The sequence below is a fragment of the Nocardioides dubius genome (assembly GCF_039528155.1).
GTDB lineage: Bacteria > Actinomycetota > Actinomycetes > Propionibacteriales > Nocardioidaceae > Nocardioides > Nocardioides dubius.
This window is the reverse complement of the sequence record NZ_BAAALG010000011.1, coordinates 561,626-617,029: the sequence shown is the minus strand read 5'-3', so window position 1 is coordinate 617,029 and position 55,404 is coordinate 561,626. Positions and strand designations below refer to the sequence as shown.

The following is a 55,404-nucleotide window of genomic DNA, read 5'->3' as shown; positions in this document are numbered from 1 at the left end:
GCGCGCATCAGGCCTTGGCACGGTCTGCGCCCTTGAGAGAGACAGGAGGTGGCACCAATGAGCAACATCAAGAAGCCGTGGACGACGAACGAGCGTCTCGTCATGCCCATTTGCGCTGCCTCCGCGCGCACTCAGCAGGCGACCGCTGCTCGCACCACGCAGGCTCACGTGGCACGCGTTGGCGTCCACGCAGCCCACGCAGCAACCGGTGCCGATTTCGGCACCTCGGGTACCCAGCACTGGAGACCACCGACTCGTTGAATCCATCAACGCATCGGCAGCCTCCAGGCCGCGGAACCCGAAACCCGGGATCCGCGGTCTTTTTGTTTCACCCGCCGCGATCACCACACCCGATCAGGTCACGAGGAGGTGACACACATGACCACCAGCGTTCTCCTGGAGCGACCCGAGCCGACACTCGGCGAGCTCCACCAAGCCGCTGAGCGAGTCGATGAGGACAGGCTGCCGTGCCGGGTCAACGACCCGGAGCTGTTCTTCGCCGAGTCGCCCACCGACGTGGAGTACGCCAAGGCCCTGTGCGAGGACTGTCCAGTCCAGGCACTCTGTCTTGCCGGCGCCCTCGAGCGCCGCGAGCCCTGGGGCGTCTGGGGAGGGCAGCTCTTTCTGCAAGGAGCTGTGATCCCCCGGAAGCGTCCCCGCGGCCGGCCACGCAAGCACGCGGCTTGAGCGCAGTAGATCAACCCGAGAAGGCAATGACATGAACTACCGAAACCGGAGCAATGAGATGGAACTAATGCATGAAGAACTGGCGCGCGCTCAAATGTCCGCGCGCCTGGGAGAGGCGCAGCGCAGGCGGGACGTCCGCGAGGCCACCCTGGCCCGCCGGATGAGTCGGCGGGCCGAGCAGGCCGCGCAGCAGGCGCGGCTCGCACTGGCTCGTCTGTAAGCCTCGAACAACGTGCAGCATCACGCTCGGGGGTCGTCCGGATGGTCCGGCGGCCCCCGAGCCCGTACAGTGAAGAAGTGGCTCTGACCTGCAGCTTCTGTGGCGCGAGTAGCGCCACCACCGACCCGGGTTCCGGTGACGCGCTGCCGCTGACCTGGTCCACGGGCGTGGAGAACGGGGCGGTGCGCTACTTCTGCGCCACCTGCACGCGCGCGAACCTGCGGGCGATGGAGGGCAAGCTCGACTCCGCCTGGTGGTGAGCCGCTACCCGGCCGGCAGCTGGTCCCACCCGCAGCCGCAGGCAGGATGGCGACCCCAGTGCGTGGTCGGGAACTCCAGGGCGGGATCGATCTCGATGGTCTGCTCGAGGGTGGCCGGCGTGCCGCCCTCGGCGAAGCTGCCGAGCTCGCGCACCGCCATCGCCGTCCCGATCGCCACCAGGTCGTGCGCGATCGGCAACGGCAGCCCGCTGGGGGTGGCCGCGCCGCGGCGCTGTTCGATCAGCAGGGGATGGTGCGGGTCGTGGTCGGTGGCGAACGCGTCGACGCAGCGCAGGCAGGTGCTGCGGCCCGGCAGCACGAACGGTCCCAGCCGGACCCGGGCGTCGTCGGCGTCGAGGATCAGGTGGGCGAGGTCGGCGCGCATCCACGCGTCGACCTGACGGCGGTCGACCGGCTCGGCGCTGAGCAGCAGCACGACCTGGGCCGCCTCCACGGCATCGGTGACGGCGATGCCGGCCGTCTCCAGCAGCGAACGCGCATGGCGTGCCCAGGTGGGCAGGCCGGCCTCGAGCACCGCCACCCGGAGCGGGTCGGCGTCCGGGGGCGCCGCGGCGGGGGTGAGCCGCACGGAGTCGGCCGCGTGCTGTTCGCGGGCGCTCGGGCCTGGGCAGGTGCCCAGCGCCCGTAGCAGGGGAGCGGAGTCCGTCACCAGGCCGCGTTCGAGCAGCTCGCAGACCAAGCGGGCCAGGAGCGGGGACAGGGCCGTCAGCGGCGGTTGGGCGGCACCGTGGCGCAGCGTGTCGAGCAGGTCGCGGACGGCGGGCAGGTCGGGGGCCAGCAGCACCCGCTCGCCGACGCCGATCTGGAGGGTCCGGGCATCACGGCGCAGGACGCGGCAGCCCGGCACCAGGATCGGGTGCACGGGGGAGGAACCAGGGCCGGCCATGCCAGGCACCCTGACACAGATGGTGCCGGCGCGGGCCGGCTCTCCACAGGCGTGATCGGTGGTGGTGCACCGAGCGCGGCGGAAAATGAGACCGAGGGTGGGTCCGGATCGGACCCACCCTCGGTTCTCGTTCGGTGTGAACCTGCCTCAGGCCTTGCCGAGGATGCGGTTCAGGTTGGTGCCACACTCGGGGCAGACGGCCTTGGCCATCCGGGTGCCCTTGTCGTTGACCTTGACCTCACCGGTGGCCTCGCGCTTGGCCTTGCACTTCACGCAGTAGAACTCACCGCTCCAGGTCTCCGCCATGACGGCCTCCTTGTTTGTCTTGTGTGTTTCACGGTCGTCGCGACGGGGGATTCGGGGAAGCCCGCCGGGGCTGAGCGTGACCGCTCGGCCACCGAAACCCTACGGCACACTCGGGCGCAGGCGTGCGCACCACCCCGCGCGGCGCGTTCGGCGGGTCGCAGGCGTGATCCGGGCGTGACCTGAGCGTGACGCACGCTCAGGGCCCCGGAGATGACGAGACGAGGCCCAGGTCGCATCGCCAGCACTTGCCTTCCCCTTGCGAGCGTGGCGACGCCGTGCGAACACGGATGGCCGGGGCCTCGTCTGGCGCAAACGCTAGGGCACGGTGTGACGGCGGTCAACGTGGGGGTCCACAGGCGGGCCTCCACTGCTGTGGAAAACTCTGTGGAGAAGTCGCCCGAGGTTGTGGAGAGGGCGACGCCTCTGTGGACGAAGAGGGGAGTGGCGGTGGCTGAGGACGCCGAGGCACAGGCAGCGTGGCACCCGGTGGCCGCGCTGCGGCGGATCGCCTTCCTGCTGGAGCGCGGGCGCGAGGACACCTACAAGGTGAAGGCGTTCCGGGCCGCCGCCGCCGCGATCCTGCCGCTGGGGGACGACGAGGTGCGTCGCCGCGCCGCGGCGGGCACCTTGACCGAGCTGAGCGGCGTCGGCGCCTCCAGCGCCCGGGTGATCGAGCAGGCGGTGGCCGGCACGGTCCCGGAGCGGCTGGCCGGCCTGGAGCAGCAGCACGCCGGACCCTTGGCGAGCGGCGGGGAGCAGCTGCGTGCGGCGCTGCGCGGGGACCTGCACTCGCACTCGGACTGGTCCGACGGTGGCTCCCCGATCGAGGAGATGGCCTTCACCGCGCTCGAGCTGGGGCACGAGTACCTGGTGCTCACCGACCACTCGCCGCGGTTGAAGGTGGCCCGCGGACTGTCGGCCGAGCGGCTGACCCGCCAGCTCGGCGTCGTCGACGCGGTCAACGAGCACCTGGACGGCAGCTTCCGGCTGCTCAAGGGGATCGAGGTGGACATCCTCGACGACGGCTCGCTCGACCAGAGCGACGAGATGCTGGCGCGCCTCGAGCTGCGGGTGGCGAGCGTGCACTCGAAGCTGGCGATGGACCGCGAGCAGATGACGCGGCGGATGGTCGCGGCGGTGCGCCACCCGCGCAGCAACGTGCTGGGGCACTGCACCGGCCGTCTGGTGACCGGAGCCCGCGGCACCCGGGCGCAGTCGGCCTTCGACGCGGAGGCGGTCTTCACCGCCTGCCGCGAGGAGGGCGTCGCGGTGGAGATCAACGCCCGCCCCGAGCGTCGTGACCCGCCGACCGCCCTGCTGGAGCTGGCCCGCGACCTGGGCTGCCTCTTCTCGATCGACAGCGACGCCCACGCTCCCGGGCAGCTCGACTTCCTCGACCACGGCTGCGCCCGGGCGCAGCAGGCGGGCATCGAAGCCGACCGAATCGTCAACACCTGGTCGATTGAGCGCCTCTTGGGTTGGGCCAACCGCTAGCGTGCAGGTGTGGAGCGTCCCGACATCGAGGTGCGCCGCTCACCGCGGCGCCGTCGCACTGTGTCGGCCTATCGCGATGGCGACAAGGTCGTGGTGCTGATCCCTGCCTCGATGTCGAAGAAGGCCGAGGCCGAGTGGGTCGAGACCATGCTGGCGCGGGTGCTGCGTCAGGAGGCGCGTCAGCGGCCCGGCGACGACGAGCTCGAGGTGCGCGCCGCCGAGCTCTCCGACCGCTATCTCGGCGGGCTCGCCGAGGCGTCCTCGGTGCGCTGGGTGGACAACCAGAACGCCCGCTGGGGCTCGTGCACCCCGGGCGATCGCTCGATCCGGATCTCGTCGCGGCTCAAGGGCATGCCGCTGTGGGTGCTCGACTACGTGATCCTGCACGAGATGACGCACCTGCTGGAGCCCAACCACGACGACAGCTTCTGGGCCTGGGTGAACCTCTACCCGAAGGCGGAGCGCGCCAAGGGGTTCCTCCAGGGCTGGTCGGTGGCCTCCGACCAGGAGGAGCCGGCCACCGACGACGCCGACTGAGTCAGCGTGACAGCACGCGGGCCCGGGAGACGGCGATCAGCTCGTGCATCTCGTCGCCGAGGTCGTCGGGCAGCGCGTCCAGCGGCCACCAGCGGACGTCGAGCGACTCCTCGCTGACGTCGTGCGCGGCATCGGCCGGCACCGTGGCCACGAAGCGGACATCGAGGTGGCGGACCGTGCCGCGGGGATCGCAGAAGCCGACCTCGTGGACGTCGATGTGCACCGGGACCGGGTCGAAGGCGAAGCCGGCCAGCCCGGACTCCTCACGCGCCTCGCGCGCCGCGACCCCGGCCAGGGTGGCGTCGCCGTCCTCGCAGTGACCGCCGAAGGCGAACCAGCGCTGGGCCTTGCCGTGCAGGTTGAGCAGCACCTGCTCCGCGTCCTCGGAGAGCACCAGCGTGCCGGCGGTCAGGTGGGCGGGAAAGCAGGAGCGCCAGACCCCGTCCGGGTGCGCGGACAGGTGGCCCAACAGCTCCTCGCGCAATGCGCTCTGGCGCGCGTCGTCGCTGTGCCACCGGCTCAGCGTCGCGGTGGCGTCGGCGTGCAGGCTCACGGGGTGGGGCCGTCCTGCGGGTCGTCGGGCGACGACGTGGGGCCCTCGCCCTCGGAGCCGTCGAGCAGGTTGCGCAGGGCGACGTCGAAGTCGTCCTCGGAGAGCTCCACCTCGGCGAGGTGGTCCTCGCGGAAGCCCAGCGGGTCGTCGAGGTCGGCTGCGGTGGGCAGCAGGTCGGGGTGCAGCCAGACGCCGTCGCGGGCCTCGATGCCCTGCCGACTGCGCAGCGAGCCCCACAGGGTGGAGGCGTCCCGCAGCCGGCGCGGGCGCAGCTCGAGGCCGACCAGGGTGGCGAAGGTCTGCTCGGCCGGGCCACCGGCGGCGCGGCGGCGACGGATCGTCTCCTGCATGGCGGATGCGCTGGGCATCCGCTCGCTGACGGCCTGGCCGACGACCTCGTCGACCCAGCCCTCGATCAGCGCCAGGACCGTCTCCAGGCGGCGCAGGGCGGCGTCCTGGGCCGGGGAGCGCTTCGGCTCCAGCAGCCCGCCGTCCATGGCCTGTTGCATGGCCTCGGTGTCCATCGGGTTGATCGCGCCCAGCTGCTCCTGGAGGCCGTCGAAGTTGAACTCCATGCCGCGGGCGTAGTCGATGACGGCCGACCACACGTAGTCGCGCAGCCACGGCACGTGGGCGAAGAGCCGCAGGTGCGCGGCCTCGCGCAGGGCCAGGTAGAGCAGCAGGTCGTCGTAGGAGGCCTGCAGGCCCTCCGCGAAGGCACGGACGTTCGTCGGCACCAGCGCAGCGCGACCGGCCGGAGCCAGGGGCAGGCCGATCTCGGTGCTGGTCAGCACGTCCTCGGCGAGGGCACCGAGCGCTTGGCCGACCTGGCTGCCGAACAGGGCGCTGCCGACCTGGTTCAACATCCCCATCAGCGGGCCGGCCATGCCGCGCGCCTCCTCGGGGATGCTGCGGCTCAGCGCGCCGACGACCTGGTCGGCTACCGGGCCGACCAGCTCCTCCCAGACCGGCATGGTCTGCTCGATCCAGTCCGCGCGGCTCCAGGTGGCGGTGGTGGTGACACCCGAGGGGAACTCGGTGGCATCGTCGAGCCAGAGGTCGGCCAGGCGCAGCGCGGAGGCGGTGGCCGCCTCGTCGCTGGCGGACGGCGTCGGGTCGGGGGTGGGCACCCCGCGGCGCGCGATGTCGCGGGCCATCGACCAGTTCACCGGGCCGTCCTGCGGCGTCATCATCGCCTGCATCTGGTTCATCAGGGTGGAGAGATCCGGCATGCCTGCGCCGAAGAACTGCTCGAACGGCGTCCCCTTGAAGGGGTTCTCCGGCTCGTCACCTGACTTGTCGACCATGACACCAAGTTACTCGCCCGCGCGAAACCGATAGGTTCCGACCATGAATTCTGCTGCCCCGGTTCGTCTGGTCGCGCTGCGTGAGCAGGCCATCGACGTCAACGAGGCGCTGGACGCCCTGGACGACCCGGCGTCGGGCGGCCTGGTGCTCTTCGTCGGCCGGGTGCGCGATCACGACCAGGAGCGGGGCGTGGTGGCGCTGGAGTACACCGCGCACCCGACCGCGCTCACCCAGCTCGAGGCCGTCTGCGCGGAGGTCGCCGCGGAGTTCGCGGTGAGTGGGCTGGCTGCGGTGCACCGGGTCGGGCGCCTGGAGATCGGCGACGTCGCGGTGGTGGTCGCCACCTGCTCGGCCCATCGCGGCGACGCGTTCGCGGCCTCGCGGGCGTTGATCGACCGGCTCAAGGAGCGGGTGCCGATCTGGAAGCACCAGATCTTCACCGACGGCGGCAGCGAGTGGGTCGGCACACCCTGACGGCTGCGTGTCCGCCGCAGGTTCGCGCACCCCGGATGGCACAGTGAGGGGGTGGAGATCCTGTGGTGGTTGGCGCCTGCGGTCGTGGTGACCGTCCTGACCATGCTCTGGGTCGGCTGGCTCGGCCGGGCCGGCCGCGGCCAGGTGGACCGCGACGTCGCGGTCCAGCGGTTGGGGGAGGGGCTGCGCACCCAGCACCAGGGCCTCACCCGTCCCACGCCGGCCGCCTCCCGTGCCCCTGACCGCAGCACCGGCGTCGCGGTGCGGCCCTCGCGCTCGGGCGCCACGGAGCAGACCAGGCGCAGCGCCTAGGGTGCGGATCGCCCGATTCGGGCAGCGTGGGGTGCTGGCCCCGTTCTGGGGACTTGCCTCACAATGAGAGGCTTTCGCCCATGAGTCGGCGTTCCCTGGCCACCGTGATCGCGGTGCCGTTGATGGTAGGTCTGTGGCTGGCTGCCGCCCTGGTGCCGGTGCCGTACGTGACCTCGCGTCCCGGCCTGACCGTGGACGTGCTCGCCGAGACCCAGGGCCAGGAGATCATCCAGATCGAGGGCCACCGCACCTACTACGACGGTGGCGAGCTGCGGATGACCACCGTGGCCTCCGACGGGGCCGAGGACAACGTCAGCCTCTTCTCCGCGCTGCGGGCCTGGCTCTCCGACGACCAGGCCGTGCAGCCGTTCGACTCCGTCTACCGTCGCGGCGAGACGAACCAGCAGAACCGCGAGGAGGCCCACCAGGACATGGTGACCTCCCAGGACGTGGCGGTGGCGGTGGCGCTCAAGGAGCTCGGCTACGAGATTCCGCTGGGGGTCAAGGTCAGCGGGGTGCCGGAGGGCTCGCCGTCCGCGGGGAAGCTCGAGGTCAACGACGAGCTGGTGCAGGTGGGGGACACGAAGGTGACCGACGCCGACGCACTGCTGGCGACGGTGAAGGAGGCGGAGGCCGGCGAGCCGCTGCCGATCGTGGTCAAGCGGGACGGCAAGCGGGTGCGGGTCGAGGTGACGCCGGAGACGGTGACCGACGACGACGGCAGCGAGCGGGTCGCGCTCGGGATCAACATCGGCACCGGGTTCGTCTTCCCCTTCGACGTGCAGGTGAACATCAACCCGGCGATCGGCGGCCCGAGCGCCGGACTGGTCTTCGCCCTGGCCATCTACGACACCCTCACCGAGGGCTCGCTCACCGGTGGACGCAACATCGCCGGCACCGGGGCGCTCGACGTCGACGGCGCGGTCGAGCCGATCGGCGGCATCCAGCAGAAGATCGCCGGGGCCCGTGACTCCGGCTCCGAGCTCTTCCTGGTGCCGGCCGCGAACTGCGCCGAGGCCGTGGGCGCCGACAACGGAGACATGCGGCTGACGAGGGTGGCCACCTTCGAGGACGCCAAGGAAGCGATCGAGGCATTCGCCGAGGACCGCGACGCGAAGCTGCCCACCTGTTCAGGAGATGACGGCAAGTGACCGATGAGCCGATGACCGACCCCGCCGACCTGCCGGCGGACCAGCCGGAGGACGAGGTGCTCGACCCGGCCCTGGCCGCGGCGGTGCTGGAGATCGAGGCGCACGCCGCCGAGTCCGGCTGGGACCAGCAGGGGCGCCTGTTCGCCCTGGTGCCGACCGCTGCACTGGTCGCCGCGGAGCCGGAGCTGGCCCGCGCGATGGGGCTCGACGCGGCCAGCGCGGAGGGCTCCTTCACGCCCGTCGAGCAGGAGCTCGCTCCTGGCCAGGTGGTCGAGGAGGTGCTCGGCTCGATCATGTGGCCCGACGGCGTGGCCGGCTGCGCGGCGATCGTGGAGCGCTACGTGCTGCCGCCCGGTGCCGACGCCGACATCCCCGAGGACGCCGAGCAGGCCCAGGCCTACGCCGCCGCGCACCCGGACCGCCAGGAGGTGCGGATGGTGGCAGGCGTGACCCGCGCCGGCGCCACCTACTGCGCGCTGCGCCTGCGCGCCCATGACGACGAGCAGTCGGTGGTCGGCGGAGTCGACCTGGTTCCCGAGCTGCTGGAAATGCTGCAAGCCACGCTGGACAATGAGGATGAGGAGTCGGGTACATGAGTGACCTGTTCGACAACGGAGAGCCGAGGCGCTCGGGAGGCACGGCCACGCCGTCGCCACCGAGGTCGCGGGCGTTGTGGATCACTCTGGCGATCGTGGTGGTGCTGTTCATCGCGTTCACCGGCTTCGCCTCGCTGTGGACCGAGCGGCTGTGGTTCGACTCGACCGGCTACGAGTCGGTCTTCTCCACGCTGCTGCGCACCAAGATCGGGCTCTTCCTGGTCTTCGGCCTGCTGATGGCGTTCGTGGTGGGGCTGAACCTGGCCCTGGCCTATCGGTTCCGGCCGATCTTCCGCCCGGCCTCGCCGGAGCAGATCAGCCTGGACCGCTACCGCCAGGCGATCACGCCGGTCCGGATGTGGCTGCTGGTCGGCGTCTCCGCCGTGGTGGGCGCCTTCGCCGGCAGCACCGCCTCGGGGCGTTGGCGCGAGTACCTGCTGTGGCGCAACGGCGGAGAGTTCGACAAGACGGACCCGTACTTCGACCGCGACATCGGCTTCTACGTCTTCGACCTGCCGTGGCTGCACTTCATCGTGAACTTCACGATGGCGATGCTGGTGATCTCCTTGATCGCCGCGGCGCTGGTGCACTACGTCTTCGGCGGCATCCGGCTGCAGTCCAAGCAGGACCGCTTCTCCGGTGCGGCCGCCGTCCAGCTCTCGGTGCTGCTCGGCCTCTTCGTGCTGGTGAAGGCGGCCGACTACTGGCTCGACCGGTTCGACCTGCTGACCGAGTCCGGCAGCCTGCACACCGGCATGGGCTACACCGACGACCATGCGGTGCTGCCGGCCAAGAACATCCTGATGTTCATCGCGATCATCTGCGCGGTGCTCTTCTTCGCCAACGTGATCCGGCGGACCTGGCTGCTGCCCAGCGTCGGCCTGAGCCTGTTGGTGCTCTCCTCGGTGCTGCTCGGGATGATCTGGCCTGCCGTCGTCCAGCAGTTCCAGGTGAACCCGTCGCAGGCGGTGAAGGAGGAGAAGTACCTCCAGAAGAACATCGATGCGACCAGGGATGCGTTCGACATCGCCGATGCCGAGGTCAGTCCGTACACCGGCCAGACCGAGCTCACGCCGGCCGAGCAGCGTGACGAGCTGGCCAACGTGCCGGGCATCCGTCTGGTCGACCCGGCGCTGATCAAGGCGACCTTCGACCAGCAGCAGCAGGTGCAGGGCTACTACGGCGTGGCCGATGTGCTCGACGTCGACCGGTACACCATCGAGGGCCAGGAGCGCGACGTCGTGATCGGCGTCCGCGAGCTGAACCAGGACGGTCTGCCCGAGGACAGCAAGAACTGGAACAACCTGCACACCGTGTATACGCACGGCTACGGGGTGATCGCCGCCTACGGCAACCAGCGCAAGGCGGACAACAAGACCGTCGTCCAGGGTGAGCCGTCGTGGGCCGAGGAGGCGCTGCCGCCCAAGGGCGCGCTGACCGACCTCAGCGAGGGCGGCTACCGCGGTCAGATCTACTTCGGTGAGAAGAGCCCCGAGTACTCCATCGTCGGCAAGCAGAACGACGACGACCGCGACGTCGAGCTGGACATCCCCAGCAACGACGAGGGCGGCAACAAGCTGAGCACCTACACGGGTGCGGCCGGCGTCGAGGTGGGCAACACCTTCCGCCAGCTGCTGTACGCGTGGAAGTTCAGCGAGCCGAACATCCTGCTCTCGAGCCGGGTGAACGAGAACTCGAAGATCCTCTACGACCGTGACCCGCGGCAGATGGTGGAGAAGGTCGCCCCGTGGCTGACCGTCGACGCCGACCCGTTCCCGGCCGTGGTGGACGGCAAGATCGTGTGGATCCTGGACGGGTTCACCACGACCGACCAGTACCCGCAGTCCGAGCGTGAGTCCTACGAGACGATGACCTCGGACTCCCTCGACCAGGGCAACGAGTTCCGCACCCTGCCCACCGACGAGATCAACTACATGCGCAACGCCGTCAAGGCGGTCGTGGACGCGTACGACGGCACGGTCACCCTGTACGCCTGGGACGAGTCGGACCCGCTGCTGGCGGCCTGGCGCGATGCCTTCCCGGGCACGGTGAAGGACCGCTCCGAGATCCCGGCGGACCTGCTCTCGCACATGCGCTACCCCGAGGACATGTTCAAGGTGCAGCGCTACCAGATGGCGGCGTACCACGTGGAGGACGCGAGCACGTTCTACACCGGTGAGTCGCGCTGGAAGGTGCCGGAGGACCCGACCGCGCGGGGCAGCCTGCAGCCGCCGTACCGGCTCTCGGTGAACTCGACGGAGGACGACGAGCAGGTCTTCTCGCTGACCTCGGTCTTCGTGCCGAACAAGCGGGAGAACCTGGCGGCCTTCGTCTCGGTGGACGGCGACGCCTCCAAGGACACCTACGGCACGTTCCGGGTGTTGGAGCTGCCACGCAACAACGCGATCTCCGGTCCGGGGCAGATGGCCAACGAGTTCAACACCAACCAGGTGATCCAGGACGAGCTGGCGCGGTTCACCCGCAACTCCAACGTGCGGGTGCTGAACGGCAACCTGCTCACGCTGCCGGTCGGTCAGGGTCTGCTGTACGTGCAGCCGATCTACACGATCCGTCAGGGCACCAGCACGGCGAACTTCCCGGTCCTGCAGTACGTGACCGTGGCGTTCGGCGACAAGGCCGCGATCGGCACCACGGTGGCCGATGCGGTGGCCAAGGTGCTCAACCTGGACGAGGGGGAGACGGCGACGCCGGACGGCACCCCGCCGGCCACCGGTGGTGAGGGCGATGGCGAGACGCCGGACCTGACCGGCCCGACCGCCGAACGGATCCGCACCCTGCTCGAGCGTGCTGACGCGAAGTTCAAGGAGGCGAACAAGGCGCTCCAGCAGGAGACGCCGGACCTGGCCGCCTACGCGACGGCGACCAGCGAGGCCGAGAAGCTGGTGACCCAGGCGCTGACCCTGGCCCAGCAGGAGCAGGCGAAGAACGACTCCCAGGCTGACGCCGACAAGGAGTAGTGCGTGTGATCGCGAGCAGCGGGTCGTCCGGATCGGGCGGCCCGCTGCTGCGTCTCCGGGCTCCGCTCAGGGGTGTTGCCGGGCCACTGCGGGACTGCCGATTTGGGTCTGTTCCCAGTTGCGGGTAATGTTCTGTTCACCGACGCGGGGTGGAGCAGCTCGGTAGCTCGCTGGGCTCATAACCCAGAGGTCGCAGGTTCAAATCCTGCCCCCGCTACAAAGACTCAGGCCCGGAATCCTCAGGATTCCGGGCCTGAGTGCATTTTGCGACGCTGGGCGCATCCAGGGGAAATCGCTGGATGCGGGCGATCGGTCGGGCTAGCCTGCGGCCTCATGGTGCGAGCTTCCGTGATCCCCGGCGAGCGGTCCCTGCCGCCTGGCTTCGCGCACCCGCATGCATCCGAGGAGGCGCGGGCCATTGCTGAGGCAGGGTTGATCCTTCGCGTCCAGGTCGGGTCAGGGGTGCACGGCACGTCGATCAGCGGCCAGGACGACCGCGACGAAATGGGCATCTGCCTCGAGCCGCGCGACTTCGTCACCGGCCTCGCACGGGTTCCTCGTGGCATCAATGGCGAGGCCGAAGTCGAGTTCGAGCAGTATCAACGCCACACCGTCTGGGACAAGCCCGGAGGACTCGCGAACCGATCCGGCGCAGGCGACCTCGACGTCGTCATCTACTCGGCGCGCAAGTGGTGCCGACTCGCGCTGGCGGGGAACCCGACGGTCCTGCTCGCGCTGTTCGTGCCGGACGAGGAAGTGGTGCTCAGGGACGAGGTAGGAGCCGAGTTGGTCGACAACGCCCACCGCTTCGTCTCCAAGCTCGCGGCGGCCAGGTTCCTTGGCTACCTACAGAGCCAGAAGTCCGCGATGCTCGGCGAATCCGGCGCGCACACCAATCGGCCGGAGTTGGTCGCCGTGCACGGCTACGACACCAAGTTCGCGATGCACGCGCTTCGCTTGGGTGTTCAGGGAGTGGAGCTGCTGCGCACCGGGCGGATCACTCTTCCCGTCCCCGAGCCGGACCTGCCATTCCTGCGGTCGGTACGCCGCGGCGAGGTCTCGCTGGCCGAGGTGCTCGAAGCGCTCGACGCATCCGAAGCTGCGCTGGTCGCGGCAGGGGCCGACGCGTTCGTCCCGGATGAGCCCGATCGGGCATGGGCCGACGACTGGCTCCACCGGTCGCACCTGGCGTACTGGGACAACCTGTAGGAAATCCTCTACACTAGACGCGTTGCTGTTGAGGATTTCCTACGGAGGTGAGCCGGGTGACGTCTACCGCGTTAGGGCTGCTCGCCATGCTCCCGGACACCTTTCGCTACACCGAGGCGCGGGAACGGCTCAACGAGCGCCAGTTCCGCTCGCTGATCGAAAGCGGCCAGATCAACGCGATCTCGCGAGGCCTGTATCGCAAGGCTGACTCGATCGGCGACGACGATCTGCTGGAGATCGCCGTGAAGGCCCCCATGGCGACGATCTGCCTGAGGTCAGCGCTGTCCAGGCACGGGCTGATCGACGACATCCCGGCCGAGTACGACATCGCGATCCCGCGGGGGAGTTGGATGCCGGAGGCGAACGCGCCCGTCAGGTGGCGGCAGTTCGACAAGGCGACGTTCAAGCTCGGCCGCGACCAGTTGGCGCTCGATGACGATCACTCAATCGGCATCTACTCCGCCGAGCGCAGCGTCATCGACGCATTCCGCCTTCGGCACCTCGACGGCGCCGATCTGGCGAACGATGCCCTCAAGCAATGGCTTCGCCAAGGCGGACAACCGTCTGAGCTGCTCCGGTTGTCGAGTTCGTTCCCACGCGCTGCGAGCGCCATCCGCAGAGCCCTGGAGATCCTGCTGTGAGCCGCATATCTCGGGGAACGCCAGAGACTGACGCCTACCTCGATCTCAAGAACCGTGCGCAGCGCGAGAAGCGCCCGACCCAGGAGCTGCTGCAGCTCTACGTCCTCGAAGCGTTTCTGAGCCGACTGGCCGCGAGTGACGTTCGGGATCGATTCGTGCTCAAAGGTGGCGTGCTGCTGGCGGCTTTCGATGAGCGCCGGCCGACGCGGGACGTGGACCTCGCTGGCCTCGACCTCGCGAACGACGCGGTGACCGTGCTCGACCTCGTTCGATCGATCGTCGAGGCGTCGCCGCCGTTGGAGGACGGGGTCGTGTTCCTGCCTGAGACGGCGGAGTCCGAGGTGATCCGGGAGGAGGACGCGTACTCCGGGGTTCGTGTCAGCATGGGCGCTCGTCTGGCGTCGGCGAACCTGCCGTTCCACGTCGACGTCAACGTCGGCGACCCGATCTGGCCAGCGCCGAGCACGGTCGAGGTCCCGCGCCTGCGCGGCGGCGAACCGATCGTGCTGGCGGGCTATCCGATCCACATGGTGCACGCCGAGAAGATCGTGACCGCGATCCAGCGGGGCGTCGCCAACACGCGGTGGCGCGACTTCGGAGACATCTGGACGCTCTCGCGGCGGCACTCCGTCTGGGCGTCCGACCTGCGCGAGGCGATCGACGCCGTCGCGGGGCACCTTGGTGCGCAACTCTCGCCACTCGCCGATGTCCTCGACGGCTACGCCGACCTTGGACAGGGACGATGGAATGCGTGGCGGCGGCGTAGCAACTCCGACCATCTGCCGGAGTCGTTCACAGAAGTACTCGAAGCGGTCATCTCTCTTGCGGATCCGGTCCTGGCCGGCGTGGCAACCGGTTCGTGGGACACCGACCGGTTTGCCTGGAGCTAGCGTCAGAAGCCCAGTTGGCGCAGATGTGGGGCGATCCCACAGTCCGTGCCCATCCAGGTGAGGTTTCGCCGGGTCCGCGTCAGCACAGCGAATCTCGGTGGTCCGCCTACCCGCGCTGGGGCAGACTGACCGGGTGCTTCTGACTGTCACCACCACGCACCGGCCGGCAACGGATCTGGGGTTCCTGCTGCACAAGCACCCGGACCGGGTGCAGGAGTTCCAGCAGTCGTTCGGGACGGTGACGGTCTTCTATCCCGAGGCCACCGAGGAGCGCTGCACGGTGGCGTTGCTGCTCGACGTCGACCCGGTCCGGTTGGCCCGCTCGCGGGCTCGCAACGCGCCCGACTTCAGCCTCGCCCAGTACGTCAACGACCGCTCGTATGCCGCCTCCTCCCTGCTCGGGGTGGCGATGGCCGACGTCTTCAGCACGGCCCGCAGCGGTCGCTGCAACTCCCGCCAGGAGCTCGCGGACACCGCGATCCCCTTGGAGATCGTGCTTCCGGTGCTGCCGTGCCGAGGTGGCCCCGACGTCGCGCACCGGATCTTCACCCCGTTGGGCTGGAGCGTCGAGGCCGAGCCGATCCCACTCGACCCCGCCTTCGCCGACTGGGGCGACTCCCGCTACGTCCGGCTCCGGCTGAGCGGCGTCCTCCGGCTGGCCGACGCGCTCAACCAGCTCCATGTGCTGCTTCCGGTCCTCGACGAGTCCAAGCACTACTGGCAGGGGCCCGACGAGGTCGACAAGCTGCTCCGCTCGGGGGAGGGCTGGCTGGCCAGCCACCCGGAGGCAGACCTGATCACCCGGCGCTACCTCGGGCGCCGGGGCAGCCTCACCCGAGTCGGTCTCGCCCGCCTCGCCGAGCTCAGCGACGACGTCACGGAGTCGATCGCCCCCGCTGACGACGAGGAGGTCCAGCAACCAGCCGAGAGGCGGGTCCCGCTCAACACCCAGCGCCACGACGCCGTCCACCAGGTCCTGCTCGACCTCGGCGCGCGCTCGGTGATCGACCTGGGCTGCGGTCCGGGGCAGTTCGTCGAGCGGCTCGTCCAGACGGCCTCCTTCACCCGCGTCGCCGGCTCCGACGTCTCCACGCGCTCGCTGCAACAGGCGGCCCGTCGGCTTCGTCTCGACCGGATGACCGAGCGCCAGGCGGAGCGCGTCGAGCTCTTCCAGGGCGCGCTCACCTACGAGGACGATCGCTATGCCGGGTTCGACGCAGCGGTCCTGATGGAGGTGATCGAGCACGTCGACCCGCAGCGCCTGGACGCTGTGGAGCGGGTCGTCTTCGGCGTCGCCCGGCCCAGGGCCGTCATCGTGACCACCCCCAACCGCGAGTACAACGTGCTCTACGAGCATCTGATCGGCATGCGGCATCCGGACCACCGCTTCGAGTGGAGTCGCGACGAGTTCGCCACCTGGTCCGAGCGGGTCGCAGCGACCCACGGCTACACCGTCGAGCGACGCGGCATCGGCGAGCTCCACACCACCCACGGCACCCCGACCCAGATGGCCATCTTCACCCGAACGGAGGCGAACGATGAGTGAGGCAACCGCCGAGCTGCGCCAGGTCGTCGTCCCGGCGATGGGGCTGATCCTGCTCGTCGGCGTCTCCGGCAGCGGCAAGTCGACCTTCGCGCGGCGTCACTTCAAGCCGACCGAGGTCGTCTCCAGCGACTTCTGCCGCGGGCTCGTCGCCGACGACGAGAACGACCAGTCCGCCACCCCGGACGCCTTCGACGTCCTGCACTACATCGTCGGCACCCGCCTGCGCCGGGGACTGCTGACCGTCGTGGATGCGACCAACGTGCAGCAGGCCGCACGAGCCTCGCTGATCAGACTCGCCAAGTCTCACGACGTGCTGGTGGACGCCCTGGTCCTCGACGCCGGTGAGTCGGTGGCTCTCGCACGCAACGCGCAGCGCCCCGACCGCGACTTCGGTGCCTCCGTCGTCAAGCGGCAGCAGCGGGACCTGGACCGCTCCCTGCGCCGGATCAAGAAGGAGGGCTTCCGCCGCGTCCACCTGCTCAGCGGTGCTGAGCAGATCGACGCCGTCGAGATCGTCCGCGAGCCGTCCTGGAACGACCGCCGGGAGCTGCGCGGCCCGTTCGACATCATCGGCGACGTCCACGGCTGTGCCGCCGAGCTCCGCACCCTGCTGGCGGAGCTCGGCTGGCGGATCGACTACGACGGCGAGCAGGCGATCGGTGCCTCCCACCCCGAGGGCCGCCAGGCGGTCTTCGTCGGCGACCTCGTCGATCGCGGCCCGGACACCCCGGGGGTGCTCCGGCTGGTGATGGGCATGTGCGCAGCCGGAACGGCGCTCTGCGTCTCCGGCAACCACGAGGCCAAGCTGGTGCGAGCGCTCAAGGGCGCCAACGTCACCGTCTCGCACGGTCTTGCCGAGTCCCTCGACCAGCTGCGCGGCGAGCCCGACGCGTTCACCCAGTCGGCACTCGCCTTCATGGACGGGCTGATCAGCCACTACGTCCTGGACGAGGGGAGGCTGGTCGTCGCGCACGCCGGGCTCAAGGAGGCCTACCACGGGCGCTCCTCGGGGCGGGTGCGCTCGTTCGCCCTGTACGGCGACACGACGGGCGAGACCGACGACTACGGCCTGCCGGTGCGCTACCCCTGGGCCGAGGAGTACCGCGGCAGTGCGATGGTCGTCTACGGCCACACGCCGGTGCCGAAGGCCGAGTGGGTCAACAACACCATCTGCCTCGACACCGGAGTCGTCTTCGGCGGCGCGCTCACCGCGCTGCGCTATCCCGAGCGGGAGATCGTCTCCGTGCCTGCGGAGCAGGAGTGGTACGAGCCGATCCGTCCACTCGTCCCCGCCGCAGGCGACCGCGAGGTCGCGGTGCTCCGGATCGGCGACGTCGCCGGCACCCGGTGGTTGGAGACGACGCACGGCGGCAAGGTGAAGGTGCCCGAGGAGAACGCCGCCGCCGCGCTGGAGGTGATGAGTCGCTTCGCGGTCGACCCGCGATGGCTGATCTACCTGCCGCCGACCATGTCACCGGTCGCCACGTCGCAGCAGGAGGGCTATCTCGAGCACCCCGAGCAGGCCTTCGAGGAGTACGCCGGCTGGGGCGTCACCCGGGTGGTCTGCGAGGAGAAGCACATGGGCTCGCGGGCGATCGCCGTGATCGCGAAGGACGCCGAGGCCGCGGCCCGCCACTTCGGCGTGGCCGATGGCAGCACCGGCGTCGTCCACACCCGGACCGGGCGCTCCTTCTTCCCGGACACGACCGAGCTCGTCGCTCGGTTGCGGGAGAGCGCCGAGCCGCTCTTCGCCTCCCTGGAGACCGACTGGCTCGCCTTGGACTGTGAGCTGTTGCCCTGGTCGGCCAAGGCGATCGAGCTGATCAAGGAGCAGTACGCGTCGGTGGGCGCGGCCGCTCGCGAGGCCTTGCCCGAGGCGCTCGACGTCCTGCAGACGGCCGCAGCGCGGGGTCTGGAGGTGAGCGCGATGATCGAGCGGACGCAGCGGCGCCGGGACAACGCTGCGGCGTTCCGTGACGCGTACGCCGGCTACGTAGGCCCCACGCAGGGGCTGGACGGCGTCACCCTCGCGCCGTTCCAGATCCTTGCTGCCCAAGGGCGCGCGCTGGCCGTCACCCAGCCGCACGAGTGGCACCTGGCCGAGCTGGCACGGATGGGTGGCGACCTGATCACGCCGACCCGACACCGCTTCGTCGACCTCACCTCCGCCACGGAGCGGGAGGCGGCCACCCAGTGGTGGCGGGAGCTGACCGCGGCCGGCGGCGAGGGGATGGTCGTCAAGCCGGCCCATCTCACCCAGGGCCGGGTGCAGCCCGGAATCAAGGTGCGCGGGCGCGAGTACCTGCGGATCATCTACGGGCCCGACTACACCGACTCGCTCGACGTGCTCCGGAACCGGAACCTCGGCAAGAAGCGACAGCTCGCGCTGCGCGAGCACGGCCTGGGCCTGGAGGCGCTGACCGCGTTCGTCGACGACGAGCCGCTCTGGAAGGTGCACCAGGCCGTCTTCGCGGTGCTGGCCTTGGAGTCTGAGCCGGTCGACCCGCGCCTGTAGGACGGCGCCGGGTGCTAGCGCAGGATGCCGTCCTGGCGCGCGGTGGCGACCGCGGCGGTGCGCGAGGAGACGCCGAGCTTGGTGTAGATGTGCACCAGGTGGGACTTCACGGTCGCGTCGCTGATGTGCAGCCGGGTGGCGATCTCGCCGTTGGTGGCGCCGGCGGCCACCAACTGCAGGACCTCGATCTCGCGGGTGCTGAGGCTCGGCTGCGGGGAGCGCATCCGGGCCAGCAGCCGCCCGGCGATCGCCGGCGCCAGGGCGGTCTCGCCTGCGGCGGCGGCACGGATCGCGGTGATCAGCTCGTCCGGTGGGGCGTCCTTGAGCAGATAGCCACTGGCGCCGGCCTCGACGGCACCGAGGATGTCGCCGTCGGTGTCGTAGTTGGTCAGCACCAGCACCGCCGGCGGATCGGGCAGCGCACGGATCCGGCGGGTGGCGTCGGCGCCGGTCTCCTCGGTGCCGAACTGGAGGTCCATCAGGACGATGTTGGGCATCGCCTCGACGGTCAGCGCGACCGCCGCGTCGGGCGTCGCGGCCTCGCCGATCACCTCGAGGTCGGCATCACCGGCCAGCATCGCCCGCAGCCCGGCCCGGACGACGGGGTGGTCGTCGGCCAGCACGATCCGGATCATCGCTGGGCTCCTGCATCGGGTGCGAGCGGCAGACGCGCGGTGACGGTGGTGCCCCGCCCCGGCACCGAGGCGACCTCCAGGGTGCCGTCGAGCTGGGCCACGCGCTCGCGCATCGCCTGCAGCCCGAAGGAGTCCGCCTCGTGCGAGTCGGCGACGGCGTGGGCGACGTCGAAGCCGCGCCCGTCGTCGCGGACCACCAACGAGACGCCGTCGACGTCGTCGATCAGCTCGACCGCGACGTGTGAGGCCTGCGCATGGCGCACCGCGTTCGACAGCGCCCCCTGGGCGACGCGCAGCAAGGCGGTCTGGGTGCCCATCGGCAGCTCGAGGTCGGCAGCGGTGACCTCGATCGGCGTCGCTGCGCGCCGGGACTGCTCCTCGCCGAGCCGGTGCAGGGCCGCGGCGAGTCCCTTGTCGAGCCGGGCCGGGGTCAGCTCGCGGATGATCTGCCGGGTCTCGGCGAGGCTGTCGGCCGCCGTCTCCCGCGCCAGCCGCAGGTAGCCGGCACCCGGCTCGGGGGTGTCGCGCTCGGCGGCGCGCAGCAGCATCTGGATCGAGGAGAGGCCTTGCGCGACGGTGTCGTGGATCTCCCGAGCGAGCCGGGCCCGCTCGGCCAGAGCGCCCTGCTCCCGCTCGGTGTCGGCCAGCTGCTGGCGGGTCTGCAACAGCTCGGCCAGCAGGCGCTCGCGCTCCGTGGCCTCCTGGATCAACGCGCGGTAGGCGCGGCCGATCAGCAGCGCCGCGCCCGCACCCACCAGCGGGCCGATCACACCGCCGACGCTGAAGCCCAGATGCAGGCCGAGCGCGATGATCGCGAAGACGGTGGTGCTCACCACCGCGGCGACCCCGCCAGGCCCCGGGAGCAGCTGCAGGTAGAGGAAGAACAACGGGAAGACGATGAACGCTGCCTCCGGGCTGAGCCACACCAGCAACGCCCAGAGCAGGGTGAGCAGCGCCAGCCAGGCCAGCGCGATGCGGCGCGGCGCGCGGGCGGTGCTGCCGGTGCGTGCGGTCCAGGCGCCGGCCAGGTAGACCGCGACGAAGGCGAACCCGAGCAGGAGCGCGCCGACGGCCTCGGGGGAGGAGACCACGAAGGCACGTGCCACCGCGAACGCCGCGAGCCCGAGGAACAGCACGTGGAGGCCGAGGCGGAGGCCGGCGAAGACCGGAGCGAGCGTCGAGTGCGCCATGACTCCTCCAGCCTAGGCGAGCAGAGCCGTCCGGCCATCAACCGAAAGTTGGAGTGCGAATCCGATGGAAAGGGCGATGGCTCGCAGGTGCTCGCGAGCGAGCCTTGAGGTGGTGCTCGTGCAGAGTGTGCGAGCGGAGAGGGAGCACCTTGTTCGTCGCCTGGAGAGAGCTGCGCTTCGCCCGCGGCAGGTTCGTGCTGATGGGAACGGTGGTCGCGCTGATCACCCTGCTCGTCGGCTTCCTCGCCGGGCTGACCGGCGGGCTCGCCTCCCAGAACGTCTCCGCGGTCCTGGAGCTGCCCGGCGACCGTCTTGTCCTGCAGCAGCCGGTGAGCGGCGATTCCAGCTTCGCGACGTCCACACTGGACCCGGGCACGGTCCGGGCCTGGCAGCAGGCCGACGGCGTCGAGGCGGCGACGCCGGTCGGCATCGCCCAGGCGCGGGCGTCGTCGGCGAGCTCGGGCGACCCCCGTGGCGTCGCCCTGTTCGGGATGCCCGCGGCGGCGCCGGGCACCGCCCAGAGCAGCCTCTTCGCGCTCGCCCCCAGCCGCGACGGCGAGGTCGGCCTGTCCGCGGGCGCCGCCGACGAGTTGCACGCCCAGCGCGGCGACACGATCACGGTTGCCGGCAACGACTTCACCGTCGCCTCGATCGGTGGCGACCTCTGGTACAGCCACACGCCCGTCGTCGCGATGACTCCGCAGGCGTGGAGCGCGGCGAGCCAGAGCGTGGGCGGCACCGGCGAGGCCACCGTGCTCGCCGTGACCGGCTCGCCCGACTGGGACGACGTCGCCGAGCAGACCTCGACGGAGGCCCGCAACCCACTGGCCAGCCTGACCGCGCTGGAGGCCTTCACCTCCGAGATCGGGTCCTTGGGCCTGATGATCGTGATGCTCTTCGGGATCTCCGCGCTCGTGGTGGGCGCCTTCTTCACCGTGTGGACCATGCAACGGGCCGGCGACATTGCGGTGCTCAAGGCGCTCGGCGCCACCACCGGCTCGCTGGTGCGCGACGCCCTCGGCCAGGCGCTCGTCGTGCTGCTCGCCGGGATCGGGGTGGGGCTGCTCGCCGTCCTGGGCCTGGGCGCGGTGGCCGAGCAGGCCCTGCCGTTCATCGTCAGTCCGCTGACCACGTTGGCCCCGGCGCTGGTGATGGCGGCGCTGGGCCTTGCCGGCGCGGCCTTCGCCCTGCGCTCGGTCACCAGGGCCGACCCCCTCACCGCACTCGGGAGCAATCGATGATCGAACTGCGCAACGTCACCCTCACCTTCGCCGACGGCGAGAGCCGGATCACCGCGGTCGACGACGTCACCCTGCGTGGCGAGAACGGCACCGTCACCGGCATCACCGGCCCGTCCGGCTCGGGCAAGTCGAGCATCCTGGCGGTCGCCGCCACGCTGATCCGCCCCGACTCGGGCGCCGTCCTGATCGGCGACGGCAGCGAGCTGATCGACGCCACCCGGGTGTCCAAGCCCGAGGCGACGGCCCTGCGCCGCGAGCGGATCGGGATCGTCTTCCAACAGTCGAACCTGCTGCCGGCGCTGACCGCACGCGAGCAGCTGCAGGTGATGGCGCACCTCGGCGGCAGGAACGGCCGCGGCCGGGTGGCGAAGGTCGACGCGCGCGTCGACGAGCTGCTCGATGCGGTCGGCCTGGCCACGCATGCCGGCAAGCGCCCGCACCAGCTCTCGGGCGGGCAGCGGCAACGGGTGGCGATCGCGCGGGGTCTGGTCCACGACCCGGAGGTGCTGCTGGTGGACGAGCCGACCAGCGCCCTGGACCAGGAGCGCGGGGCGGAGATCATGCAGCTGATCGCGCGGCTCACCCGCGAGCGGGAGACCGCCACGCTGCTGGTCACCCACGATCTGGTGCACCGCGACGCGCTCGACGAGCTGGTCACCGTGGTCGACGGCCGGATCGCCAGCGCGGTCGGGGCAGCCGGCCACTGACCCGGTCGCGGTCCGGGCTAGGGGGAGTCGAGGTCGTCCAGCAGCGCGCGCAGCGCCTGCGGCGCATCCGCAGCGAGGTCCGCCCGGAGCAGCCGGACGTCGCCGCGGTCCAGACCCTGCTCGAGGACCGGACCGACCAGCTCCGGGTCGGCCGCACTGCTGAGCAGCATCAGGGCCGAGGTTCCGGGGCGCAGCTGCTCTCCGACCTCGGCGAGGAACTCCTCGTCGATGCCGGTCCCGCGAAGCCGTTGCGCGAGCGCGGCAAGGCCGGCACCGACCCCGGCGCCCACGCCGGGCACCAGGAACAGCGCCCCGGCGAGCACGCCGACCACCGACCCGCGTACCGCCGCGGTCGCCGTCGCGTGGTGCAGATGACCGATCACCGGGCGCTCGGCCTCGGGCATCCAGGTCACGGTGATCGCGTCGTGCACGGTCAACCCGCCGCGCTGCACGAGGTCCTTCACGCGCACCTCGCCGGCCCCGGCACCGGCAGCGGTGTCGAAGAGCCAGACGGTGAGGCTGGTGGCGGGGTTCGAGGGCACGGGGTGCTCCTTCGGGTCGGGACCGCTCAGGAGGAGAGGATCTGCGCCTTCTGGGCGGCGAACTCCGCGTCGGTGAGCACGCCCTGGTCCTTGAGCGCAGCCAGCTGGGTGAGCTGGGCGAGACGCTCGTCCATGCTCAGGGCCGGAGCCGCAGGGGCCGGCGGTGCGACCGGGGCAGGGGCGACCGGGGGCGCCGCCTGCGCGGCGTAGAAGGCGTCGCGCTGGTCCTCGGCGGCCCAACGGCCGGCCTGGCGCCGGGAGACCCGGTTCGACACGGCGGTCGCGGTGCCGGCGACAACGGCGGTGCGGGCGATCCCGCGAAGCAGTCCTGGCATGGCGTTCTCTCCTCGTGCGTCAGTTGGCGTCGGCCTGCACGGCCGCGATCAGGGCTTGGACGGGGATCCGTCCGCCGGCTGCGAGCTGTGCGCCACTGCGACGCAGCGCGGTGGCCAGCGGTGCGGCCCAGAGGTTCTCGTAGACCACGACGCAGGCCGAGTGACCCGGCTCGACGACGCTGGCGGCGTCGGTCAGGTCCCCGGCGTCGAGGAGCCCGGAGGCGGGCCCCCTCGAAGATGGTCAGGTCCAGCTCGCCGTCGCCGTCGACGTCCCGCAGCTCTAGGGCGCGCAGGGTGCCCTGCTCGTCGCGGCTCAGGAAGGCGAGATCGAGGAGCCGGATGATGCCGCGGTCGACCAGGTCGACCAGCAGCGGCAGGCCCTCCCCGGTCATCCCGCTCGGCGGGAACTCGATCACCAGGTAGTCGACAGGGCCCATCTCGATCTGACCGAGCTCAACGTCGGCGTGCATCAGCGTCCTCCTCGATAGCGCATGCGGGCCCTGCCAATCTAGGAGAGTCGGCGCGTCGCCACCTCACCCCACAAGGATGAGATCCGGGCCCGGGCGGCGATCGGGCCGCTCATCGCGGTGACGCCGTCGCCGTCGCGTGCCAGGCTCGGCAACCAGACAGCCCGCGCGCCGGCGCGGAGCGTCCCGCCGCCGACGAGGAGTTGTCGCCACGATGAGCACCGATCAGTCCGCGATCCTTGGCCAGGCCTTCGTGCAAGGCTTCCCGCTGGTCTTCAACCTGGAGCAGGTCCGCCGCTATGTCGAGACCGGGATCGGGGCCAACCCGGCTGCGCCGTTCAACGCGTTCAGCCACGCCCGCACCCTGACCGGCCCCGCCGACACCTTCGTGTCGATCAACAACGACACCGTCTACTCGATGGCGCAGATCGACCTCAGCGTCGGACCGGTGCTGCTCGACGTGCCGGACACCGGTGGGCGCTACTACGTCCTGCAGTTCGTGGACGCCTGGACCAACAACTTCGCCTACGTCGGCCACCGCGCCACCGGAACCGCGGCCCAGCGCTACCTGCTGGTGCCGCCCGGATGGAGCGGAGCGGCCCCCGAGGGCGCGACGGTGATCAACGCGCCGACGACGATCTTCTCGATCGTCGGTCGCTGGGCCTGCGACGGCGACGACGACCTGCCCGCGGTGCACCGGCTGCAGGACGCCGCCTCGCTCACCCCCGTGCAGGCCGGGGCCGTCCCCGCCGGTCTCCCGGAGCTCGATCCCGCGGTCGATGCGTCCGTGCAGTTCCTGGAGCAGTTGCGGGTCTGGTCGCAGGCCTACCCGCCGGCGAAGAGCGAGCAGGCGGACCTCGCCGCGCTCGCGCCGCTCGGCATCACCCAGTCCGGGCCGAGCCCCTTCGCGGGCATGGCGGCCGAGCAGCGCACCGCCTTGGCGCACGGGGTGCAGACGGCACAGGCCGCACTCGAGGAGTTCCTGCGCACCGGGGACGTCCCGACCCTCAACGGCTGGCAGCTGACCTACCACGCCTTCGACTACAACACGGACTTCTTCGAGATCGGCACCATCGACTCGCCGCTCTACACCTCGATCCCGGCGGGCGAGAAGTACCTGCGTCGCGCCGCTGCCGCGATGGGAGGGCTGTGGGGCAACCATGCCTACGAGGCCGCTTATGCGCCGGTCTACGTGGACCAGGCGGGGGAGCAGCTCAGCGGCGAGCACACCTACACGCTGCGCTTCGATCCGCCGCCGCCGGCCGCCGCGTTCTGGTCGCTGACCATGTACTCGATGCCGGACTTCTATCTGGTGGCGAACGAGATCGACCGCTACTCGATCGGCAGCCGCACCCCAGGACTGGTCCGCGACGCCGACGGTGCGCTGACCCTCGTGCTGAGCGCCACCGCCCCGACCGACCCCGCGCAGCGGGCGAACTGGTTGCCGGCGCCGGCCGGGCCGTTCCGTCCACTGCTGCGGATGTACGAGCCGGACCCCTCGGTGGTGGACGGCCGCTACCAGATCCCGGCGATCGTGCGGGTCTAGTGTCGGCCGGTGCTGGCCGACCCGGCTAGGCGGCCAGCACCGCCAGGTACGCGTCGCCCAGGTAGCCGGCGCCCAGGATCGCGGTCCAGGCGCCGAGCACCAGGAACGGCCCGAACGGGACGGCGGTGCGCCGGTCGGCGCCGCGGGCCGCGATCAACGTGATCCCGACCAGGGCACCGAAGACGAAGGCCAGGAAGGCGCCGACCAACAGCGTTCCCCACGACAGCCACGCCGTCATCGCACCGACGACTCCGGCCAGCTTGACGTCGCCGAAGCCCATCGAACCCGGGGCGGCCACCGCGATCGCGAAGAAGATCGCGAACAGCGCCGAGGCCCCGAAGAGGGCGCGCAGCCCGGCGCCCGGCGCCGCCGCGACGACGAGCAGAGCGGCCAGGATCGGATAGGCAGGCACGACCAGGGCGTTCGGCAGCCGGCGCACGTCGACGTCGATCAGGCTGAGCGCGATGCCGAGTGCCGCGAACGCCCAGTAGGCGGGCAGGGCCAGGGGCGTGTCGGCGAAGCGGAGGGCGACCAGCGCGAAGACCAACCCGGTCCCGGCCTCCACCAGCGGGTAGCGGCTGCTGATCGGCAAGTGGCAGTCGAAGCAGCGACCACGCAGCATCAGCCACCCGAGCACCGGCACGTTGTGCCGGGCCCGGACCGCGGACTGGCAGTTGGGGCAGTGGGAGCCGGGGCTCACCACGGACAGCCCCAGCGGCACCCGGTGCACCACCACGTTGAGGAAGGACCCGACGGCCAGGCCGAGCAGCCCGCCGAAGACGGTCAGGATGAGCCGCAGCAGCTCGGTCTCGGTCATCGCCGGTGACTCCAGTTCAGCACCGAGATCTGGCGATGTGGTGGTCCCGGAGTGCCGCCGTCATCGAAGATCCGCACCCGCGACGTCAGCTCCGGCTCGCCGCTCGGCGCGCAGCCGCTGGTCACCCCGGGGCAGAGGAAGACCTCCAGTCTCACCAGCGTGGTCTCGAAGCCGAAGCCCGGCGAGTTGTCCGGCAGCTCGATCACCGCGCCCGGGTAGGCGAACGACCCGGTCTCGAAGACGTCGAGCGCCCGTGCGATGACGCCGAACCGGAAGACCGACTCGTTGATGTTGTTGAGCTCCAGCGAGATCGAGGCCAGCGGGACGTAGGTGGTGCCCTGGATGTAGAACGACGTCGAGTTGCCCAGCGCCTGCACCACCGGGGAGCCGGCCACGGTGGCCACCGTGTTGCCGGGGATCGCGGTGGTGGTCTGGCCGCGCAGCGCCGGCAGATAGTAGGTGAGCTCGAGACGGACCGCGTCGAGCTGGGAGGTCTGGTCGCGGCCCAGCGAGGCGTCGAACTTCACCGAGGCACCGGTGAAGCCGCTGTCGTGCACCACCTTCTGCAAGACACCCCACCCGGTGCGCGCGGCGAGGTCCACGGTCTCGGTGCCCAGGGTGGTGCGGGCCGGCAGGGTGTAGCTGATGGGAGCCGTGCCGACCGTCGGGGTGAGCGTGATCGCGTTGGCGCTGCCGGTGGAGCGGTGGGTGATCTTCAGCTTCGCTCCGGTCAGCACGGCACCGGGCGGCAACGCCGTCGCCGGGCTGAAGCCGCCCATCGTGATCGAGTTGCTCTGCGCGCTGTTCGGGCCGCTGGCGTCGCGGGCCCAGACCGCGAGGTTCGCGTTGGTGGCCTGGTTGCCGTCGGCCTGCTGCAGGTTGGCGGCGGTGGCCTGGGTGAACGTGCCCGCCGAGCCTGCCGGCGTCACGGTCGGGGTGCCGCTGGTGGTCAGCTCGCCAGGGCCGGTGAGCGTGGTCGCGGTGGCCGTGCCGGTCTTCTGCCCGTAGACGGCGATCGGCGGCCGGTCCGGGTGGTAGGTGGCGCAGATCTCGACGGCGCTGGCCTGGCCGTTGGCGTTGACCTGCATCCGGCTGTCGCCGCCGAAGATGAACTGCACCCCTTGCGCGTTCACGTCGTCGATCGGGTTCACGCAGCGACCGGGCACCGTGGTGCCACCCGTCAAGGTTCCGCCGACCAGGGTCTTGCGGCCGCCGATCCGCCACAGGTTGCCGCCGCCGGTGGCGATGTCGGCGTCGTAGAGCGCATCGGCGGAGTTGTTGTGGAAGTCGAAGTAGTAGGCGCCGGGCTGGAAGTGCAGGAAGCAGCTCTGGTTGGTGTCGGTGAGCGCGTTCAGCTTCGTCACGTCGTCGTAGTAGCCCGGCTGCAGGGTGACGCTTCCGCTGTTGCAGTTGGCCGGAGGGTTGCGCAAGGTGGGGACGCCGAGCCCGGCCAGGTCGAGGTCGCTGCGGTAGTTCGGGTCGCCGGCAGCGCCGGCGTTGCAGTTCACCACCGGTGCGGACATCGCCGAGACCGGCGAGCAGCCGGTGCGGGCCCGGATGCTCTCGGTCGACTCCAGGACGCCGTTGTTGTCGCGCACGATGTTGGAGTTCGACCAGATCCCACCGCGCACCCGGAAGGCAGCGCCGCTGCCGTTGGTCTTGAACTTGAAGCCGGTCTCGCCGCCGGTGCCGAGCGTGAGGATCGCGTTGCCCGGCTTGTTGGCGTTGTTGATCGGCACCGCGGAGCCCTGCTGACCGGTGGCGTCCTCGGGGGTGCAGCGCACCGCCGCGGACATCGCGCTGGTGGTGTCGCCGGCCTGCTTGGGGATCAGGTTGTCCAACGTCAACGTGTCCTTGACGGCACCGCTGCTGTCGTAGCCGAAGCAGCCGGTTCCGGTCGCGTTGGTGTAGTACCACGGGCTCGGCTCGGCATTGCCGATGTTGTGGCCAGTGCGCAGATCGTTGATCGCGACCTGGGCGGCGGCGTCCGCGGAGTAGGAGTTGTTGGCGACGTCGCGCAGCGCGACGGTGGCCTTGACGCTGCCCTGACCGCGGGTGAGCACGGCGGTGGTGACCAGGGCGACGGTGGTGACGATGATCAGCGCGATGATCAGGATCGCCCCGCCCTCGTCGTCGCGCAGCAGGCGTAGCCGACGGCCGAGGAAGGTGATCATGACTGCCTCCGTTCTCCGGACAGCGTGGCGGTGTAGGCGGCGTCGTCGGTGCGACCCTGCTCGAACGCCGACAGGTGCAGGTCGATGAAGGTGGGCACCGCGTTGCCCGAGCCACCGCAGGCGACGTCGCAGGTGACGGTGGGCTCGGCGTTGAGGCTCCGGGCGACCACCACGACGGAGTCGGAGGTCGCGTCGGTGCAGCGCACCCGGATCAGCTCCCGGGCGCCGTCGGCGGGGCGGGTCAGGTAGCTGACGGTGACCGTGGCCGGGGTGGCCGTGGAGTCCAGGTCGTCCTCGTCGTACTCGCTCCAGGCCAGGGTGGTCACCAGCATTCCGCTCGGCAGCGAGCAGGCCGGCGTGACGCCGACCGAGCGCTGCAACGGGAAGGTCTTGGTGCCGGAGTCGTAGCTGCGCACTCCGATGCTGGCGACGTCGCGCTGCCAGTAGGCGGCCGCGAACTGGACGGACTGGGACTCGGTCAGCCGGGCCTGGGTGTCCACGGTGGTCGAGAAGTAGCTCAACACCACGCCGACCAGGCCCACCGTGACGATGCCCAGGATGGCGACGGTCATCACCAGCTCGACCAGGGTGAAGCCCTCGTCGGTGGGTGCCTCGTCCGGGGTGTGGTCGCTCCGCTTCAGCTGCATGACGACCCCGTTCCGCAGGGGCGACGCAGCACGACGGTGAGCGTCTCGGCTGCCCGCCCGTCGGCGCTGGCGACCTCGAGGCGGAGACGCTGCACGCCCTGGTCGGCGCAGCTGCCGCCGCTGAGTGCCGCGCCGTTGCCGCCCAACGGGACCGCCGCCGTGTGGTGCAGGCTGAAGCCTGCCGGCAGGGAGGCGACCCGGTCGGTGACGGCGGGGACGTTGTAGGCGTCGGCCGCCGCGCACGGCGTGTAGTTGGCGCCGGCGTCCAGGTAGCGCTCGATGGCCTCGGCGTAGCTGCGCACGTAGGCACTCCCGGTGGACTGCTTGCGGTGCATGTCGGAGGCCTGCACGCTGAGCTGGAGCCCGGCGAGGACGGCGACCGCTGCGATCGCGAGGATGGCCACCGCGACGAGCACCTCGACGAGTGACTCGCCGCTCTCGCTGCTGCGCCCGGCCGCGGTGTCCATCAGATCTCCACCTGGTTGAAGATGCCGTACATCGCCGACACCAGGGCGACCGCGACGAAGCCGACGATCAGTCCCATCACCACGATCACCGCAGGCTCGAAGAGCGCGGTGACCTTCTTGATCTTGTAGTCGAGCTCGACCTCGTAGTACTGCGCGGTGACCTCGAGCTGGTTGTCGAGGGTGCCCGTCTCCTCGCCGACCCGCAGCATCTGCGTGGCGGTGCCGGGGAAGAGCTGGGTGCGGGCCAGGGGAGAGGCCATGCCGGCGCCCTCCAGCATCTGCTCGGTGACGTCGTTGAGGCGCCGGATGAAGACCCGGTTGCGCATCGACCCGGTCGCCACGGCCATCGCCTCCGGCAGGTTGACGCCGGCACTCACCATCGAGGCCATCACCCGGCAGAAGCGCTCGACCAGCATGTACTGGATGGTCTCGCCGAGCACCGGGAGCCGGAGCAGGAAGGCGTCGCGGGCGTACTTGACGCGTTCGATGCGCAGCAGGAGCCAACCCAGCAAGGTGATCGCGCCCAGCCCGGCCAGGATCGCCCACCACCAGGTGCCGAGGAATCCGGTGAAGGAGAGCAGCATCCGGGTGGCCAGCGGGAGCTCGGCGTCCAGGCTGGTGAAGAAGTCCTCGAACTTCGGCAGCACGTAGATCGCCAGCACCAGCACGGTGACCACGGACATCGCGGCGATCACCATCGGATAGGTCAGCGCCGACTTGATCTTGCGCCGTGACTCCAGGTCCCGCTCGAGGTAGAGCGCGAGCCGGGCCAGAGCGGTGTCGAGCTCGCCGGTCAGCTCGGCGGAGCGGACGATGCCGCGGTAGTAGTCGGGGAAGACCTTCGGGAAGCGGTCCAGTGCGTCGGAGAACCGCTCACCGGTGCGCAGCCCGTCCTCGATCTCGTTCATCATCCGGCGCACCGAGGAGTTCTCGCTCTCGGTGCCGATCGAGTGGACGGCGTCGAGGATCGGCAGGCCGGCCCGGAGGAAGGCCGCGATCTGGCGCGACAGGTGCATCACGTGCTCGCGCTTGATCCGGGGGCCGGAGATCTCGTACTGAAGGATCGGCCTCTTCTCGGTGACCCGCAGGTTGCGCAGATCCCTTTCGTACAAGGCGATCTCGGCATCTCCGCGGCTGTTGGCCCGCTCGACGCCCTTGACCTGGGTGCCGGCGACCGTGGTGCCGACGAATGCATAGCGGTGCATCTCAGACTCCTGTGACGTAGATGGAGCGCATCACTTCGGCGGCGGTGCTGGTGCCGTCCTGGACGAGCCGGGCGCCTTGCTCCCACAGGGTTCGCATCCCTTGGCTGCGGGCCAGCTTGCGCATCTCGTCATGGGGAGCGCGGTCCACGATCAGCTCGCGGATCTGGTCGGTGACGACCAGCAGCTCGTAGACGCCGATCCGCTCCAGGAACCCGGTATGCGCGCAGAAGTGGCACCCGGTGCCGCGGCGGAAGCCGCCCTCGGGCTCGGTGGCGCCGAAGGCCCGCAGGAAGCCCAGCTCCTCCGGGGTCGGCTGGTAGGGCGCCAGGCAGGAGGTGCAGCTGCGCCGCACCAGGCGCTGGGCGACGACGGCGGTGACCGACGAGGCGATCAGGAAGCCCTCGATGCCCATGTCGAGCATCCGGTAGACCGCCGCGACCGCCTCCGTGGCGTGCAGCGAGGAGAGCACCAGGTGTCCGGTGAGCGCGGACTGGACCGCGATCCGGGCGGTGTCGCGGTCGCGGATCTCGCCGACCAGGATGATGTCGGGGTCCTGGCGCAGGATCGACTTCAGCCCGGTGGCGAAGGTGATCCCGGCCTGCTCGTTGATCTGGATCTGGTTGATCGAGTCGAAGGTGTACTCGACCGGGTCCTCGATGGTCATGATGTTCTTGTCGGGCTGGTTCAGCTCGCCCAGCGAGGCGTAGAGCGTGGTGGTCTTGCCACCGCCGGTCGGTCCGGCGCAGACCACCATCCCGTAGGGCGAGCCGATCAACCGGCGGTACTGCTCGGCGGTGTCGGCAGGCATCCCGAGCTGGCGCAGCTGGAAGAGCGGCCGGCTCTTGTCCAGCAGCCGCATGACGACCTTCTCCCCACCCACCACGGCCGTGGTGGCGACCCGGATGTCGACCTCGCGGTCCTCGACCGACATGCTGATCTGGCCGTCCTGCGGGCGGCGCCGCTCGACGATGTTCATCTGCGCCAGGATCTTGACCCGGCTGACCAGGGCCGGCCCGATGGAGCCGGGCAGGTCGAGCACGTCGGTCAACGCGCCGTCGATGCGGTACCGGACCCGGACCCGCTCCCCGGACGGCTCGATGTGCACGTCCGAGGCCCGGTCGCGCAGAGCCTGGGTGAGGATCATCTGCACGACACGGACGACGGGCGCCCCCTCGTTGACATTGGTGGTCTCCAGCTGGGCCGCCTCGCGGCGCAGCTGGTCGCGGGCCTCGAACTCGCGGACCTGGCTGCCGACCTCGTGGGTGGCCCGGTAGGCCGAGTCGATCGCCCGGTCCAGGTCGCGCTTGGTGGCCACCTGGATCTCGATCCGGATCGGCTCGGTGCGGCTCAGGCAGGCACTGATCGCCTCCACCCGCTCCGGTGCCGGGTCCACGGTCGCCACCGTCACCACGTCGTCGACGACGGCGAGGGGGAGGGCGAGCAGCTGCCGCGCCTGCTCCAACGTGAGCAGGGTGACGGCGTCCGGTTCGGGAGTGACGGTGCGGAAGTCGACGAGCTCCGCGCGATAGTGCTCAGCCAGGGTGCGGGCCAGCGCGTCTGCGCTGATCGTGCCCGTGGAGACGAGCTTCTCGGCCAGGCTCTCGTCTCCGGGCGTGGCCTCGGCGGCGTCCAGCTGGTAGGGCTGCAACCGTCCGGCGGTGATCAACACCCGGGCCAGCGTCTCGTCGGCGTGGACGGGCACAGCCTCCACGGGCGCCTGCTCCGAGCGGTGGCGGGCGAGCGGGATCCTCATGATCTGCCCCGATCCCTAGGCCCGCAGACTCGCGGTGAGGTGCGGGCGGGTCTCGATCTCGTGCGGGTGCAGGCTGCGGGCGGCGGCGTCCTCGACGCTCACCTCGCCGTCGGCGACCAGTCGCGAGAGGGACTGCTCGAGGGTGACCATCCCGTCGCGTTGCCCGGTGACCAGGGAGTTGCGCAGCTGGTGCGTCTTGCCCTCCTTGATCAGGTTGCGCACGGCGGGCGTGGCGACCAGCACCTCGTAGGCGGCGACCATGCCGCCGCCGATCCGCGGGATCAGCCGCTGGTAGACCACGCAGCTCAACGCGGCAGCGAGCTGGACCCGGATCTGGGCCTGCTGCTCGGCCGGGAAGACGTCGATCATCCGGCCCAGCGACTGTGCGGTGTCGTTGGTGTGCAGCGTTGCGAAGACCAGGTGTCCGGTCTCGGCGACGGTCAGTGCGAAGGCGATCGACTCCAGGTCGCGCATCTCGCCGACCAGCAGGACGTCGGGGTCCTCGCGGAGCACCGAGCGCAGGGCGTCGTTGAAGGCCCCCGTGTCGGTGCCGACCTCGCGCTGGTTGACGGCGGAGCGCTTGTGGTCGTGGACGTACTCGATCGGGTCCTCGACGGTGATGATGTGGCAGCCCCGATTGGTGTTGATCAGGTCGATCAGCGAGGCCAGCGTGGTGGACTTTCCGGACCCGGTCGGGCCGGTCATCAGGATCAGTCCCTGGTGGCGCAGCGAGAGCTCGCGCAACGCGGGCGGCAGCCCGAGGTCGTCCGGTGTCGGGATCTCGCGCGGGATCATCCGCAGCGCGACGGCACTCTGCCCGCGCTGGGTGAAGGCGTTGCCACGGATCCGGGCGCGGTCGCGCCAGGAGAAGGAGAAGTCGTACTCGTGCAGGCCGGCCCAGGCATCGCGCTGGGCATCGGTGAGAACCTCGGCGAGCAGTCCGTCGACGGCGTCGGCGTCGAGTGCGGGCTCGCCCGCGACCGGAGCCAGGGTGCCGTCGATGCGGACCATGGGCGGAAGGCCGACGGTGAGCAGCAGGTCGGTGCCCCGGGCTTCCCAGAGACCGCCGAGCAGGCGGTCGACGTGCAGGCCGATCTGGTGAACGCTGGTGTCCATGTGTCCCCCTTGACACTTGGTGGCCGGGGGAGGGCCGCCGTGCGGTGGCGGCCCTCCCACTGGTGGCGCTGCGCCGATGACGCGGGCGCCGATGCGACTCAGTCGCAGGCAGTGCCCTTGCCGAGGGTGTAGCCCGTGCCGCCACCGGTCTGGGCGTAGGTGACTCGGACCTCGGCGTCACCGTCGCTCGGGTCCTCGGTCAGGAACGACGGGACCAGAGCCGCCGTGTTCGCCGGGTAGGCGTTGGTGTCCTCGTTGGCGTAGTAGGCCTCGAGCGCTGTCTGAGCGGTCTTGTAGTTGGCCTTGCAAGCGGCCTCTTCGCCGGTGTCGTTGATGCCCTGCACCGAGAAGACCACGATCGCCGCGAGGACGCCGAGGATGACGATGACGATCAGGAGCTCGATGAGCGTGAAGCCGGCTTCGTCGCGACGAGCGGTGCGAGCGGTGCGGACGTGGTTGATGGCGCGCTGAATCATGGGTCTATCCCCCTAGTGATGGTGTGATGGGCCCCCGAGCGCCCCGATTGGTTGTGCTTGTCGAAACCCGCGGCGCTGCCCCCCAGAAAACGATTCCCTTGGCTGATCCGCATGTTCGCCTCAAGCAACTCGAACGTAGAACCGGCTTCGGCCGAAAGCGCTGGTGGAGTGCGTAGTCCCCTAATAGTGGGTAGGACGACTAGACAGCCGAAATTCGTTGTCGCCGTCGACGCTCTGCGTGCGCGGAGGGGCTGAATCCCCTTAGAAATAAGGGGATTCACGGGTCGTGCGCTTCGCTCGTCGGTGGCCGAGGTGGGCCGGATGGAGTGCTTGGGAAAGGGTCTGCTAAGTTTGCGGAGCAATCGGCGCGGGGTGGAGCAGCTCGGTAGCTCGCTGGGCTCATAACCCAGAGGTCACAGGTTCAAATCCTGTCCCCGCTACTCATGACTGAGGCCCGGAATCGCTGTGATTCCGGGCCTCAGTGCATTTGCGGACGTCGTTTAATTGCGGACGTCATCCATTTTGTTGACCTTTGATCGGGTCGGTGTCCACGGTGGACCGGGCGGGCCACGGAATGGCCCGGTTGGTGCTCGCGTGGGCGCCCGGTCAGAGAACCTTGCGGAGCTGTGCCTCGGCCTGGTTGCCGAGGCGCCAGAAGGCGGGCGCGGTGAGCGGGGCGATCAGACGGGCCAGGCCCTTGAAGTCGAACTCGGCGCGGTAGGTGAGCTCGGTGGCGTTCGGGCCCACCTCACGCAGGGTCATGGTGTCGTGGGCGACGAGGGTCTTGTTCTCGCCGCGCAGCTTGAAGAGCGTGGGCGCAGAGACCTGCTCGACGACGTAGGTCAGCTCGGTCTCGCGGCCGAGGAACCGGGAGACGTTGTGGTAGCGGGTTCCGACGCCGCCGTCGCCGCTCTCGCGGACGGTGCGGACGGTTCCTGGGTCCCATTCCTCAGTGGTGGTGAAGTCCTGCAGATAGGCGAACACCTCGTCGATCGGGCGTTGCACGGTGAGCGTTCGGACGATCTTCATGAATGCCGCCTCACGGTTGGGAGCCTGTACTTCGACCGTACGCGCAGCGCCCAACGGGCACGTGCCCTGCGCAGGAAGGGCAGACGGAGCCGGGGCGCGCTCGATCTGCAGCCTCGCGCCGCCAGCAGGCTGACGGCCGCATGCTTGCGTGGCGCGCGCGTGGTCGCGTGGTCGGCCGAGGTGGCGGCCGCCCTACGTGCGTCTGCGGAATCTGATCCCTCCGTGGGGGAGGTATTCGACGGTGTAGGTGGGGTCGTGGATGTAGTGGTGGTGCTTGCTGCACAGGAGGCTGCCGTCGGCGAGGTCGGTTCTTCCGCCGAGGTGCCAGGGGTTGTTGTGGTGTGCTTCGCACCAGGTGGCGGGTATTCGGCAGTTCTCGGCTCGGCAGTAGGGGTGCATGAGGGCGAGGGCTCGGTGTTGGGCGGCGCTGTAGAAGCGTTTCGTTCGCCCTAGGTCGAGGGGTTGGCTCTGGCCGTCGAGGACTGCGGGGATGATCCCGGCGTTGCAGGCGAGGCGCCTTGCTTCGCCGGCGGAGATGCGGTCGTGCCATCCGTCGCGTTGGGTGGTCAGCGTCGCGGTGCCGATCTCGTTGCGTAGGGCGTCGAGGCTGATGGTGACCACGACGGTGGTGGCGTCGCCGCCGTGCAGGGGTAGACGTTTCGGATCCAGCGTCTCGAGCAGCGTATTCAACGCGCGGGCGTTGCGTTGTGGGGTGGAGAGCTTGCGCACGGGGTTGGGCTTGGTGGGCTCGGGTTCGGGACCAGCCAGCGGTTGGTGCGTGTCACTGCCGGGGCACTCCAGGTCGCCGCACGACTCGGCGTATTCGCCTGTCTCGTCGGGCGCACATCCGCAGGGTGCGGGGGTGAGGTGATCCCTCCTGGGGTTGGTGATCGCGTTGAGTGCGGTGGCGAGTCGGTTGGCGCAGCCGTCGGTGAGCAGACCGCTGATCCGGGTGGTGCCGTCGCCTTGCGGCTTCAACGTCAGTTGCTGGCGTTCGCGCGCGGAGCGTTCCTCGTCGGCCAATCGCTTGCCTTCCACGGCTTCGGCGATCTCCGGCGCCACGACGTCGATGATGCGTTTGCCCATCCGGCGGAGGTCGTTGGGCCCGAACTCCTCAGCGTGCTCCACGAGCGTCCGTTCCGCGTCACGAACCACGGTGGCGTCGAGGTCGTCGGGCAGCGCGTTCAAGGACCGGGTGATCTCCACCGACTGGGCCAGGTTGACCCGGCCTTCGCGGAGTGCGGCGTGCAGGTGCATCCACCGGCTGTCGAGCTCGCGTGCGATCCGTAGCTCGCGGGCCATGGTGCCGTGGGCCTGCTTGGTCTCATGCGCGAGGTAGTCGCCGATGTTGCGGGCGCCGTGGGCGTCGGCGACATCGAGGGCACAGGCCAGGAGCCGGTAGTTCAGCTCGGTGAGCCGGGCCTGCAACACCGGCATCTTGAGTAGTACGGCTTCCTTTTCGGCAGTGCTGAGGTAGATCGGATTCGCGTCGCTACACGAGTTCAGTGCGGCTTCGATCGCGAGTGTGGCTTGGCAGATCGCCTGCTGGCTCGACGTGAGCGCGTCCGGCTGGGTGGTCGCAGTAGGCGGACCGGATGGGGGAGTGATGCGTGGCATGTGCGCCTCCGAGGGGCGGGTGTCTCGGGTGGTTCCCGAGCACACGAATCACACTAGAGGTGACCTCCGACACATCCCTGGCGCGGCGGTTCCCACCGCTGGGGGCCGGGCCCCGGCCGTCCCGCTGCTCCGCTGTCAACCCGCCGCAGCGCTCAACATGGTCACGACAGAATTCCTACAGAGCAGCGCCTAAGGGCAGGCTCCTTCCCGTGAGGAGCGTGCGCCCCATGGTTCGGTGAAGGCGTGACGGAGCAGATTGTCGCAATCGCGGGCAGCATCGCCCGGTTGCGCCCGGACCAGCGACTGCTGGTGGCGGTCGATGGAGTCGAAAGCTCTGGGAAGGCGACCTTCGCGAGGGGCCTTGGCGACTCTGCTGCGCAGCCACGGGCGCGAGGGGGTCGTCGTCCACGTCGATGACTTCCTGCACGTGACCGCTGTCAGGCACGGGAACGGCCGTGCTTCACCCGAGGGCTACTTCCACGACAGCTATGACTATGACGCGCTGGTCTGGTGGGTGCTGGAGCCGGCGGCCCCTGAGGGCGACGGATGGTTCCGGCCCGGCATCCTCGATCGCGCGCTGGACGTGGCGAGGGAGCGGGGCAGCAGATCCATCTGTCCAGGTGTGTGCCGCACGAGCGCGCAACCTGGGTCATCGACAACCCGGACCGCGGCGACGAGGCGGATCTGCCCCCGAGCCAGACGCACCCTCCCCAAAATCGGGGGTAGAACCCTGATGCTGACGCCTGCCATCGCGCTTACGTTGCGGGCATGCGCGCTCGGACTGCACTCACCTCGCTGCTGCTCATCGTCGCCGGCTGTGTCGGGTTCAACCTGGTCACCGCCGTCCCGGCGAACGCCTACTACTACCCGCAGGACGGGTGGCATGCGACCTCCGTCTTCGCCGACGGTGCGACCCGCTCGACCACGGTGATCGACTGCCAGTCCCTGATCATCGCCAACATGGGCGGTGGCGGCCAGGTGGCGATGCCCAGCACCGGCGTGGTGACCGGGATGGGCACCGAGGTGAACCTCGACTCGGGTCACCCGCGGGTCGGCGAGAGCTTCCACATCCGGGTCTGGGCCCGTTCGATCTCCACGCCGTGCGGCTTCCAGGGCGTCGTCCCGGTCTTCACGCTCCCGCCCGGCCTCACCGTCGACATGAGCGGCCACACCGTGTGCCTCTTCGACGGCGTCGAGGAGAACGCGGCGACCTGCCCGCAGCCGGGCTCCGCGAAGTTCCAGTCCGCATCCGCGACCACGGGCCAGCCGAACTCCTGGCAGATCCTCTGCGGCTACGCCTCCGGCTGCTACAACACCAACTACTGGCCCACGGTCGGCGGCCATGGCGTCGAGATCGCGATCCCGGTCAAGAGCACGGGCACGGTGAACGGCACCATCGGCGGCGGCGCAGTGATCAACACCGAGGACGTGCCGCGGATGGTGCCGTTGCAGGCACCGCTCAACGTGTTCGCCGCCGACGCGGGCACCGGGACGGCGCCCCCGCCGGCGCCCGGCAACCCGACGGTCCAGGACCCGGGCTACGCCTACCGCGTCCGCTACGACAACCCCTCCACCAAGACCAGCGCCGCCTATGAGCTCAACCCCTCCCTGGCGACGGCGCACGGCGTGCTCTCGCGCGCCGAGGTCTTCACCAACCACGTGCCGGGTGAGGTGGTCTTCGCCCGCGACACCACCCGCGCGAAGGTCGAGGCGCTGCCGACCTCGGCCCAGGCCCTGGTGAACAACACCTCTCAGGTGCAGCAGATGGTGAGCGGCACCATCGACAACTCCGGCTCCTCCTTCCTCTCCGAGTTCGACTGGCGTGCCTCAGGGGCGGGCTCCAGTCCCGGGATGGGCGTAGCCCCCGGCACCACCTACTACTGGCGCTACGGCTTCATCGCCGAGCCCGCAGGGACGACGCTCGCCACGGCGAAGATCACCTGGGGGAGTGTCCAGTCGTTCAGCACGCCGGCCACCGGGCTGACCTGCAACGGCCTGACCGCAACCGTGGCGATCGGTCTCAACGAGCTCCCGACGGCAGGCGACGACGTCATCGTGGGAACGCCGGGCAACGACTCGATCAACGGTCTCGGCGGCAACGACACCATCTGTGGTGGCGGGGGAGCGGACTCCATCAACGGCGGCGCCGGCAACGACAAGCTCTACGGCGAGGGCGGCGCGGACACCTTGGTCGGTGGCGACGGCAACGACACCCTGCGCGGTGGCGACGGCGACGACGTCCTGCTGCCCGGGCTGGGGGCGGACACCGCCTTCGGCGAGGCAGGCAAGGACACCGTCAGCTACACCGACATCACCGTCCCCTACGCCTCGCAGACGGCGCCCTACACCGGCGTGTGGGTCTGCTCGGACAACTGCGGCTCGGGCTTCACCAACGTGGCCGGCGCCGCCGGGCTCGACCAGATCGGGGCCAACAACCCCACCCAGGGACGCATCCCGTGGCCCGAGCGGATCATCGGCACCGCCTTCAACGACGTCATCGACCCGTTGGAGAGCGCGACCGTCCTGGTCGGCGGCAACGGCGACGACCAACTCCGGGGTGGCCCTGGAGCCGACGTCTTCCAGCCTGGGAAGGGGCACGACGTCGTTACCGGCGGCCCCGGCGACACGGTCAGCTACGCGGACGCCACCAGCGGCGTGATCGCGAAGCTGGGCGCGCCGATCTCCGGCAGCGATGTGCTCTCGGGTGTCACGCGCCTGGTCGGGGGGCCAGGCGCGGACAAGCTCACCGGGACGCCGGGTGCGGACCGGATCTCCGGCGGTGGTGGCAACGACGTGATCGCCGGCCAGGGCGGAGCGGACGCGCTCACCGGCGGTGCCGGCAACGACCTGATCCGCGGCGACGCCGGCAACGACGCCGTCACCGGGGGCTCCGGAGGCGATCGTCTCTACGGTGGTGCCGGCAACGACGGCCTCACCGGTGACTCCGGGAACGATCGTCTGTACGGCGACGCGGGTGCCGACCGGCTCAGCGGTGGCACGGGCAAGGATCGGCTGGTGGGTGCCTCAGGGCGGGATCGCTGCGACGGTGGCAGCCAACGTGACGTCGGCGTGAAGTGCGAGGTGCGACGCCGGATCCCCTGACCCGGCTGGGCCAAGCGGTCCCTCCGGCCAGCGGGATCGCCCCTCCGGCACGAGGTGCCCGGTGTCACACTGCGAGCGTTCGGCAGGAGACGGCGAGTGGCCTAGGAGACGAAGCGGGATGGGCGGACGTGGCAAGGCTCTGGTGACCGGAGCGACTCGGGGGATCGGTCGGCAGACCGCGTTGGTCCTGGCGGAGGTCGGCTACGACGTCGCGATAACCGGGCGCACCCAGCGTGAGGGCGACGGCGTGATCGCGGCTCGGGCCACCGGCGGCGACGATGGCGTGCACGCGGTCCCGGGCAGCCTGGCCTCGACGGCGGCCGAGATCGAGGCGCGCGGCACGCAAGCGTTGCCGGTGGTGATGGATCTGGCCGACGAGCAGGGCGTGATCGCTGCCGTGGATGCGGTTCATGCCGCGTGGGGCAAGGTCGACGTGCTGGTGAACAACGGCTTCGTGCATCTGCCGCAGCAGCGCCTCTTCGAGATCGACCGGGCGTCGGCGGATGCGGTGTGGGACGGCAACTTCTATCACCAGGTGTTGCTCACCCGGATGGTGGTGGCGCGGATGCTCGAGGGGGACGGCGGCCTGGTCGCCAACATGGTCTCGGGGTCCGCGACCACGGACCCGCGCGGACTTCCTGGCGACGGGGGCTGGGGCCTGCTCTATGCCGCCTCCAAGGCCGCGTTCGGTCGGTTGGCGGGGATCGTCAATGCGGAGTTCGCCGAGGCCGGGGTGCGGGCGTTCAACATCGATCCTGGCTTCGTGGTCACCGAGTCCGGGCGTGCGCGTGGTGGCAGTGAGGCGATCGAGGAGAAGGGGTTCGCCTCGGCCGACCCGGCCGCCTCAGGCCAGGTGATCGCCTGGTTGGCGGCGCATCCCGAGGACGGTGCGCGGGAGTGGCTCGGGCGGACCATCTGGGCGCCGAAGCTGGCCGGCGCCCTGGCTGCCGCGACGGACCGGGTGCCGCAGGCCGAGGGCGTGGAGTAGCCGAACGCCCGGAGCCCGCACTGCTCGCGCAGAATCGCCAAGAATCATATATTCTCTATAGTCCGTGCGACCGTGCGCGTCGCTGGGCATAGGGAGCTGTGATCACGTTGACCAAGGGCTGCAAGTTCGCACTGGTGCTGCCGTCGACCAATACCTCGGTGGAGCGCGAGTTCCACCACCTGCGACCGCAGGACTGCTCCTGGCATACCGGCCGAATCATGATCAAGGCGCCGGCGCTGGACTCGGCTGATGCCTTCGGCGCGTTCCGGGAGTGCCTCAACGAGGCGCTTCCCGGCGCCTTGGAGGTGGTGATGACCTGCCAGCCGGAGTACCTGGTGATGGGCATGTCGGCTGAGACCTTCTGGGGCGGTGTCGCGGGGAACGCGGCGTTCGAGCAGAACGTGCGCGAGTTGACCGGGCTGGAGGTGACCACCGGCGCCACGGCGGCGGGGGAGGCGTTGACGGCCTTCGGCGCCCGGCGGATCGGCATCGTCACGCCGTATCAGCCCGTCGGCGACGAGCAGGTCGTCGCCTACTTCACCGAGCTGGGCTTCGACGTGGCTGCGATCAAGGGCCTCTGCTCGGCCAGTGCCACCTCGATCGCCGACGAGACGCCCGAGACCCTGCGCGAGGCGTTCCTTGCGGTGGACGGCGACGACGTCGACGCGCTGATCCAGTGCGGCACCAACCTGGAGTGCGTCGCGGTCGCTGCCGAGCTGGAGAAGGAGCTCGGCAAGCCGGTGATCGCGATCAACCTGGCCACCATGTGGCACGCCTTCCGTGCGAACGGGATCGACGACCGGATCGCCGGCTACGGCCGCCTGCTCGAGGAGCACTGAGGATGTTCAACCACGTGGCACACCTGACCCTGCTGCCCGACGCCTCCCACGAGCAGTTCGAGGCGATCGCCGAGGGCCTGCTCGCACTGCCGCCGCTGATCGACGGGCTGGTCTCGGCCGAGGTGGTCCGCGACGCCGGCCTGGTCGCGGGCAACGCGAGCCTGCGCTTCCATCTGCGCTTCGCCGACCGGGCGAGCTGGGAGGGCTACAAGTCGCACCCCGCGCACGTCGCGGTGATCACCGAGCGCATCGCCCCGGTGCTGGCGGACAAGGTCTTCGTGCAGTACGAGGACGACGCGGTGCGCAGCTTCGGCCCGTAGCGGCCAGCTGCCCACGTGGCCTAGCCCTGCGCGAGGGCGCGCACGACGTCGGCGTACATCGTCGACTTGATCGCCGCCAGGGTGGTGCTGGACTTGCCGGCCAGCGGGGCCACGTGGGCCAGGGCTGCCGCCTCCAGCGCGCCCTCGGCGGCGACGCCGTCGACGATGCCGGCGGAGAGTGCGTCCAGGCCGCCGAAGCGACGTCCGGTGGTCATCGAGTCGACGGCGGCGCGCGGCGTCAGCTTGGCCTGGATCAGGGCGGCCATGCCGACCGTGAACGGGATCTGGATGTCGACCTCGGGGAAGCAGAAGAAGCCCCGGTCCTCGCGCATCACGCGCCAGTCGAACGCCATCGCCAGCATCGCCCCCGCGCCGAAGGCGTGGCCGTTGATGGCGACCGCGGTCGGAGCGCCGAGGGTGAGCACCCGGGCGAAGACGGCCTGGACGCGCGCGGTGTAGGCGGGCAGCTCGTCGGGATGGGCCAGCACCCAGTCCAGGTCGAGGCCGTTGGAGAAGAACTTGCCCTCGCCGAAGGCGACCAGCGGCGCGGGCTGTGCCTCGATCGCGTCGAGTGCTGCCTCCATCCGGGTCAGCCAGTCCAGCGTGAACCGGTTCTCGTCGCTGCCCAGGCTCAGCAGGTGGACGTTGTCGCGGGTGGTGAGCTGGGGCATCGGGATCTCCTTGGCAGGACCGTGGCGGGCGGGCGCGCCCGGAAGGGCGGCGCCCGCGCGCCAGCGAATCATGCGGCAGAACCTCGGGTCCAGTCCCGATCCGCGCCGACGGTACGGCTCACTGGTAGGTCGGGTCCGCCCAGGGGCCGAGGCTGCGCGAGCGGACCGGCTGCACCGGCCGCGGAGCGGCGCTGTGCGGGAACCCCTCGCCCCAGTTGGTGGGCGTGCCGAGCATCTCGATCTTGGCGTCGTCGGTGTACCAGTCGACCAGGTCGCTGTCCGAGCGCAGGATCCAGGTGCAGCCCTCCACCGGGTCGGCGGTGAAGTCGCCGTGGCGCACCAGCGGCGGCCGCCAGAAGTAGGTGCCCGGCCACATCTTGCCGAAGCTGTAGTCGAAGCCACCCTCCAGGCAGTAGGCCTCCTCGCTACAGGGGTGGTGGGCCAGCGGGTGCTCCACCCAGCCCGGCTTGGCCTTGATCAACCGGGTGTAGAAGCCGGTCTTCTCGTCACGGTGCAGGAGCTTGATGTAGAGACCGGGGACCGGCGTGCCGCCCAGGTCGAACCGCATCGGGCTGCCGTCGACGACGTCGATCCACGGCATCTCGCTGACCTGCAGCACGATCAGCTTCTGGTCGGGGCGCACGGAGGGAAGGTCCTCGTCGCACGGGGTGAAGGACCAGTCGCCGTACTCGCGCCAGAGCAGCACGACGGTGCCCTCGGCGACCTCGATGGCCGGGGTCCAGACGCCGGTGGCGGCGTGCCAGTAGCCCTCCGGCCCGAGGACGGTGTCGCCGATGCGCACCTCGCCCTCGAGCACGTACCACTCGGTCTCCGCTGCGTGGACGCCGGCGGGGCGCGACCAGTTGCTGGTGAAGTGGACCTTGAGCGAGGCGGAGCCGTCCTCCTCGTCGTAGCAGAGGTTCTTCTGCTTCGAGGTTCCGGTGGCGTGCTCGAACTCGCCGATGTGCCAGATCAGGTCACGCTCGTCGACGGTCTCGACATGGGGTCTCATGGGATCTCCTTGGCTCGGACTTATCGGTACAAGATGTATTGGTAACACAGATTTCGATACAATGTGTACTGTTATCTCATGACCACGACTGGCCGACCCGCCGGACCGACGGAAGACACCACCACCGTCGTCCTCACCGCCGCGCTCGATCTGCTCCTCGCGGAAGGGGCGGCAGCCCTCACCGCGCAGCGCCTGCACCAAGCGACCGGCGTCTCACGCTCGACGATCTACCGGCACTGGCCGACCCCCACCGCCGTCCTCGGCGCGCTGATCGAGGTCGCGCCGAGCCCGCCGCTGGAGCCCACGGGTGACGTCTCCCGGGATCTGCATGCCGAGGTCGACGCACTCTGCAACCGTCTTCGTGACAAGCCCGTCGCCGCCTTCCTCCAGGCGCTGACCGCGGTGGCGGCCAGCGATCCTGACGCCCGCGAGCTGCGCGAGCAGTACGTCGGCGACCTGCTGGCCCCGTTCCGTGCGGTGCTCCGCGATGCCGGACTGCCCTCGGTCGCGGCCGACGACGCGGTGGCCGCGATCGTCTCCCCGCTGCTGGTCGACGCGCTGCTGCTGGGGAGGCCGACCGCCCGCACCCGCGCCCACCGGATGGTCGACGTCCAGATCGCGATGGTGGCCCGATGACCAACGTGGTGGGCCCCCGGGCCGTCTTCGGCGTGATCGTTCCCAGCACCAACACCGTGGTCGAGCACGACTACTGGCGCGCGGGCATCGACGGAGTCGCCTATCGGGCGGGCTCGATGCACATCGCCGACCCGACGATCTCAGGCGACGCAGGCTTCGAGGCCCTGCTCGTGCAGATCCGGGCCTCGATCGACAACGCGGTGCGCGACGCGCTCACCGCAGAGCCCGACCGGCTGGTGATGGGGATGTCGGCGGAGACCTTCTGGGGTGGGGTCGAGGGCAACGCAGCCTTCGAGAAGCGGCTGCGCGATCGCACCGGCCTGCCGGTCACCACGGGCGCGAGCTCGTGCCGGGAGGCCCTGCACACCCTCGGCGCCCGGCGGATCGCCGTCTTCTCGCCCTATCAGCCGGTCGCCGATCGCGAGGTCGGGCGGTTCTTCACCGAGGCGGGCTTCGACGTCGCGGCGATCACCGGCTTGCGCTGCCCGACGGCGATGGACATCGCCCGGGTCGAGGAGCCGCAGCTGCGCGAGACCATCGCCGCACTCGACGGTCCCGGCGTGGAGGCGATCGTCCAGGTCGGCACCAACCTCTCCTTCGTCGGCCTTGCCGAGACCCTGGAGGCCGAGCTGGGCAAGCCGGTCGTCGCGATCAACTCCGCCACGCTCTGGCACGCCCTGCGCGAGCACGGCATCGACGACCAGGTGAAGGGCGCCGGCACCCTGCTGCGCGAGCACTGATCGCGCGCCGCGGCGGCGTCAGCCGTGCAGCTTGTCCGCGAAGACGACGTCGCGCCGGCCGGCGAGCCCGGCCAGCGCGGTGTTGAGATCGTCGGCGACCACGACGTCGTCGAGCACCTCACGGCGGATCAGGCCGGCGGTGACCAGCCCCTCCAGGGCGGTGAGCAGCGGCGTCCAGATGCCGGCGACGTTGAGGAACCCGACCGGGTCGTCGTTGAAGCCGATCTGGCGCCAGCTCCAGACCTCGATGATCTCCTCCAGCGTGCCCAGCCCGCCGGGCAGGCAGAGGAACGCGTCGGCAAGCTCGGCCATCAGGGCCTTGCGCTCATGCATGGTCTCGACCACGTGCAGCGCGGTGAGATCGTCGCGCCCCCACTCCCGGTCGACCATCGAGCGCGGGATCACGCCGATCACCTCGCCGCCGGCGTCGAGGGCGCCCTGGGAGAGCTCGCCCATCAGGCCGTAGCCGCCGGCGCCGTAGACCAGCCCGATCCCACGCTCGGCCAGGCCGCGGCCCACGGCACGGGCGGAGCGCGCCAGCTCCGGGTCCGTGCCCGGGCTCGAGGCGCAGAAGACGGCGACGCGGCGGATCTCTCGGCTCATGCGCTGAGTCTAGGGATCCGCTCGCGGGGCTCAGGCGTTGATGTCGCTGGGGTGCGTCGCCAACGGGGTCACCGCGATCTCCAGGTACGGAAAGAGCGGGAGCCCGGAGAGCAGGTCGTGCAGATCGTCGTGCGAGGCGACGTCGAAGATCGAGATGTTCGCGTACTCCCCGGCGATCCGCCACAGGTGCGGCCAGCGCCCGGAGCGCTGCACCTCTTGGGCGTAGGCCTTCTCCCGGGCGATCAGGTCGGCGCGCTCACCGGCCGCCATGTCGTGGGGGATTCGGACGTCCATCCGTACGTGGTAGAGCACTGCTCTCTCCTTCGGTTCCGATGCGCGGGTGCGTGGGTCAGTCCTGGCGGTAGCGGGCGAGCTTGTCGGGGTCGATCACGGCGCCGAGGCCCGGGCCGGTGCGGGCGATCAGCTCGCCGCCCCGGATCTCCAGCGGCTCGGCGAGCAGGTCGTCGCTCATGTCCAGGAAGTTCGAGAGCTCGCCGGCGCGGCGGGAGGTGAGCTCGAAGGCGGAGCCGAACGCGACCGAGGCCAGCGAGCCCAGCTGACCGTCGATCTGGTTGCCCATCACCACCTCGACGCCCAGGCCCTCGGCGAGGTGGTGCACCCGGCGGCTGGTGGTGAACCCGGTGCGGGCGGTCTTGATGCTGATCGCGGTCGCGGCGCCGCCGAGCAGCTCGCGGGTGACCTCGGCCGGCGTCGCCGCCGACTCGTCGGCCACGAACGGCACCTCCAGCTGCTGCACCAGCCACCGCCGGCCCAGCACGTCGTCGGCCGGGCAGAGCTCCTCGGCCAGCGCGAGGCCGAGGTCCGCCATCTCGTGCATCGCGCGAGCCGACTCCGAGGCCGACCAGCCGCGGTTGCCGTCCACGTAGAGCTCGATGGTGTCGCCGAAGTGCTCGCGCAGGGCGCGCACCACGGCGGTGTCCAGCTGGAACGGCCGGCGTCCGACCTTCACCTTGAAGGTGGAGATCCCGTAGGTCTCCCGCATCCGCTCAGCCTCGGCGACCATCGCCGCCGGGGCGTCGAAGCCGAGCATGTGCGAGACCCGCATCCGGTCGGTGTAGCCGCCCAACAGCTCGGTGACGCTGTAGCCGAGCGCCTGCCCCATGGCATCCCAGATCGCCATGTCGATCGCGGACTTGGCCGTCGGGTTGCCGACGGTGCGCGCCAGCCGGGCATGGATCTGCTCGCGCTCCATCAGGTCCAGGCCGAGCAGTGCCGGGGCGAAGATCCCGTCGACCACGGCGATGATGCCGCCCTGGGTCTCGCCGTAGGTGAAGGGACGCGGCGGGGCCTCGGCGACGCCGGTGAGTCCGTCGTCGGTGGTGATCCGGATCAGCACGTGCTCGGCGGTGTGCACCTCGCCGCTGGCGAAGTGCAGGGGCTTGGCGTAGGGGATCGCGAACGGGATCGCTTCGATCCTGGTGATCTTCATTGGGGTTCCCCTTCGGGATGGGAGGCGAACAGGTCTGCTGCCTGCAGGGCGCGTAGGACGGAGAGCACGGCAGGGCTGTCCTCGTCGGCGCGCCAGGCCAGGGCGAGCTCGACGGTGGCGGCGTCGACGACGTCGCGGAAGACCACGCCGTCCAACGGCGCGGCCTGCACGGAGGAGGGGACCAGCGCGACGCCGAGTCCGGCGGCCACCAGGGGGAGCTGGACGGCGTTGCTGGCCGCCTCGTGCTCGCGCCGCGGGTCGAAGCCGGCCGCGCGACAGCTGCTCACCACCGCCTCGTTGACCACCGAGGCGGCATGGGCGAGCAGGATGAAGGACTCACCCGCCAGATCCCGCATGGAGATCTCCGCGCGGGTCGCGAGCTCGTGGTCGGCGGCCACCGCGAGCACCAGGGGCTCGGCCTCGATGGTGCGCACCCGGACGCCGTCCCCGCTGATCGGCGGACGCAGCACGGCCAGGTCCAGCGCGCCTTCGCGCAGCCCGTTCACCTGCGCCGGGGTGAGCAGGTCGGCGTGGAAGGTGAGGGCCAGCCCAGGCAGCGCCTCCCGGACCACATGGGCGATCCGGGGCAGGTGCCGATGCGCGGCGCTGCCGGTGAAGCCGATCCGGATCAGGCCCTGGTGGCCCTGGCCGATCCGCCGGACGCCGGCTGCCGCCTCCTCGACGGCGGCCAGGATCCGCGCCGCCTCGCCCTGGAGGAACTCACCGGCCGCGGTCAGCTCCACCTGGCGGGTGGTGCGCTCGAAGAGTGAGGTGCCGAGCTCGGCCTCGAGCTGCCGGATCGCCTGGGAGAGCGCCGGCTGGGCCATGTGCAGCCGCTCGGCGGCTCGCCCGAAGTGGCGGGTCTCCGCGACGGCGGAGAAGTAGCGCAGGTGACGAAGCTCCATGGAGTCCTCCGGATCAGCGATCGGCCGTTGTGGCCACCGTAGAGCCGATCTGCAGCGGCGCGTCCGTCTTCGCGGCCACCTCCTCGGCGCTGACGCCGGGGGCCAGCTCCACCAGGGCGAAGCCGTCGCCGAGCACGTCGAGCACGGCCAGGTCGGTGATCACTCGGGAGACCACCCGGCGCCCGGTCAGGGGCAGGTCGCAGGAGGTGACCAGCTTGGCCGCACCGGCCCGGGTGACGTGCTCCATCAGCACGATCACCCGGCGCGCGCCGCTGACCAGGTCCATCGCGCCACCCATGCCCTTGACCATCGAGCCGGGCACCATCCAGTTGGCCAGGTCGCCGTTGGCGGCGACCTGCATCCCGCCGAGCACGGCGGTGTCGATGTGCTGGCCACGGATCATCGCGAAGCTGACCGAGGAGTCGAAGTAGGAGGAGCCGGGCAGCACGGTGACGGTCTGCTTGCCGGCGTTGATCAGGTCGGGGTCGACCTCGTCGTCGTAGGGGAACGGGCCGACGCCGAGGATCCCGTTCTCGGCATGCAGGGTGACCGCGGAGTCGGCGCTCAGGTGGCCGGGGATCAGGGTGGGCAGCCCGATCCCGAGGTTCACGTACTCGCCGTCGGCGAGCTCGGCGGCGGCGCGGGCCGCCATCTCGTCGCGGTTCCAGCTCATGCCGACTCCTCGGTCCGGGGACGGGTGGTGCGCTTCTCGATCTCCTTGTGCGCGGCCTGCTCCGGGGTCAACGCGACCACCCGCTGCACGAAGACGCCCGGCAGGTGCACGTCGTCGGGGTCGATCGCGCCGACCTCGACGACCTGCTCGGCCTCCACGATGGTGAGCCGTCCGGCCATCGCCGCGGGCATGTTGAAGTTGCGCGCCGAGGCATGGAAGCGGCAGTTGCCGGCCCGGTCGGCGACCGCGGCGCGGACCAGCGCCACGTCGGTGACGATGGACTCCTCCAGCACCATCTCGCGTCCGCCGAAGGTGCGCACCTCCTTGGCCGGCGAGGCCAATGCGACCGAGCCGTCGGGGTGGTAGCGCCAGGGCAGGCCGCCCTCGGCGACCATGGTGCCCACGCCGGTCGGGGTGAAGAAGGCGCCGACGCCGGCACCCCCGGCCCGCATCCGCTCCGCGAGGGTGCCCTGCGGGGTGAGCTCGACGGTCAGCTCGCCGGCCAGGTACTGACGGGCGAACTCCTTGTTCTCGCCCACGTAGGAGGCGATCACCCGGGTGATCCGCCGCTCCTCCAGCAGCAGGCCCAGCCCGGCGCCGTCCACGCCGCAGTTGTTCGAGACCACGGTGAGGTCGCCGGCGCCCTGCTCCAGCAGCGCCTCGATCAGGAACCAGGGGATGCCGGCCAGCCCGAAGCCGCCGACCGCGAGGCTGGCGCCGTCGGTGATGTCGGCGACCGCCTCGGCCGCACTGGCGGCCACCTTGTCCAGGCTCATCGCCGGCCTCCGTCCAGGTGCTCGATGATCGCGGGGGTGATCGTCTCCGGCTGCTCGGCGTTGGCCAGGTGCGCGGAGTGCTCGACGACCAGCAGCCGGCCGTCGATGACGGCGTCCGCGATCGCCGCCAGATGCGGGGGAGGGGTGGCCGGGTCGTCGGCGCCGGCAATGGCCAGGGTGGGCGCGGTGATCCGCGGCAGGTCGGTGCGCAGGTCCATCGCGGCGATCACCTCGCAGCAGCCGGCGTAGCCCTCGGCCGGCGTCGCGGCCACCACCGCCTCGGCGGCGGCCCGCCGCTCGGGGTGAGCCGCCAGGTAGGGCGTGGTGAACCAGCGCTGCACCACCGCCGTTGCCACCGCCTCCGTGCCCTGGGCGCGCACCGTGGCGGCCCGCTCGTGCCACGCCGCCGACGGCTCGAGGTGGGCGCCGGTGCAGAGCACCACCAGCCGCTCGAGGCGCTCGGGGTTGCGGGCGGCCAGGCGCATCCCGGTCATCCCGCCCAGCGACAGGCCGACGAAGTGCGCGCGGTCGACACCGAGGTGGTCGAGCAGTGCGATCACGTCGTCGGCGAGGTCGTCGATGTCGTAGGGCCCTTGCGGCACAGGGGACTCGCCGTGCCCGCGGGTGTCGTAGCGGACCACGCGGAACCGCGCGCTCAGTGCCTCGAGCTGGGCGTCCCACATGGTGTGGGTGGCGCCGAGGGAGTTCGAGAGCACGACCACCGGGGCGTCCGCGGGCCCGGTGACGACGTGGTGGACGGCGACGGCACCCATCAGGAGACCCTCTCGAAGACGGCGCTCAGCCCTTGGCCGCCGCCGATGCACATGGTCTCCAGCCCGAACCGCGCCTCGCGCCGGTGCAGCTCGTGGGCCATCGTGGCCAGGATCCGGGCACCGGTGGCGCCGACCGGGTGGCCCAGCGAGATGCCCGAGCCGTTGGGGTTGAGCCGCTCGTCGTCGTCGGCGATCCGCCACTCGCGCAGGCAGGCCAGCACCTGGGCCGCGAACGCCTCGTTGAGCTCGATCACGTCGATCTCCTCCAGGGTCAGGCCGGCCCGTTGCAGGGCGGCCGCGGTGGAGGGCACCGGGCCGATCCCCATCACCTCGGGCGCGACCCCGGCCACGGCCCACGAGCGGAGCGCCAGCATCGGGCGCAGCCCGCGGCGGTCGGCCTCGGCGCGGGTGGTCACCACGCAGAGCGCGGCGCCGTCGTTCTGGCCGCTGGCGTTGCCGGCGGTGACGGTGGCCTCGGCGTCGACGCGGCCCAGCACGGGGCGGAGCGCCGCGAGCTGCTCGAGGGTGGTGTCGGGGCGCGGGTGCTCGTCGCGGTCGACGACGACGTCCGGGCGACCGCGGCGTCCCGGCACGGTGACGGCGACCAGCTCGTCGTCGAAGCGGCCCTCGGCCTGGGCGGCGCCGGCGCGCTGCTGGGAGCGCAGTGCGTACTCGTCCTGCTCGGCGCGGGAGATGCCGTACTCGCGGCGCAGGTTCTCGGCCGTCTCCAGCATGCCGCCGGGGACCGGGTGGTCGCGCCCGCCGGCGGTCTCGCGGGCGCGGATCAGCCGGTCCATCAGCTCGACGCCGCCGCTGCGGACGCCGGTGCGCAGGCCCACCGCGTAGTGCTCGACGTTGGACATCGACTCGGCCCCGCCGGCGATCACCACGCTCGCGGCACCGGTGGCGACCTGGCCGGCGGCGTAGAGCACGGCCTGCAGGCCGGATCCGCAGCGACGGTCCAGCTGCAGGCCGGGGACGCCGACGCCGAGCCCCGCGTCGAGGGCTGCGATCCGGCCGATCGCGGGGTTCTCCCCGCTGGGGTAGCAGTTGCCGAGGATCACGTCGTCGACGTCGCCCTCGCCGAGCCCGGTCCGGGCGAGCAGCCGGCTGAGCGCCTGGGTGGCGAGGTCGACGGCGGTGAGGCCGGACAGCGCGCCGCCGTAGGCACCTACCGGGGTGCGGATCGGTTCACAGAGGACGATCTCGGTCATGCTTCGACGGTAGGTCGCGCGATAGATCGAGTGAAGTACTTATTCGGCGCTGATTAGGAACTCTGAAATATCAATCGGCGCAGCGAGTTGGCGGGCCCGCGGTCAGTAGAAGCCGCTGCGCTCCTGCACCCGCAGCTGGCGCGACCGCTCGGGCAGCACCTGCAGGTCGGCGCCGATCGCGGACGCCGTCTCCAGCAGCAGCGGCACCACGTTCTGGGCCAGATCCTCGGCGTTGTGCCGGCCGCGGGCCGTCGAGTAGGCGAGGGCGGCGATCACCTCGCCGTTGGCATCGCGGACCGGGACCGCGGCGGAGAGGAAGCCGTCCTCCAGCTCGCTGTCGACGATCGCGTACCCGGCGCGCCGGGCGTCGTGCAGCCGGTCGCGGAAGGCGACCGGGTCGGTCACCGTCCAAGCGGTCAGTGCGGGCATCCCGGCCTCGATGATCCGGGCCACCGTGCTCTCCTCGGCGTAGGCGGCCAGCACCCGGCCCATCGAGGTGGCGTAGGCGGGGACCCGGGTGCCGACGTCGACGTTGAGGCTGAGCACCCGCCGGACGTGGACCCGGGCCACGTAGATCACCTCGGCGCCGTCGAGCTGGGCCAGTGAGGCGGACTCGCCGGTGCGCTCGGCCAGGCGCATCAGGTGCGGTTGGGCGACCTCGACGATGCCGTGGGTGGCGGCGTAGTGCTGGCCGATGGTGAGCACCCGGGGGGTCAGCGTCCAGCGCGACCCGTCCGGCTCCACGTAGCCGAGCTTCTGCAGGGTGATCAGGATCCGCCGGACTGCGGGCCGGGAGAGCTCGGTGCGGGCCGCGAGCTCGGCGAGGGTCGGTCGGGGGAGATCGGCGTCGAAGGCCAGCAGCACCGCGAATCCGCGCTCGATGCTCTGGATCACGTCGCGGTCCTTGCCCTGCTCCGAGATGGCACTCATAGCCGCAGCCTTTCGATCGGATCGATCTGGGTATTGATGGGGGTGGTCCAACCCGTTGACTCCGCCATGTGATCGCGGACACAGTCAGGTGAACGCAAAGCGTGCAGAGCGTACGCAGAGCGTACACGGAGGTGAGAGCGATGGACCCGCGAGAGCTGCGCAACGCATTCGGCCAGTTCGCCACCGGCGTCACCGTCGTCACGTGCGTCAACGCCGAGGGCCAACCCCACGGCGCGACCGTCAACGCCTTCACCGCGGTCTCCCTGGACCCGCCGCTGGCCCAGGTCACCCTGGCCCGCAACTCCAAGGCGTGCGAGTTCCTCAAGGACAAGCCGTTCGCGATCAACGTGCTCGCCGCCGACCAGCTCGACGTGGCCTGGCACTTCGCCGGCCGCCCGGCCGAGCAGGCTCCGGCCTGGCTGGAGGGGCCGACCGCCCCGGTGCTGGACCGGACCGCGACCACCATCTCGTGCCGGCCCTGGCGCACCTACGACGGCGGCGATCACCTGATCGTGATCGGCGAGGTCGAGCAGGTCCAGATCCCCGGCCGCGACCCGTTGCTCTTCCACGGTGGCGCCTTCCGCCATCTCAGCCCGCTCGAGACCGGCGTCCATTGGGACGGCTCGATCGACAACCCCGACCACGGCTGGTTCGACGCGACCGCCACCTTCACCCCGCTCGCCAGGTCGGCCGCCGTGCCGTCCCCGGCCTGACCCCACCCACACCCAGCGAAGGACATACCGATGACCGCCACGCAGGAACGCAAGCTCAGCACCGTCACCGAGGGCGCGAACGACGTCCGGCCGATGACCGGCCAGGAGTACATCGACTCGATCCGTGACGATCGCGAGATCTGGATCTACGGCGAACGGGTCAAGGACGTCACCGAGCACCCCGCCTTCCGGAACCCGGTGCGGATGACCGCCCGCCTCTACGACGCCCTGCACGAGGACGCCGTCTCCGGCGCGGGCGTGCTGGCGGTGCCCACCGACACCGGCAACGGCGGCTACACCCACCCGTTCTTCCGGGCGCCGCACAGCTCGGCCGACCTGGTGCAGGACAAGGCGGCGATCGAGGCCTGGGCCCGGCAGAGCTGGGGATGGATGGGCCGCAGCCCCGACTACAAGGCCAGCTTCCTCGGCACCCTGGGCGGCAACACCGAGTTCTACGCGCCCTTCGAGGAGAACGCGAAGCGCTGGTACAAGGAGAGCCAGGAGCGGGTCCTGTACTGGAACCACGCGATCATCAACCCGCCGGTCGACCGCGACCTGCCGCCGGACGAGGCCGGCGAGGTGTTCATGCGGGTCGAGAAGGAGACCGACGCCGGCGTGATCGTCTCCGGCGCGAAGGTGGTGGCCACCGGCTCGGCGATCACCAACTACAACTTCATCGCCCACTACGGCCTGCCGATCCGCAAGAAGGAGTACGCGATCGTCTGCACGGTGCCGATGGACGCACCGGGCGTGAAGCTGATCTGCCGTCCGTCGTACACCATGCAGTCCGACGTGATGGGCAGCCCGTTCGACTACCCGCTGTCGAGCCGGATGGACGAGAACGACACCATCTTCGTCTTCGACAAGGTGCTGGTGCCGTGGGAGAACATCTTCGTCTACGGCGACGTCGAGAAGATCAACGGCTTCTTCCCGCAGTCGGGCTTCATCCCGCGGTTCACCTTCCACGGCTGCATCCGGCTCTCGGTCAAGCTCGACTTCATCGCCGGCCTGCTGCTCAAGGCGCTGGAGGCCACCGGCAGCAAGGACTTCCGCGGCGTGCAGACCCGGGTCGGCGAGGTGATCGGCTACCGCAACGCCTTCCGGGCGCTCGCCGATGCGATGGCGCTCAACCCCGACGAGGGCCCCAACGGAACCGTGCTGCCCAAGCTCGACTACGGGCTGGTCTACCGCCAGCTGATGATCCAGGCCTACCCGCGGGTCAAGGAGATCATCCAGCAGGACGTCGCCTCCGGCCTGATCTACCTGAACTCCAACGCCATCGACTTCAAGACCCCGGAGGTCCGTCCGTACCTCGACAAGTACGTGCGTGGCTCCAACGGCTACGACGCCGTCGACCGGGTCAAGGTGATGAAGGCGCTGTGGGACGCGGTCGGCTCCGAGTTCGGCGGCCGCCACGAGCTCTACGAGCGCAACTACTCCGGCAACCACGAGAACGTGAAGGCCGAGATCCTCTTCGCCGCCGAGGCGCAGGGGGAGACCGATGCCATGAAGGGCTTCGCCGAGTCGATGATGGCCGAGTACGACCTCGACGGCTGGACCGTGCCCGACCTGATCAACCCCACCGACGTCAGCCGCATCCTGAACCGGAATTGAGGACGTACAGATGAGCACCATCGAGAGCTCGCCCACCGCAGCCGGCGCGGGCGCCAACGCCAGTGAGAACTTCAAGGCCACCGCGGGCACCCGCGACGTCGCCGACACCCCGCCGGAGCGGGTCGCCGCGATCGTCACCTCGGTGCTGAAGGGCGTGCACGACGCGATCGCCGCGCACGACGTCAGCTACCCCGAGTTCCAGGCCGCCAAGGCCTGGCTGATGGCGGTCGGCGAGGGCGGCGAGTGGCCGCTGTTCATGGACGTCTTCGTCGAGCACGCGGTGGAGGCGCAGGTCGCCACCTCGCAGCGCGGCACCAAGGGCTCGATCCTCGGGCCCTACTACCTGCCCGACCAGGTCCGGCTCTCCGCGACCTGCCGGCTGCCGCGCCGCGATGACGAGCAGGGCCTGCCGCTGGTGCTGGCCGGCCAGGTCCGCGACATCGACGGCACCCCGCTGGCCGGCGCCGAGGTCGACCTCTGGCAGGCCGACGCCGACGGCTACTACTCCGGCTTCGCGCCGCACCTGCCCGAGGGCAACCTGCGCGGCGTGATCGTCACCGACGACGAGGGGCGCTACGAGATCGACACCATCCAGCCGGCGCCGTACCAGATCCCCACCGACGGTCCGACCGGTCAGCTGATCGAGGCGGCCGGCTGGCACCCGTGGCGCCCGGCGCACCTGCACATCCAGGTGCGCGCGGCCGGCCACCGGCCGGTGACCACCCAGCTCTACTTCGCCGGCGGCGAATGGCTGGACTCCGACGTCGCCGAGGCCACCAAGCCCGAGCTGATCATCGATCCCACCGATGACGGCAACGGCAACCGCCGCGGCGTCTATGACTTCGAGCTGGAGCCTCAGCCCGGGTCCTGAACCACCCACCCCCGGGTGGCCGGCAC

At 70.5% G+C, this 55,404-nt stretch carries 56 protein-coding genes and 2 tRNA genes; 28 read left to right on the top strand and 30 right to left on the bottom strand.

Translation table 11 applies throughout. The features are described 5' to 3' along the window. The first annotated feature begins 378 nt into the window (after positions 1–378). Together ABD151_RS16115 and ABD151_RS16110 are read left to right on the top strand one after the other, a co-directional pair. Positions 379–687: a WhiB family transcriptional regulator gene (locus tag ABD151_RS16115; protein WP_343995793.1), complete on the top strand. Its 309-nt coding sequence runs from the start codon at positions 379–381 to the stop codon at positions 685–687. A 297-nt stretch (positions 688–984) separates the two neighbouring features. Beyond that, positions 985–1,167 (top strand): hypothetical protein, encoded by a 183-nt coding sequence (locus ABD151_RS16110; RefSeq protein ID WP_343995792.1) that lies wholly within the window; start codon positions 985–987, stop codon positions 1,165–1,167. Between the two features lie 4 nt (positions 1,168–1,171). On the opposite strand, the gene ABD151_RS16105 is transcribed toward ABD151_RS16110, so the two are convergent. Then, the gene (locus ABD151_RS16105) at positions 1,172–2,074 is read right to left on the bottom strand and encodes a hypothetical protein (RefSeq protein ID WP_343995791.1); all 903 of its coding nucleotides are present in this window, start codon (positions 2,072–2,074) and stop codon (positions 1,172–1,174) included. A gap of 147 nt (positions 2,075–2,221) precedes the next feature. Then, the gene (locus tag ABD151_RS16100) at positions 2,222–2,380 is read right to left on the bottom strand and encodes a DUF5679 domain-containing protein (protein ID WP_181407747.1); all 159 of its coding nucleotides are present in this window, start codon (positions 2,378–2,380) and stop codon (positions 2,222–2,224) included. Positions 2,381–2,827: 447 nt separating this feature from the next. Between ABD151_RS16100 and ABD151_RS16095 the strand changes: the two genes are divergently transcribed. Then, positions 2,828–3,874, top strand: coding sequence for a PHP domain-containing protein (locus tag ABD151_RS16095; protein ID WP_343995790.1), 1,047 nt, complete (start codon positions 2,828–2,830; stop codon positions 3,872–3,874). A 9-nt stretch (positions 3,875–3,883) separates the two neighbouring features. Beyond that, positions 3,884–4,411, top strand: coding sequence for a YgjP-like metallopeptidase domain-containing protein (locus tag ABD151_RS16090; protein ID WP_343995789.1), 528 nt, complete (start codon positions 3,884–3,886; stop codon positions 4,409–4,411). A 1-nt stretch (position 4,412) separates the two neighbouring features. On the opposite strand, the gene ABD151_RS16085 is transcribed toward ABD151_RS16090, so the two are convergent. Together ABD151_RS16085 and ABD151_RS16080 are read right to left on the bottom strand one after the other, a co-directional pair. Continuing rightward, positions 4,413–4,964: an NUDIX hydrolase gene (locus tag ABD151_RS16085; RefSeq protein ID WP_343995788.1), complete on the bottom strand. Its 552-nt coding sequence runs from the start codon at positions 4,962–4,964 to the stop codon at positions 4,413–4,415. Then, positions 4,961–6,271: a zinc-dependent metalloprotease gene (locus ABD151_RS16080; RefSeq protein ID WP_343995787.1), complete on the bottom strand. Its 1,311-nt coding sequence runs from the start codon at positions 6,269–6,271 to the stop codon at positions 4,961–4,963. The genes ABD151_RS16085 and ABD151_RS16080 overlap by 4 nt, the downstream gene beginning before the upstream one ends. Positions 6,272–6,314: 43 nt before the next feature. Between ABD151_RS16080 and ABD151_RS16075 the strand changes: the two genes are divergently transcribed. The 11 genes from ABD151_RS16075 to ABD151_RS16025 all read left to right on the top strand — a co-directional run bounded on the left by ABD151_RS16075 (position 6,315) and on the right by ABD151_RS16025 (position 18,584). Beyond that, positions 6,315–6,746, top strand: coding sequence for a molybdenum cofactor biosynthesis protein MoaE (locus ABD151_RS16075; RefSeq protein WP_343995785.1), 432 nt, complete (start codon positions 6,315–6,317; stop codon positions 6,744–6,746). A gap of 51 nt (positions 6,747–6,797) precedes the next feature. Continuing rightward, positions 6,798–7,058 carry a hypothetical protein gene (locus tag ABD151_RS16070; protein ID WP_343995784.1) on the top strand — a complete coding sequence of 87 codons (261 nt, stop codon included), beginning with the start codon at positions 6,798–6,800 and terminating at the stop codon, positions 7,056–7,058. A gap of 80 nt (positions 7,059–7,138) precedes the next feature. Beyond that, on the top strand, positions 7,139–8,209 hold the full coding sequence (locus ABD151_RS16065) for a YlbL family protein (protein ID WP_343995783.1): 1,071 nt from the start codon (positions 7,139–7,141) through the stop codon (positions 8,207–8,209). Continuing rightward, positions 8,206–8,805: a PPA1309 family protein gene (locus ABD151_RS16060; RefSeq protein WP_343995781.1), complete on the top strand. Its 600-nt coding sequence runs from the start codon at positions 8,206–8,208 to the stop codon at positions 8,803–8,805. Before ABD151_RS16065 ends, ABD151_RS16060 begins: the two co-directional genes overlap by 4 nt. Beyond that, positions 8,802–11,783, top strand: a complete 2,982-nt coding sequence (locus tag ABD151_RS16055; protein ID WP_343995780.1) for a UPF0182 family membrane protein — start codon at positions 8,802–8,804, stop codon at positions 11,781–11,783. The genes ABD151_RS16060 and ABD151_RS16055 overlap by 4 nt, the downstream gene beginning before the upstream one ends. A gap of 143 nt (positions 11,784–11,926) precedes the next feature. Next, positions 11,927–12,000: transfer RNA gene (locus ABD151_RS16050), tRNA-Met, on the top strand. A gap of 116 nt (positions 12,001–12,116) precedes the next feature. Beyond that, positions 12,117–12,992, top strand: coding sequence for a DNA polymerase beta superfamily protein (locus ABD151_RS16045; protein ID WP_343995779.1), 876 nt, complete (start codon positions 12,117–12,119; stop codon positions 12,990–12,992). 47 nt (positions 12,993–13,039) lie between these two features. Next, positions 13,040–13,633 (top strand): type IV toxin-antitoxin system AbiEi family antitoxin domain-containing protein, encoded by a 594-nt coding sequence (locus tag ABD151_RS16040; protein WP_343995778.1) that lies wholly within the window; start codon positions 13,040–13,042, stop codon positions 13,631–13,633. Further along, positions 13,630–14,523, top strand: a complete 894-nt coding sequence (locus tag ABD151_RS16035) for a nucleotidyl transferase AbiEii/AbiGii toxin family protein (protein ID WP_343995777.1) — start codon at positions 13,630–13,632, stop codon at positions 14,521–14,523. Before ABD151_RS16040 ends, ABD151_RS16035 begins: the two co-directional genes overlap by 4 nt. A 133-nt stretch (positions 14,524–14,656) precedes the next feature. Continuing rightward, positions 14,657–16,069, top strand: coding sequence for a 3' terminal RNA ribose 2'-O-methyltransferase Hen1 (locus ABD151_RS16030; RefSeq protein WP_343995776.1), 1,413 nt, complete (start codon positions 14,657–14,659; stop codon positions 16,067–16,069). Then, on the top strand, positions 16,062–18,584 hold the full coding sequence (locus ABD151_RS16025; RefSeq protein ID WP_343995775.1) for a polynucleotide kinase-phosphatase: 2,523 nt from the start codon (positions 16,062–16,064) through the stop codon (positions 18,582–18,584). Before ABD151_RS16030 ends, ABD151_RS16025 begins: the two co-directional genes overlap by 8 nt. 14 nt (positions 18,585–18,598) lie before the next feature. Here ABD151_RS16025 and ABD151_RS16020 read toward each other — a convergent pair whose 3' ends face one another. Both ABD151_RS16020 and ABD151_RS16015 read right to left on the bottom strand, forming a co-directional pair. Then, positions 18,599–19,219 (bottom strand): response regulator, encoded by a 621-nt coding sequence (locus tag ABD151_RS16020; RefSeq protein ID WP_343995774.1) that lies wholly within the window; start codon positions 19,217–19,219, stop codon positions 18,599–18,601. Next, on the bottom strand, positions 19,216–20,409 hold the full coding sequence (locus tag ABD151_RS16015; protein WP_343995773.1) for a sensor histidine kinase: 1,194 nt from the start codon (positions 20,407–20,409) through the stop codon (positions 19,216–19,218). The genes ABD151_RS16020 and ABD151_RS16015 overlap by 4 nt, the downstream gene beginning before the upstream one ends. A gap of 200 nt (positions 20,410–20,609) precedes the next feature. Here ABD151_RS16015 and ABD151_RS16010 point away from each other — a divergent pair, with 200 nt between their 5' ends. Further along, complete coding sequence (locus ABD151_RS16010; protein WP_343995772.1) at positions 20,610–21,650, top strand: ABC transporter permease; 1,041 nt, start codon at positions 20,610–20,612, stop codon at positions 21,648–21,650. Beyond that, the gene (locus tag ABD151_RS16005; RefSeq protein ID WP_343995771.1) at positions 21,647–22,357 is read left to right on the top strand and encodes an ABC transporter ATP-binding protein; all 711 of its coding nucleotides are present in this window, start codon (positions 21,647–21,649) and stop codon (positions 22,355–22,357) included. The genes ABD151_RS16010 and ABD151_RS16005 overlap by 4 nt, the downstream gene beginning before the upstream one ends. A 17-nt stretch (positions 22,358–22,374) precedes the next feature. On the opposite strand, the gene ABD151_RS16000 is transcribed toward ABD151_RS16005, so the two are convergent. The 3 genes from ABD151_RS16000 to ABD151_RS15990 are packed head-to-tail and all read right to left on the bottom strand — an operon-like array spanning position 22,375 to position 23,382. Then, a complete protein-coding gene (locus ABD151_RS16000) occupies positions 22,375–22,899 on the bottom strand; it encodes a DUF1269 domain-containing protein (protein ID WP_343995770.1) in 525 nt (174 codons plus the stop codon). Between the two features lie 26 nt (positions 22,900–22,925). After that, positions 22,926–23,234, bottom strand: coding sequence for an SHOCT domain-containing protein (locus tag ABD151_RS15995; protein ID WP_343995769.1), 309 nt, complete (start codon positions 23,232–23,234; stop codon positions 22,926–22,928). Positions 23,235–23,253: 19 nt separating this feature from the next. After that, positions 23,254–23,382, bottom strand: a complete 129-nt coding sequence (locus ABD151_RS15990) for a hypothetical protein (RefSeq protein WP_415629893.1) — start codon at positions 23,380–23,382, stop codon at positions 23,254–23,256. Between the two features lie 533 nt (positions 23,383–23,915). Between ABD151_RS15990 and ABD151_RS15985 the strand changes: the two genes are divergently transcribed. Then, positions 23,916–25,247 (top strand): DUF1254 domain-containing protein, encoded by a 1,332-nt coding sequence (locus ABD151_RS15985; protein WP_343995768.1) that lies wholly within the window; start codon positions 23,916–23,918, stop codon positions 25,245–25,247. A gap of 25 nt (positions 25,248–25,272) precedes the next feature. Here ABD151_RS15985 and ABD151_RS15980 read toward each other — a convergent pair whose 3' ends face one another. The 8 genes from ABD151_RS15980 to ABD151_RS15945 form a co-directional block, all read right to left on the bottom strand. Beyond that, positions 25,273–26,064: a prepilin peptidase gene (locus ABD151_RS15980; protein ID WP_343995767.1), complete on the bottom strand. Its 792-nt coding sequence runs from the start codon at positions 26,062–26,064 to the stop codon at positions 25,273–25,275. Continuing rightward, the gene (locus ABD151_RS15975; RefSeq protein WP_343995766.1) at positions 26,061–28,238 is read right to left on the bottom strand and encodes a hypothetical protein; all 2,178 of its coding nucleotides are present in this window, start codon (positions 28,236–28,238) and stop codon (positions 26,061–26,063) included. The genes ABD151_RS15980 and ABD151_RS15975 overlap by 4 nt, the downstream gene beginning before the upstream one ends. Next, positions 28,235–28,885, bottom strand: coding sequence for a PulJ/GspJ family protein (locus tag ABD151_RS15970; RefSeq protein ID WP_343995765.1), 651 nt, complete (start codon positions 28,883–28,885; stop codon positions 28,235–28,237). Before ABD151_RS15970 ends, ABD151_RS15975 begins: the two co-directional genes overlap by 4 nt. Then, complete coding sequence (locus tag ABD151_RS15965) at positions 28,876–29,352, bottom strand: prepilin-type N-terminal cleavage/methylation domain-containing protein (protein ID WP_343995764.1); 477 nt, start codon at positions 29,350–29,352, stop codon at positions 28,876–28,878. The genes ABD151_RS15970 and ABD151_RS15965 overlap by 10 nt, the downstream gene beginning before the upstream one ends. After that, entirely contained in the window at positions 29,352–30,557 is a 1,206-nt protein-coding gene (locus ABD151_RS15960; protein WP_343995763.1) for a type II secretion system F family protein, read from the bottom strand. Before ABD151_RS15960 ends, ABD151_RS15965 begins: the two co-directional genes overlap by 1 nt. Position 30,558: 1 nt before the next feature. After that, the gene (locus tag ABD151_RS15955; RefSeq protein ID WP_343995762.1) at positions 30,559–32,310 is read right to left on the bottom strand and encodes a GspE/PulE family protein; all 1,752 of its coding nucleotides are present in this window, start codon (positions 32,308–32,310) and stop codon (positions 30,559–30,561) included. 15 nt (positions 32,311–32,325) lie between these two features. Beyond that, positions 32,326–33,426, bottom strand: coding sequence for a type IV pilus twitching motility protein PilT (locus tag ABD151_RS15950; protein WP_343995761.1), 1,101 nt, complete (start codon positions 33,424–33,426; stop codon positions 32,326–32,328). Positions 33,427–33,524: 98 nt separating this feature from the next. Next, positions 33,525–33,902, bottom strand: coding sequence for a type II secretion system protein (locus tag ABD151_RS15945; protein ID WP_343995759.1), 378 nt, complete (start codon positions 33,900–33,902; stop codon positions 33,525–33,527). A 366-nt stretch (positions 33,903–34,268) separates the two neighbouring features. On the opposite strand from ABD151_RS15945, the gene ABD151_RS15940 reads away from it, so the two are divergent. Then, a tRNA-Met gene (locus tag ABD151_RS15940) sits at positions 34,269–34,342 on the top strand. 166 nt (positions 34,343–34,508) lie between these two features. On the opposite strand, the gene ABD151_RS15935 is transcribed toward ABD151_RS15940, so the two are convergent. Together ABD151_RS15935 and ABD151_RS15930 are read right to left on the bottom strand one after the other, a co-directional pair. Continuing rightward, positions 34,509–34,931 carry an SRPBCC family protein gene (locus tag ABD151_RS15935; RefSeq protein WP_343995758.1) on the bottom strand — a complete coding sequence of 141 codons (423 nt, stop codon included), beginning with the start codon at positions 34,929–34,931 and terminating at the stop codon, positions 34,509–34,511. 192 nt (positions 34,932–35,123) lie between these two features. Further along, on the bottom strand, positions 35,124–36,368 hold the full coding sequence (locus ABD151_RS15930) for an HNH endonuclease signature motif containing protein (RefSeq protein ID WP_343995757.1): 1,245 nt from the start codon (positions 36,366–36,368) through the stop codon (positions 35,124–35,126). Positions 36,369–37,316: 948 nt separating this feature from the next. Between ABD151_RS15930 and ABD151_RS15925 the strand changes: the two genes are divergently transcribed. The 4 genes from ABD151_RS15925 (at position 37,317) to ABD151_RS15910 (ending at position 41,797) form a co-directional block, all read left to right on the top strand. Further along, positions 37,317–39,650 (top strand): calcium-binding protein, encoded by a 2,334-nt coding sequence (locus ABD151_RS15925; RefSeq protein WP_343995756.1) that lies wholly within the window; start codon positions 37,317–37,319, stop codon positions 39,648–39,650. Between the two features lie 118 nt (positions 39,651–39,768). After that, complete coding sequence (locus ABD151_RS15920; RefSeq protein ID WP_343995755.1) at positions 39,769–40,638, top strand: SDR family NAD(P)-dependent oxidoreductase; 870 nt, start codon at positions 39,769–39,771, stop codon at positions 40,636–40,638. Positions 40,639–40,736: 98 nt separating this feature from the next. Further along, positions 40,737–41,477, top strand: coding sequence for a maleate cis-trans isomerase family protein (locus ABD151_RS15915; RefSeq protein WP_343995754.1), 741 nt, complete (start codon positions 40,737–40,739; stop codon positions 41,475–41,477). A 2-nt stretch (positions 41,478–41,479) separates the two neighbouring features. Next, complete coding sequence (locus tag ABD151_RS15910; protein ID WP_343995753.1) at positions 41,480–41,797, top strand: Dabb family protein; 318 nt, start codon at positions 41,480–41,482, stop codon at positions 41,795–41,797. 20 nt (positions 41,798–41,817) lie between these two features. Here the strand turns inward: ABD151_RS15910 and ABD151_RS15905 are convergent, their stop codons facing one another. Next, positions 41,818–42,468, bottom strand: a complete 651-nt coding sequence (locus ABD151_RS15905; protein WP_343995752.1) for an enoyl-CoA hydratase-related protein — start codon at positions 42,466–42,468, stop codon at positions 41,818–41,820. A gap of 118 nt (positions 42,469–42,586) precedes the next feature. Beyond that, complete coding sequence (locus ABD151_RS15900; RefSeq protein WP_343995751.1) at positions 42,587–43,480, bottom strand: DUF4437 domain-containing protein; 894 nt, start codon at positions 43,478–43,480, stop codon at positions 42,587–42,589. A gap of 78 nt (positions 43,481–43,558) precedes the next feature. Between ABD151_RS15900 and ABD151_RS15895 the strand changes: the two genes are divergently transcribed. Together ABD151_RS15895 and ABD151_RS15890 are read left to right on the top strand one after the other, a co-directional pair. Beyond that, complete coding sequence (locus ABD151_RS15895) at positions 43,559–44,116, top strand: TetR-like C-terminal domain-containing protein (protein WP_343995750.1); 558 nt, start codon at positions 43,559–43,561, stop codon at positions 44,114–44,116. Next, positions 44,113–44,856, top strand: a complete 744-nt coding sequence (locus ABD151_RS15890; protein ID WP_343995749.1) for a maleate cis-trans isomerase family protein — start codon at positions 44,113–44,115, stop codon at positions 44,854–44,856. Before ABD151_RS15895 ends, ABD151_RS15890 begins: the two co-directional genes overlap by 4 nt. Positions 44,857–44,874: 18 nt before the next feature. Here the strand turns inward: ABD151_RS15890 and ABD151_RS15885 are convergent, their stop codons facing one another. The 9 genes from ABD151_RS15885 to ABD151_RS15845 all read right to left on the bottom strand — a co-directional run bounded on the left by ABD151_RS15885 (position 44,875) and on the right by ABD151_RS15845 (position 52,180). Then, a complete protein-coding gene (locus ABD151_RS15885) occupies positions 44,875–45,459 on the bottom strand; it encodes an LOG family protein (RefSeq protein ID WP_343995748.1) in 585 nt (194 codons plus the stop codon). A 30-nt stretch (positions 45,460–45,489) separates the two neighbouring features. Continuing rightward, on the bottom strand, positions 45,490–45,771 hold the full coding sequence (catC, locus tag ABD151_RS15880) for a muconolactone Delta-isomerase (RefSeq protein WP_343995747.1): 282 nt from the start codon (positions 45,769–45,771) through the stop codon (positions 45,490–45,492). 37 nt (positions 45,772–45,808) lie between these two features. Beyond that, a complete protein-coding gene (locus ABD151_RS15875; protein ID WP_343995746.1) occupies positions 45,809–46,909 on the bottom strand; it encodes a mandelate racemase/muconate lactonizing enzyme family protein in 1,101 nt (366 codons plus the stop codon). Next, positions 46,906–47,814: a LysR substrate-binding domain-containing protein gene (locus ABD151_RS15870; protein ID WP_343995745.1), complete on the bottom strand. Its 909-nt coding sequence runs from the start codon at positions 47,812–47,814 to the stop codon at positions 46,906–46,908. Before ABD151_RS15870 ends, ABD151_RS15875 begins: the two co-directional genes overlap by 4 nt. A gap of 13 nt (positions 47,815–47,827) precedes the next feature. Beyond that, positions 47,828–48,487, bottom strand: coding sequence for a 3-oxoacid CoA-transferase subunit B (locus tag ABD151_RS15865; RefSeq protein WP_343995744.1), 660 nt, complete (start codon positions 48,485–48,487; stop codon positions 47,828–47,830). Further along, entirely contained in the window at positions 48,484–49,257 is a 774-nt protein-coding gene (locus tag ABD151_RS15860) for a CoA transferase subunit A (RefSeq protein ID WP_425571938.1), read from the bottom strand. Before ABD151_RS15860 ends, ABD151_RS15865 begins: the two co-directional genes overlap by 4 nt. A 2-nt stretch (positions 49,258–49,259) precedes the next feature. After that, on the bottom strand, positions 49,260–50,036 hold the full coding sequence (pcaD, locus tag ABD151_RS15855; protein ID WP_343995742.1) for a 3-oxoadipate enol-lactonase: 777 nt from the start codon (positions 50,034–50,036) through the stop codon (positions 49,260–49,262). Further along, positions 50,036–51,250, bottom strand: a complete 1,215-nt coding sequence (locus ABD151_RS15850) for an acetyl-CoA C-acetyltransferase (protein ID WP_343995741.1) — start codon at positions 51,248–51,250, stop codon at positions 50,036–50,038. The genes pcaD and ABD151_RS15850 overlap by 1 nt, the downstream gene beginning before the upstream one ends. Positions 51,251–51,352: 102 nt before the next feature. Further along, a complete protein-coding gene (locus ABD151_RS15845) occupies positions 51,353–52,180 on the bottom strand; it encodes an IclR family transcriptional regulator domain-containing protein (RefSeq protein WP_343995740.1) in 828 nt (275 codons plus the stop codon). 140 nt (positions 52,181–52,320) lie between these two features. On the opposite strand from ABD151_RS15845, the gene ABD151_RS15840 reads away from it, so the two are divergent. The 3 genes from ABD151_RS15840 to ABD151_RS15830 are packed head-to-tail and all read left to right on the top strand — an operon-like array spanning position 52,321 to position 55,378. Beyond that, on the top strand, positions 52,321–52,893 hold the full coding sequence (locus tag ABD151_RS15840) for a flavin reductase family protein (protein ID WP_343995739.1): 573 nt from the start codon (positions 52,321–52,323) through the stop codon (positions 52,891–52,893). A gap of 30 nt (positions 52,894–52,923) precedes the next feature. Then, positions 52,924–54,507 (top strand): 4-hydroxyphenylacetate 3-hydroxylase family protein, encoded by a 1,584-nt coding sequence (locus ABD151_RS15835; RefSeq protein WP_343995738.1) that lies wholly within the window; start codon positions 52,924–52,926, stop codon positions 54,505–54,507. A gap of 10 nt (positions 54,508–54,517) precedes the next feature. Beyond that, positions 54,518–55,378 (top strand): dioxygenase family protein, encoded by an 861-nt coding sequence (locus ABD151_RS15830; protein ID WP_343995737.1) that lies wholly within the window; start codon positions 54,518–54,520, stop codon positions 55,376–55,378. Positions 55,379–55,404 lie beyond the last annotated feature (26 nt).

Bases quoted from the DNA above. Each gene is read 5' to 3' on its own strand.
- ABD151_RS15935 (WP_343995758.1), bottom strand. From the start codon at position 34,931: ATGAAGATCGTCCGAACGCTCACCGTGCAACGCCCGATCGACGAGGTG.
- ABD151_RS15900 (WP_343995751.1), bottom strand. From the start codon at position 43,480: ATGAGACCCCATGTCGAGACCGTCGACGAGCGTGACCTGATCTGGCAC.
- ABD151_RS16080 (WP_343995787.1), bottom strand. From the start codon at position 6,271: ATGGTCGACAAGTCAGGTGACGAGCCGGAGAACCCCTTCAAGGGGACG.
- ABD151_RS16100 (WP_181407747.1), bottom strand. From the start codon at position 2,380: ATGGCGGAGACCTGGAGCGGTGAGTTCTACTGCGTGAAGTGCAAGGCC.
- ABD151_RS16115 (WP_343995793.1), top strand. From the start codon at position 379: ATGACCACCAGCGTTCTCCTGGAGCGACCCGAGCCGACACTCGGCGAG.
- ABD151_RS15870 (WP_343995745.1), bottom strand. From the start codon at position 47,814: ATGGAGCTTCGTCACCTGCGCTACTTCTCCGCCGTCGCGGAGACCCGC.
- ABD151_RS16065 (WP_343995783.1), top strand. From the start codon at position 7,139: ATGAGTCGGCGTTCCCTGGCCACCGTGATCGCGGTGCCGTTGATGGTA.
- ABD151_RS15930 (WP_343995757.1), bottom strand. From the start codon at position 36,368: ATGCCGGTGTTGCAGGCCCGGCTCACCGAGCTGAACTACCGGCTCCTG.
- ABD151_RS16020 (WP_343995774.1), bottom strand. From the start codon at position 19,219: ATGATCCGGATCGTGCTGGCCGACGACCACCCCGTCGTCCGGGCCGGG.
- ABD151_RS15850 (WP_343995741.1), bottom strand. From the start codon at position 51,250: ATGACCGAGATCGTCCTCTGTGAACCGATCCGCACCCCGGTAGGTGCC.
- ABD151_RS15985 (WP_343995768.1), top strand. From the start codon at position 23,916: ATGAGCACCGATCAGTCCGCGATCCTTGGCCAGGCCTTCGTGCAAGGC.
- ABD151_RS16055 (WP_343995780.1), top strand. From the start codon at position 8,802: ATGAGTGACCTGTTCGACAACGGAGAGCCGAGGCGCTCGGGAGGCACG.
- ABD151_RS16015 (WP_343995773.1), bottom strand. From the start codon at position 20,409: ATGGCGCACTCGACGCTCGCTCCGGTCTTCGCCGGCCTCCGCCTCGGC.
- ABD151_RS15890 (WP_343995749.1), top strand. From the start codon at position 44,113: ATGACCAACGTGGTGGGCCCCCGGGCCGTCTTCGGCGTGATCGTTCCC.
- ABD151_RS15980 (WP_343995767.1), bottom strand. From the start codon at position 26,064: ATGACCGAGACCGAGCTGCTGCGGCTCATCCTGACCGTCTTCGGCGGG.
- ABD151_RS15865 (WP_343995744.1), bottom strand. From the start codon at position 48,487: ATGAGCTGGAACCGCGACGAGATGGCGGCCCGCGCCGCCGCCGAGCTC.
- ABD151_RS15955 (WP_343995762.1), bottom strand. From the start codon at position 32,310: ATGAGGATCCCGCTCGCCCGCCACCGCTCGGAGCAGGCGCCCGTGGAG.
- ABD151_RS15830 (WP_343995737.1), top strand. From the start codon at position 54,518: ATGAGCACCATCGAGAGCTCGCCCACCGCAGCCGGCGCGGGCGCCAAC.
- ABD151_RS15925 (WP_343995756.1), top strand. From the start codon at position 37,317: ATGCGCGCTCGGACTGCACTCACCTCGCTGCTGCTCATCGTCGCCGGC.
- pcaD (WP_343995742.1), bottom strand. From the start codon at position 50,036: ATGGGTGCCGTCGCCGTCCACCACGTCGTCACCGGGCCCGCGGACGCC.
- ABD151_RS15910 (WP_343995753.1), top strand. From the start codon at position 41,480: ATGTTCAACCACGTGGCACACCTGACCCTGCTGCCCGACGCCTCCCAC.
- ABD151_RS15905 (WP_343995752.1), bottom strand. From the start codon at position 42,468: ATGCCCCAGCTCACCACCCGCGACAACGTCCACCTGCTGAGCCTGGGC.
- ABD151_RS15995 (WP_343995769.1), bottom strand. From the start codon at position 23,234: ATGCCAGGACTGCTTCGCGGGATCGCCCGCACCGCCGTTGTCGCCGGC.
- ABD151_RS16075 (WP_343995785.1), top strand. From the start codon at position 6,315: ATGAATTCTGCTGCCCCGGTTCGTCTGGTCGCGCTGCGTGAGCAGGCC.
- ABD151_RS15950 (WP_343995761.1), bottom strand. From the start codon at position 33,426: ATGGACACCAGCGTTCACCAGATCGGCCTGCACGTCGACCGCCTGCTC.
- ABD151_RS15840 (WP_343995739.1), top strand. From the start codon at position 52,321: ATGGACCCGCGAGAGCTGCGCAACGCATTCGGCCAGTTCGCCACCGGC.
- ABD151_RS16025 (WP_343995775.1), top strand. From the start codon at position 16,062: ATGAGTGAGGCAACCGCCGAGCTGCGCCAGGTCGTCGTCCCGGCGATG.
- ABD151_RS15895 (WP_343995750.1), top strand. From the start codon at position 43,559: ATGACCACGACTGGCCGACCCGCCGGACCGACGGAAGACACCACCACC.
- ABD151_RS15920 (WP_343995755.1), top strand. From the start codon at position 39,769: ATGGGCGGACGTGGCAAGGCTCTGGTGACCGGAGCGACTCGGGGGATC.
- ABD151_RS15885 (WP_343995748.1), bottom strand. From the start codon at position 45,459: ATGAGCCGAGAGATCCGCCGCGTCGCCGTCTTCTGCGCCTCGAGCCCG.
- ABD151_RS15960 (WP_343995763.1), bottom strand. From the start codon at position 30,557: ATGCACCGCTATGCATTCGTCGGCACCACGGTCGCCGGCACCCAGGTC.
- ABD151_RS15975 (WP_343995766.1), bottom strand. From the start codon at position 28,238: ATGATCACCTTCCTCGGCCGTCGGCTACGCCTGCTGCGCGACGACGAG.
- ABD151_RS15845 (WP_343995740.1), bottom strand. From the start codon at position 52,180: ATGAGTGCCATCTCGGAGCAGGGCAAGGACCGCGACGTGATCCAGAGC.
- ABD151_RS16010 (WP_343995772.1), top strand. From the start codon at position 20,610: ATGGGAACGGTGGTCGCGCTGATCACCCTGCTCGTCGGCTTCCTCGCC.
- ABD151_RS16105 (WP_343995791.1), bottom strand. From the start codon at position 2,074: ATGGCCGGCCCTGGTTCCTCCCCCGTGCACCCGATCCTGGTGCCGGGC.
- ABD151_RS15945 (WP_343995759.1), bottom strand. From the start codon at position 33,902: ATGATTCAGCGCGCCATCAACCACGTCCGCACCGCTCGCACCGCTCGT.
- ABD151_RS15965 (WP_343995764.1), bottom strand. From the start codon at position 29,352: ATGGACACCGCGGCCGGGCGCAGCAGCGAGAGCGGCGAGTCACTCGTC.
- ABD151_RS15875 (WP_343995746.1), bottom strand. From the start codon at position 46,909: ATGAAGATCACCAGGATCGAAGCGATCCCGTTCGCGATCCCCTACGCC.
- ABD151_RS15970 (WP_343995765.1), bottom strand. From the start codon at position 28,885: ATGCAGCTGAAGCGGAGCGACCACACCCCGGACGAGGCACCCACCGAC.
- ABD151_RS15835 (WP_343995738.1), top strand. From the start codon at position 52,924: ATGACCGCCACGCAGGAACGCAAGCTCAGCACCGTCACCGAGGGCGCG.
- ABD151_RS16005 (WP_343995771.1), top strand. From the start codon at position 21,647: ATGATCGAACTGCGCAACGTCACCCTCACCTTCGCCGACGGCGAGAGC.
- ABD151_RS16045 (WP_343995779.1), top strand. From the start codon at position 12,117: ATGGTGCGAGCTTCCGTGATCCCCGGCGAGCGGTCCCTGCCGCCTGGC.